This window comes from Paraburkholderia tagetis (assembly GCF_022213065.1).
Lineage (GTDB): Bacteria > Pseudomonadota > Gammaproteobacteria > Burkholderiales > Burkholderiaceae > Paraburkholderia > Paraburkholderia tagetis.
Genome location: NZ_JAKLJA010000020.1, coordinates 57672 through 115342 on the forward strand (window position 1 = coordinate 57672; position 57671 = coordinate 115342).

Genomic DNA, 57671 nt, shown 5'->3' on the forward strand with positions numbered 1-57671 from the left:
CGCGACATGACCGGGAACCGTCGCTACGGCAAGCTCGGCCTCATGATGCTGCCGGTGAAGGCGTTCGACACCGTGCAGCCCATTTACGGCCTCACGGCGTTCGCGCTGTTGCTCGGTTTTCTCTTCGACGGGCGCTTCACGATCGTGTTGCCGGTGCTGGCGGTGATCGTCGGGAAGATTGCGATCGACCTCGCGTTCCATTTGTTTTCGTTGCATCTGTACCGGCGCTGGAGCGGAGACCGCACCCGTTCCAGCTTCGGCATGGCGCTGCTTGCGGCGATCTTCGAGCCGTTCTCGTTCCAGTTGATGCGCCACGCCGGTGCTGCGCTCGGCTGGCTGCACTTCCTGCTCGGGCGGCGCAAGTGGGGCGTGCAGCAGCGCACAGGCCTCGGCGCACCGCGGGGGCGTGGGACGGCGGTGTAGCCCGTTGCCCTGAATGCGCCTGAGCGTGCCGCAGCGTCCGCATATCGGTCTGCACACGGTATTCTCCTCGTGACAAGCGAAGCGCGAGCCCTCGCGCGTTCTTCGACACGACACAGGAGGCAAGCCGATGAAGCAAGACGACCCGACCGTACCGGACCCGCAGGGAAAAGACGAAGCGCCAGCGCTAAGCGGCTCCGATCATAACGGTCCGGACGATCCTGCACGCAGGCGCGTGCTGGGCGGGATCGCAGCGGTTGGTGTGGGGCTTGCGCTCGGCGGCTGCCAGTCGCCCGAGCAAGGCGCGGGCGCGGTGCCGCGCAGTGCCGGCGATGCGCGCCTCGACGCGGCGCTGCGCGACCAGGTGCGCCACATCGTCGTGATCTATGCGGAGAACCGCAGCTTCGTCAACCTCTACGGCAATTTCCCGGGCGTGCAGACGCCACTCTCCGGCGTGCCTGCACAGCGCTATGTGCAACTCGACCGCGACGGCAAGACGCCGCTCGCGCAATTGCCGAAGATCTGGGGCGGCCTGGTTCCGCAGGCGCAAGAGCTCGATGGCAAGCGCTACATGATCGGCGAGCAGGCCATTACCGGCCTTGCGAACCGGCCGTTTCGCATCGGCGACGCGCAGGGCAATCCGTTGCCGAACGGAATCAAAACGCGCGATCTTATCCATCGCTTCTACCAGAACCAGATGCAGATCAACGCGGGCCGCAACGACCAGTTCGCCGCGTGGGGCGATTCGGGCGGCCTCGTGATGGGCTACTACGAGAATTCCGCGCAGACGCTGCGGCTCTGGAAACTCGCGCAGCAATACACGCTTTGCGACAACTTCTTCATGGCGGCGTTCGGCGGCTCGTGGCTCAACCATATCTATCTGATTTCCGCGCAGGCGCCGTACTATCCCGACATTCAGTCGAGTCCGGCGAAGTCTCTCGTCTCTGTGCTCGAAGGCGACGATCCGCTTGGCACGCGTCTGAAGCTCGCGCCCAGTTGCCCGTCTTCGGCGCTTGGCGGGCCGCCGAAGTTCGTGAACGACGGCCTCTTCACGCCCGACGGCTATGCGGTCAACACGATGGCGCCGCCGTATCAGCCGAGCAGTGTGCGGCCCGCTGAAGGCGGCAATCCCGCGTGGGCCGATCCGGCCAATCCGCGCGTGATGCCGCCGCAAACCTACGCGACGATCGGTGACCGGCTCTCCGCCAAGGGCATCGACTGGGCCTGGTATAGCGGCGCCTGGCAATATGCGCTCGACCATCGCGACACCGGCGCGGTGCCCGACTTTCAGTATCACCACCAGCCGTTCAACTACTTCGCGAACTATGCGCCGGGCACGGCCGCGCGCGCACGGCACCTGCGCGACGCGGGTCTGGGCGACGAGCCGGCCACGAACCGCCTGCTCGCCGACATCGACGCGGGGCGGCTGCCCGCCGTCACCTTCTACAAGCCGCAGGGCAACCTGAATATGCACGCCGGCTACGCCGACGTGGCGTCGGGCGACCGCCACATCGCCGGCGTGATCGAGCGTCTGCAGCGCAGCGAGTACTGGGCGAATACGGTGATCGTGATGACGCACGACGAGAACGGCGGCTGGTGGGATCCGGTCGCGCCGCCGCAGGGCGACCGCTGGGGGCCGGGCTCGCGCATTCCGGCACTGGTGATCGCACCGTTCGCGAAGAAGGGCTACGTGGATCACACGTTCTACGACTCCAACTCGATCCTGCGCTTCATCAGCCGCGTGCACGGGCTCGCGCCGCTCGACGGCGTGGCGTCGCGCGAGCGCGCCTGCGCTTCGCGCGGGCAGACGCCGCCGGGCGATCTCACGGGGGCGCTCGAGCTGGCGTGATGTTGTGACGGGCCGTGCGGGCGCGGGGCGATACGGGAAGAGCGGATACGAAACGCGCTCGCGCTCGCCGCACACCCTGGCGTCCGCACGTGGGTTGCTCATTGGAAACGCAGTTGCTGCTTCCGTGACTGAATCGATGAACTACTCGTCCGATCAATGAGTTGGCGCGATCCCCAGGCGGTTATCAACAGAGTTGTCCAGAAAAACTGTGGACAACTTTTTCGCGCAAAATTTGTGCATCGGTCATGACTTTGGCGCACTTGCTGTTTCAAATCATGAGCTTGGCGTAAATGTCCCAAGGTTGCCCACAAGGCTGTGAACAAAATCTGTGGACAAGCGCGGCGCCGATGTTCGTATCGGCGGCAAATCTGCTGCAATCGGAAACGGTGTGCACAATCCGATACGCATCAAATACTTGCCGTACTCGTCCCGGAGTTACTCACAGGGCTCTCAACAAAATCTGTGGATAGCGCACCCAGATGCTGATACGCCTTGCAGCCGCCTTGCGCGAGGCCTGGCTTCCGCTCGATAATCGCCCTCGATACGCTTGTTCGCGACGTCTCGCGCGTTGCAACTTCTCCTCCCACTCTGCGTCGCGCCGTGCTCAAAAACTCGCGCTTTGCCGGTCTTCTGCGTATTCCCGGTTTTCTGCCGCTCGCCGGCGCCACGCTGATGCTGGGCGTGGCGATGTCATTCACCGCACCGTATTTGTCCTTGTTCGGCGTCGAACGTGCCGGCATGACGCCGTTGCGGCTTGGCGTGTTCATGACTGCGATCGCGGCGAGCGGCGTCATCGCCAGCACGGCGGCGGGGCGCTGGAGCGACGCCACGGGCAAGCATCGGCCGCTGTTGCTCGCTTCGCTGTGCGCCGCCACGCTTGGCTATCTATGCTTGTGCATCGTGCGCGACTACCGCTGGCTGCTCGCGGTGGGTATCGCGTTCATCGGCGCGGGCGGCTGCGCGCTCTCGCTTGTCTTCTCGTTCAGCCGCGCGGCACTGCCCGCCGCCGACGACGCCGAGCGCACCTTCGCGAGCGCCACCTTGCGCACGATTCTTTCGGCGGCCTGGGTGTTCGGGCCGGCCGTTGGCGCGCTGGTGCTCGCGGCCACCAGTTTCTACGGACTCTTTCTGTTCGCGGCGGCGAGCTTTGCCGCCTGCGGCACGATCGTCTGGCGCATGCGCGAGCCGCGCCATGACGAGCACGCCACACAGCATCTGATGACGCGGCCCACGGCGGAGGAGGTGGCCGGTGAGCTAGCCGAAGCGGCTGTTGCGCCCTACGAAGGGCAGCCGCTCAACCAGGCCGAGGTGCAGCCCGCGGTGAGGCAGCGCGTGCATGCGAGCGCGCCCGACGCCTCGCAGAGCGACATCATGCGCGCGGTGGTTGCGCTTACGCTCATCGGCCTTGCCGCCAACGCGACGATGATCGTGCTGCCGCTCTATATCGTGCACGGCCTGCAGGGCACGCGTATCGACGTCTCGATCATGCTCGGGCTCGGCGCGTTGATGGAAATTCCCATGATGCTCGCGCTGGGCGCGAAGGCGTCGCGCCTGAACAAGTTGCGCTGGCTCGCTGCGTGCGCCGTCGTGCACGCCGTGTATTTCGTGTCGATGTCGGCGGCACCCGGCGTGCATGCGCTCATCCCCATGCAGATCCTCAACGCATTCGTGGTGGCCGTTACGTCCTGTCTCGGCATGACCTATGTGCAGGATCTGATGCCCGAATCGCCCGGGCGCGCCACGGCGCTGTTCTTCAACGCCGCGCGGCTGGGCTCGATTCTTTCCGGCGTGCTCTCGGGTCTGCTCGTGCAGGCGTTCGGATATCGCGGCACGTTTCTGTTCTGCGGCGTGCTCGCGCTTTGTGCACTTGTTTTGTTCGCGGTTCCGGGCGAGTTGTATCCGCAAATGGCGCGCGCCGCGCGGCGCCATGCGAGAGAACGTTTCGGCTCGCGCTCGGGGCGCGCCGGCAGCAGCGTTGGCAATGCCCGCAGCTTTGGAAGCGCGAAGCGGCGCAACGAAGTGATTGGCGATCCTGATTAATTGCCTGCGAACGAAAAACCGCGCAATCGCCGCGCCGCCTCGAAGCACTCCATTCGAAGCATTCAATGCATATAGGTGACGCGGCGCGAGCGGTGGCTCAGCAGCAGGCCCGCGTCGAGTAGCGCGATGGCGAACCAGCGCGCCGTCTTGAGCGTGCCGCTCACGCTGGGTTCATGAAACCTCCGGTCGGCTGGAATGCGTGCTTTGGCACTGACTCCGGCGCCATGATGCTGCAAGTCCGATTCAAATGCAAAATGATTCTCATTTGCCAAATGTGTCCGCAGAGACGGGCGGATCCACTAGTGCGCCAGAAAAGACTCTTCCAGGCTGGCCGCTTAATTCGGGGGCCGGAAGGGGCTAAAGTGCCGGCCATGCGTGTACCAGCGCCGCTGGCGCATCGTGAGAGTTGGCCCCGACCGCAAGCGGTCGGGGCTTTTTTTTGCAGCGCGCAAACGCGCGCGGGGCGGGGCTGGCACGGTTCCAGGGCCCTTGCGCCGATGCATAAGTTATTGAACCGAAAGAAACAAGTAAGGTATTATTCGGGCCGCACGGAGCGACCACATGTCGCTCCCGGTTGGGTCCAGAAGGTCGCAAGGGGCACTTTTCGGATCAAAAAACATGCGTGCACAGGAATTTGTTGTATTTCGTCTTAGTATGAATTTGAATAAAAACAATGACTTGTATCAAGCATTGATCTGGTTCGAGTTGTTGCGCTGCAAAACTTCCGTATTCCGATTACCCTCGTTAACCCTTGAACGTGTGTTGCATTTCGCCTCGTAGCTGACAAATCCGTTACAGCCTGTCTGGTCCGATTTTCACCCCACGTCAATCTTTCAAGTTGCTTGCGCACAAGTCCGTGCGCCGAGGAAGCTATTCGCTCCGCATTTTTAAGGTCCCGTTGAAATGCATTCCGTTCCATTCCTGAGTCTGGCGATCTGGATTCCCATCCTGTTCGGCGTGGCAGTGCTGCGCGTCGGGTCGGATCGTCATCCGCAGCGCGCGCGCTGGCTGTCGTTGATCGGCGCCGTCGTCGGCCTGCTGTTGACCTTGCCGCTGATCACTGGTTTTGACAACCACCTTGCCGGCATGCAGTTCGTCGAATTCCGCAACTGGCTGCCCGACTTCGGCGTGGCCTGGCGTCTCGGGATCGATGGCATTTCGATGTGGCTCGTCGTGCTGACCGCGTTCACCACGCTCGTGATCGTGATCGCCTCGTGGGCGTCGATCACAGTGCGCGTCGCCCAGTACTTCGGCGCGTTCCTGATTCTCTCGGGCCTGATGGTCGGCACCTTCGCGGCAACCGACGGCATGCTGTTCTTCGTGTTCTTCGAAGCAACGCTGATTCCGCTGTACCTGCTGATCGGTACGTGGGGCCACGCACGCCGCAGCTACGCCGCAGTGAAGTTCTTCTTCTTCTCGCTCGCCGGTTCGCTGCTGATGCTGGTGTCGATGCTGTACCTCTACAGCCAGTCGCACACCTTCGACATGTCCGCGTGGCATGACCTCACGCTCGGCCTCGTGCCGCAGATTCTCGTCTTCATCGGTTTCTTCGCGGCCTTCGCGGTCAAGGTGCCGATGTGGCCGTTCCACACCTGGCTGCCCGACGTCCACCTCGAAGCGCCCACCGGCGCGACCGTGCTGATGGCGATGCTCAAGCTCGGCGGCTACGGCTTCCTGCGCTTCACGCTGCCGATCACGCCCGACGCCGCGCACTTCTTCGCGCCCGTGATCATCACGCTCTCGCTCGTGGCCGTGGTGTACTCGAGCCTGCTCGCGCTCGCGCAGACCGACATGACCAAGATGCTCGCGTACTCGACGGTCGCCCACATGGGCCTCGTGACGCTGGGCCTGTTCCTCTTCAACCAGATCGGCACCGAAGGCGCGGTCGTGCAGATGATCTCGTATGGCTTCGTCTCGGGCGCGTTGCTGCTCTCGGTCGGCGTGCTGTTCGATCGCACCAGGACGCGCACGATCTCGGCCTATGGCGGCGTCGCTAACGTGATGCCGCGCTACGCCACCTTCATGATGCTGTTCTGCATGGCCAACCTGGGCCTGCCGGGCACGTCGGGCTTCGTGGGCGAGTTCATGGTCATCATGGGCGCGATTCGCGTGAACTTCTGGGTCGGCGCAATTGCCGCGACGACCGTCATTCTGAGCGCTGCGTACACACTGTGGATGTACAAGCGCGTGATCTTTGGCGCTGTGGCGAACAAGAGCGTTGCGAAGCTGGCCGACCTCGGCCGGCGCGAAATGCTGATCTTCGGTTCGCTCGCAGCGCTGGTGCTGGCAGTGGGCCTCTACCCGAAGCCCATGACCGACGCGATCGAGCTCTCGGCGGCGAACCTCGTCACCCAGGCCGGTCGCTCCAAGCAACCCGTCGACGATGGCGCGCCTGCTGAAGCAGTGCGTGCAGGCACAGACGTTCGTGCCGCGCAACACTCGCCGACGTAAGAAAGTCAATGATCAGTAAGGAATGACGGCGCACCTGCGCGCCGCCCCGCCGCGAGGCGGCGCGGCGCGCGAGTGCGTCTAGAAGTTTTCGAATTTTGAGATTCGAAAAGAGCCGCTGCGGATCGACGTCAAGGCCGAAATAGAGCGCGATGGGCGTGTGTTCCCGAGGTGCGACAAACCTCGTGAACACATGCGACATAGTGTCTCGATTTGGTTTGGGCAAAGGTCATTTTCTGCATTCATTGATTGTCTTCGATCAGAGCGGCTGTATGATTCGGGCGCGCTTCCTTTGTCGGATGTCAGAGGATGTGTCCGGAACTATTCAATGAATGTATTTCAGGCAAACGTGATGAAAAGAACGACCTTGCAAAGGTTACTGCTTCCCGTCAGTGCCGGATTGGCCATGTGTCTTTCCGGATGCAAGATGGAGCTCCTTGACCCCAAAGGCAGCGTGGGCATGGCGGAAAAGTCGCTGATCGCGACCTCCACCTGGGCCATGCTGATCGTAGTGATCCCCGTGATCGTCCTGACGCTGTGGTTCGCGTACCGCTACCGCGCCTCGAACCGCAACGCCACCTACGCGCCGAAATGGTCGCACTCGACGGCTATCGAAGTCGTCGTCTGGACCATCCCGACGCTGATCATTCTGTTCCTCGCCGTGCTCACGTGGAAAACCACGCACGAGCTCGACCCCTACAAGCCGCTTGAATCGAACGTCAAGCCGATCAACGTCGAAGTGGTCGCGCTGGACTGGAAGTGGCTCTTCATCTATCCGGACCTCGGTATTGCCACGGTGAACCAGCTGGCTGTGCCCGTTGGTACGCCGGTGAACTTCAGCATCACGTCCGACTCGGTGATGAACTCGTTCTTCATCCCGCAGCTCGGCACCCAGGTCTATGCGATGGCCGGCATGCAGACGCGCCTGCACCTGATCGCGGACGAAGCCGGCGACTACGCGGGCCTCTCGGCGAACTTCAGCGGCAAGGGCTTCTCGGACATGAAGTTCCGCACGATCGCAACGAACCAGCAAGACTTCGACGCATGGGTCCAGAAGGTCAAGACGTCCTCGACGTCGCTTTCGATGGATCAATACGCGACGGTCGCGAAGCCGAGCGAGAAGGCTCCGGTTGAGTACTTCTCGACGGTCGACCCGAAGCTCTTCAACAACATCATTGCGAAGTACAACAACGGCCACGTCACGAATTTCAGTGACCCGTCGTGCGTGACCAAGGGGTAAGCGGGCATGTTCGGAAAACTCACACTGGATGCCATTCCGTATCACGAGCCGATTATTGTCGGCACGATGTTCGGCATGGCGCTGATCGGCGCCTTCGTGCTTGGAGGCATCACTTACCTCGGTAAGTGGAAGTATCTTTGGACCGAGTGGCTGACGAGCGTCGACCACAAGCGTCTGGGCGTGATGTACATCATCCTCGCCCTCATCATGCTCGTGCGCGGCTTTGCCGACGCCATCATGATGCGTACCCAGCTCGCGATCGCGTACAACGCACCGGGCTATCTGCCGCCGCACCACTACGACCAGATCTTCACGGCGCACGGCGTGATCATGATCTTCTTCATGGCCATGGCCTTCATGGTCGGCCTGATGAACATCATCGTGCCGCTGCAGATCGGCGCACGCGACGTTGCGTTCCCGTTCCTGAACTCGCTGTCGTTCTGGATGACCGCGGTCGGCGCAATCCTGCTGATGATCTCGCTCGTCGTGGGTGAGTTCGCGATGACCGGCTGGCTCGCGTATCCGCCGCTTTCGGAGCTCGCATACAGTCCGGGCGTAGGCGTCGACTATTACCTGTGGGCATTGCAGATCTCGGGTGTCGGCACGCTGCTGACCGGCGTGAACTTCTTCGTCACCATCATCAAGATGCGCGCTCCTGGCATGACGATGATGAAGCTGCCGGTGTTCACGTGGACGGCGCTGTGCACGAACGTGCTGATCATGGCCGCGTTCCCGGTCCTGACCGTCACGCTCGCGCTGCTCGGCCTCGACCGCTACCTCGGCATGCACTTCTTCACGAACGATGGCGGCGGTAACGCCATGCTGTACCTGAACCTGATCTGGGCCTGGGGTCACCCCGAGGTGTACATCCTGATCCTGCCGGCGTTCGGTATCTTCTCGGAAGTCGTTTCGACGTATGCCAAGAAGCCGCTGTTCGGCTACAAGGCGATGGTCTACGCGACCTGCGCGATCATGGTGCTGGCGTTCCTCGTGTGGCTGCACCACTTCTTCACGATGGGCTCGGGCGCCGATGTGAACGCGTTCTTCGGCATCGCGACGATGATCATCTCGATCCCGACGGGCGTGAAGATCTTCAACTGGCTGTTCACGATCTACCGCGGCCGCCTCGAGTTCAACTCGTCGGTGCTGTGGACGCTCGGCTTCATGGTCACCTTCACCATCGGCGGCATGACCGGCGTGATGATGGCGATCCCGGGCGCGGACTTCGTGCTGCACAACTCGCTGTTCCTGATCGCGCACTTCCACAACGTGATCATCGGCGGCGTGCTGTTCGGCTACCTCGCCGGCATGAACTACTGGTTCCCGAAGGCGTTCGGCTTCAAGCTCAACGAGAAGCTCGGCAAGCGTGCATTCTGGTTCTGGCTCACGGGCTTCTATGTCGCGTTCACGCCGCTGTACGTGCTCGGCTTCATGGGCGCAACCCGCCGTCTGAACCACTACGACAATCCGGCATGGCATCCGTGGATGCTCATCGCCTGGTTCGGCGCCGTGCTCGTGCTGATCGGCATCGCGCACCAGTTCGCACAGCTGTATGTGTCGATCCGCGACCGCAACCTGCCGGAAAACCGCGACCTGACGGGCGATCCGTGGGGTGGCCGCACGCTGGAATGGTCGATCTCGTCGCCGCCGCCGTCGTATAACTTCGCAGTCATCCCGCACGTGAGCGAGCTCGACGAATTCGCGCACATGAAGGAAATGGGCCGCGAAACGCCGGACGTCGCGAACACGAAGTACACCGATATCCACATGCCCTCGAACACGAGCGCAGGCGTCTTTATCGGCTTCTTCAGCCTGGTGCTCGGCTTTGCTGGCATCTGGCACATCTGGTGGCTCATGATTGCTGGTTTCGTCGGCATTCTTGCGACGGCGATCGGCTACAGCTTCCAGAAGAACGAGGGCTACTACATCCCGGCCGCCAAGGTCCGGGCAGATGAAGAACTGCGCAATCGCGCACTGGTCAAGGCGTTCGCTGACAAGCAGCGCCGCGGCAAGGTTAAAGAAGCACTGGAGGCCAACTGATGTCGACGCATACAAGTGCGGCCGCACTCGCGGAGCACGATCACCACGATCACCCGCCGTCACACTCGGTGTTCGGCTTCTGGCTGTACCTGATGACGGACTGTATTCTGTTCGGCTCGCTGTTCGCAGTGTTCGCCGTGATGCAGAACCAGTTCGCGGGCGGCCCGACGGGCAAGGACCTGTTCGATATTCCGGGCGTCGCGATGGAAACGGCAGTGCTGCTGCTGTCGTCCATCACGTACGGCTTCGCGATGATCGGCGCGTACAAGAAGCGCACCGGCCAGGTGATGTTCTGGCTGGCCGTCACGTTCTTGCTGGGCGCGACGTTCCTGTACTTCGAACTGCATGAATTCGCGCACCTGATCGAAGAAGGCGCGGGCCCGCAGCGCAGCGCGTTCCTCTCGTCGTTCTTCACGCTGGTCGCCACCCACGGTATCCACGTGACGTTCGGCATGATCTGGATGATCGTGCTGATGGTGCAGACCCTGAAGGCGCCGGTAATCGGCGAGCGCGAAATTCGCCGCCTGTCGTGCCTGAGCCTTTTCTGGCACTTCCTGGACATCGTCTGGATCTGCGTGTTCTCTTTTGTTTATCTTGCGAGCGTGATCTAAATGAGTGCTCATTCCATCCACGAAGAAGAAAGCCACGGCAGCCTCAGCGGCTATCTGGCAGGTTTCGTCCTGGCGGTAGTGCTCACGGCCGCTTCGTTCTGGCTCGTACTGCATGGCGGCTTCTCGCGCGAAACCGCGCTGATCGGCCTCGCCGTGCTGGCAGTCGTGCAGATCCTCGTGCACCTCGTGTTCTTCCTGCACATGAACTCGTCGTCGAGCCAGCGCTGGAACGTGACCGCATTCGCCTATACGGTGCTGACGGTGTTGATCATCGTCGGCGGTACGCTGTGGGTCATGCACAACGTCGGCATGAACATGATGTCGCGTTGATCCCTGGTCTGTTTGCGTCCGGCGCTCGCGTCGGGCGCAACGGTCAGGCAAACGCCGCCTGGGCTTCGGCCCGGCGGCGTTTTTTATTTTGGATCCGCGATTTCGCTTCAGTCGTTGAAGCGCTGCCGCACGATTTGCGCGACCGCCTTGCCGAGCTTGTGGTGCTGATCGGCTTCGTAGTGCACGCCATCCGTGGGGCTGACTTTCACGATTTCCGCTGCGTCGAGAAACGCCGAACCGTATTTCACCGCCACGCGTTCGTAGAGCGGCGCCAGCAGGCGCGATTTGGCCGCGCCGCCCGTGAAGATTTCGCCGAGGAAGCCCACTTCGTCGATCGGCGCCGGCGCGATCAGCAGCACATGCGGCGTCGAGCCGCCAGGGCCGGCACGGCATGCCACGAGCGTTTCGAGCAGCGCGTCGACCGAATTGGCGATGTCGGCGGGCGTGACCGAAAAACGCGCCTTGAGGTCGTTGGTGCCGAGCATGAGCACGACGATGTCGAGCGGCAATTGACTCTCCAGACACGGCCGCAGATACGCGAGGCCGTTCTTGTGATGGCCCGCGATCGGGTCGTCGTGAACCGTGGTGCGCGCCGGCAGGCCTTCTTCTATCACTTGCCACCCGTTGCCGAGCGCCGTGGCCAGCACACCGGGCCAGCGGTCGGCGGGCTCGAAGCGCTCGAGCACGCCGGGCAAGTTGAGCGGCTTGGTGCCGTGGGTATTGGAATCGCCGTAACAGAGCAGGGTGCGTAACGACATGAAAGCCTCTCCAGATGGTGAGTTTCCGATGTGAAACGGCCGGGCAGCGCATGCCGGACAGCGCATGCCGGGCGTCGCATTTCAGGCGGCATTCGCTGCGCAAGGCGCATGCGTGCCGATGAGCAATGACACTACGCTAAACGTGAGATTACTAGACGACTGGTCTATTCGGTCTGTAAGATGGCAACCCATGAACGCAGCGCCAGCCGTTGAAGTGCGGCAACACATCCTCGATACCGCCATGCCCATCTTGCTGGGCAAAGGTTTTTCGGCAGTGGGTCTCAACGAGATTCTTGCCGCCGCACGCGTCCCCAAGGGGTCGTTCTATCACTATTTCGGCTCGAAAGAGGCATTCGGTGAAGCGTTGCTGACCTCGTATTTCACGGAGTACGAGGAACGCCTCGAGGCACAGCTCGCGAATCGAACGGGCACGCCGGCCACACGGCTCATCGGTTATTTCGAAGCGTGGCGCGTGGCGCAATGCGCGGACGGTCCGGACGGCAAGTGCCTCGCAGTGAAGCTTGGCGCGGAAGTGAGCGACCTTTCGGAGCCGATGCGCACAGTCCTGCGCCGCGGGACGGACGAGATTGTCGGGCGCATCGCGGCCTGCATCGAGGAAGGTCGAGCCGACGGGTCGCTCGCGGGCGTGAGCGATGCTGCGGTAACGGCGGCGGCCCTTTACCAACTGTGGCTTGGTGCGACGCTGATGGAGAAGATCCGCCGCGACCGCAGCCCGCTCGACGCTGCGATGGCGACTACGCGGCAGTTGTTGAACCTGCCGCCGGGCGCTTGATCGCATACGATCGACGCCGCCTGGCAACAGAGCCGCAAGGCAGGATTCCAGTGAGCCGGTGCCCCTGAGCGGGCGCCGTGCAGAAACATAGAAGGGCCGCCTGGTGCGGCAAGTGAATAGACGACCGGTCTAATAGCATGTGTTCAGCACGCCATGCCGACCGGTTTCGTAGGGTGCCCAAGCGCCCGGACGTCATCGAAAAGAGGAACACCGATGAAGGTACTGATCGTTTTGACTTCGCACGAAGACCTCGGCAACACGGGCAAGAAGACCGGTTTCTGGCTGGAGGAATTCGCTGCGCCGTACTACGCGTTGCGCGACGCTGGTGCGCAAATCACGCTGGCTTCGCCCAAGGGCGGCCAGCCTCCGCTCGATCCGAAAAGCAGCGACCCCTCGGCCCAGACCGAGGCCACGCGCCGCTTCGATGCCGACGCCGCGGCGCGCGCCGAACTTTCCAATACGAAACGTCTCGCCGACGTCGACGCAAGTGCGTTCGACGCCGTGTTTTACCCCGGTGGCCACGGCCCGCTGTGGGATCTCGCGGAAGATCCGGTCTCGATCGCACTGATCGAGAAGACGATTGCGGCGGGCAAGCCGGTCGCGCTCGTGTGCCATGCGCCGGGCGTGCTGCGTCACGTGAAGGGCGCGGACGGTCGGCCGCTGGCAGCGGGCAAGGCGGTCACGGGTTTTTCGAATAGTGAAGAAGCCGCCGTGCAACTGACCGATGTGGTGCCGTTCCTCGTCGAGGACATGCTCAAGGAAAGCGGCGGCAAGTACACGAAAGCCGCCGACTGGGCGCCGCACGTTGAGATTGACGGGCTGCTCATCACAGGGCAGAACCCGGCTTCGTCGGAACCGGTAGCCCAAGCCCTGCTCGCGGCGCTGCGCAGCAAGTAAGCATGGGCTGGCCGCCGTTTGCGATTCATTGCAGCAGGCGCGGCCAGTCGACCCTCGAGTTTCTTTACCGGATGCCTCGCACGCGAATCGCATCCGGTGGACGCGCCGGTTTGCCGCCAGTTTGCTGGTAGTGGGCCGGCGTTCAATGGATGAAGGCAGCGCGTTCATTGCTGCCGCCGTCCGCCCCTAATCTCCATTTCCTTTCGGCAACGCCAGACATTTTGTGTTTGGCCGCGGTCCGGCTGTGATTTTGCAGCGTATGGCCACTCGTTTGGCCAGCAGTTTGCTACCAGCCGTGCCGCCAGTTGCTGCCGACAGGAAATCCCGATTTTTCATCCCGGCGCAGGCGCTGCGTGTGTTGCGGCTCGCGTCAACCCGTCACCGTCACTAGACCGGAGTCGGCCACTGGAGTGGCAACTTCGATCGACACAGGAGAGCACTAGATGTCCGCATTGTTCGAACCGTTCAAGCTAAAGGGCGCAACCCTGCGCAACCGCATCGCCGTTCCGCCGATGTGCCAGTACATGGCCGTCGACGGCATGGTCAACGACTGGCATCACGCCCACTATGCGCAAATCGCGCGTGGCGGCGCAGGCCTCGTGATCGTCGAGGCCACGGCGGTTTCGCCGGAAGGCCGTATCACGCCGGGCTGCACGGGCATATGGAACGACGAGCAGGCCAAGGCCTTTGCTCCGACGGTCGCGGCCATCAAGGCGGCCGGCGCGGTGCCGGGCATCCAGATCGCGCACGCGGGCCGCAAGGCGAGCGCGAACCGTCCGTGGGAAGGCGACGACCATATCGCCGAAGGCGATGCGCGCGGCTGGCAGACGATCGCGCCGTCCGCGATCGAGTTCGGCGCGCATCTGCCGAAAGTGCCGCGCGCGATGACGCTCGACGACATCGCACGCGTGCGCGAAGACTTCGTTGCGGCGGCCAGGCGTGCGCTCGACGCCGGGTTCGAATGGCTCGAACTGCACTTTGCGCATGGCTATCTCGGCCAGAGTTTCTTTTCGGAGCATTCGAACCAGCGCAATGACGCCTATGGCGGCAGCCTCGAAAACCGCAGCCGTTTCCTTCTGGAAACGCTGGCCGCGGTGCGCAAGGTCTGGCCGGAGCACCTGCCGCTGACCGCACGCTTCGGCGTAATCGAATACGATGGCCGCGACGAGCAGACGCTCGCCGAGTCGATCGAACTGGCCAAGGGCTTCAAGCGGGAAGGGCTCGACATGCTGAGCGTGAGCGTGGGTTTCTCCACGCCGGCTGCACGGGTTCCCTGGGCGCCGGCCTTTCTCGCGCCGATCGCGCAGAAGGTGCGCCGCGCGGCGGGTCTGCCGGTGTCGTCGGCATGGGGTATCGGCACGCCGGAACTGGCGGAACGTTGCGTTGCCTCGGAGCAACTGGATCTGGTGATGGTCGGCCGCGCGCATCTCGCGAATCCGCACTGGCCGTACTTCGCCGCGCAAGAGTTGAAGGTCGAGCGCGCCGCATGGACGCTGCCCGCACCTTACGCACATTGGCTCGAGCGCTACAAGGTTGCTTAAGCCGGGCGATGGGCAATATTGTCCATCGGAAATTTCGTTGACGATAAGGAAATATCGATGAGCATTTATCTCTTTGCCAGCATCACGCCGAAGCCTGAGCACGTTGCCGATATCGAGGCGGAACTGCGTCACATGGTGGCGCAAACGCGCAAGGAAGCGGGCAACCGCCGTTACGACCTGCTGCGCCGTGCGGACGGCGCTGCGGGTTTCTACATCTACGAAACCTATGTGGACGAGGCAGCGGTGCAGGCACATCGCGAGAGCGCGCATTACGTGGCGTTTCGCGGCAAGATAGGCGACTGGCTGGCCGAGCCGGTCGACGTCAAGGTGCTGGTGGGCGTGGACATCGCGGCCTGAGACCGCGCATGAAGCTGCGCGTTGCGCGGCGGTCAATTTCCGGGCTCGCCTGAGCCCGGAAATTGATTTGATAGTCCTGTTTTCCCATCCGAACGGACTGGCCGTATAGCCGAATTGCGCCCGGCGTGCTGTATAAATATACAGTAGAATCTCAACCCAGACAGCCCGCACCGGGCTGCGAGCTGCCGGGCCGCGCCGCCCGGCCCCACGCGTTTCATCCAGCCGGAATGCCAGCGCAAGTGAGCGATAACCGATCCATTCGTATCCGCGGTGCCCGCCAGCACAACCTCAAGAACCTCGACCTCGATCTGCACACCGGCCAAATGACGGTCGTGACCGGGCCGTCCGGCTCGGGCAAGTCCAGCCTCGTGTTCGACACCCTTTACGCGGAAGGGCAACGCCGTTACGTCGAAACCTTCAGTGCCTATGCGCGTCAGTTTCTCGACCGCATGGACCGGCCGCAGGTCGATCGCGTCGACGGTGTGCCGCCCGCCATCGCCATCGACCAGACCAATCCCGTGCGCAGCTCGCGCTCCACGGTCGGCACGATGACGGAACTGAACGACCATCTGAAGCTGCTCTACGCACGTGCCGCGAATCTCTTCGACCGCGTGACCGCGCAGCCAGTGCGCCACGACACGCCCGAGACGATCTACGCGGAGTTGCGCTCGCGCACGGCCGCGGACGATCCGCGTCTTGTCGTGACGTTTCCGGTCGAACTGCCTGAGACGACTACCGAAGAGGAAGTCGCGCAATGGCTTTCCGCGAGCGGCTATACGCGCGTGCAGGCGCAGCGCGAAGTGAAAACCGCCGACGGCACGCGCAAGATGCTCGACGTGGTGGCCGATCGCTTCCGCTTGCAGAACGCCGAAAAGAGCCGCGTGATCGAGGCGATCGAGGCGTCGCTCAGGCGCGGCGCCGGACGCGTGAACATTTATGTCGTATCGGAAACTAACGCCGCCGCCGATGTTTCCGATGCGAAACCCGAGCCGCTGATCTGGCGTTTTTCCACCGGCCTCCATTGCCCTGACAGCGATCTGCGCTATGCGGACCCGCAGCCGGCACTGTTCTCGTTCAACTCGGCCTACGGGGCGTGCGAAGCGTGCCGTGGCTTCGGTCGCGTGATCGGCGTCGACTGGGGGCTTGTGATTCCCGACGCGCGCAAGACGCTGCGCGGCGGCGCGATCAAGCCGCTACAGACGCCCGCGTGGAAGGAGTGCCAGGACGACCTGATGCGCTACGCCGCAAAGGCCGGCATCCCGCGCGACACCGCATGGTCGGAACTGACGCAGGAGCAGCGCGACTGGGTGCTCAACGGCACCGCCGACTGGAAGGGCAGCTGGCAAACGCAGTGGTATGGCGTCAAGCGTTTCTTCCAGTATCTGGAGTCGAAGGCGTACAAGATGCACATTCGCGTGCTGCTTTCGAAGTACCGCAGCTACACGCCGTGCGAAACGTGCGGCGGCGCGCGTCTGAAAACGGAGGCGCTGCAATGGCGTCTTGGCACCGAGGAAAACGCCAGCGAAGTGCTCGCGCCCGAGGCGCGATTCATGCCGCAGGGCGTAGCGTGGTCGCGCGCGCAGCTCGAAGCGTTACCCGGTCTCACGCTGCACGACGTCATGCTGCTGCCGATCGAGCGCATCCGCCGTTTCTTCGACAGTCTTTCGTTATCCTCTGCATTGCTCGACGATGCGCTCAAGCTGCTGCTCGCCGAAGTGCGCACGCGGTTGAAGTATCTGTGCGACGTCGGGCTCGGCTATCTCACGCTCGACCGCCAGAGCCGCACGCTTTCGGGCGGCGAGGTGCAGCGCATCAACCTGACCACGGCGCTGGGTACGTCGCTCACGAAGACGCTGTTCGTGCTCGACGAGCCGAGTATCGGCTTGCATCCGCGCGATCTGAACCGCATCGTCGAAGCGATGCAGCGCCTGCGCGACGCGGGCAACACGCTCGTGGTCGTCGAGCATGATCCTTCGGTGATGTTGGCCGCCGACCGTCTGATCGACATGGGGCCCGGCCCCGGCGAGCGGGGCGGCACGATCGTCTACGACGGCACGCCGGACGATATCCGCGCGTCCGGCACCTTGACGGGCGAGTATCTGGGCGGCCACAAGGTCGTCGCCGACGCCTCGCACTGGGCGCGCCGTGCCGTCGATGCGAACACGTCGCGCCTCGTGCTCGAAGGCGCGAGCGAGCATAACCTGCGTGACGTGACGGTGGAGTTCCCGCTGCAGCGGCTCGTCTGCGTGACGGGTGTGTCGGGCTCCGGCAAATCGACGCTCGTACAGGACGTGCTGTATCCGGCGCTCGCGCGGCACCTCGGCAAGGCAACGGAAGCGCCGGGCGTCTATCGCAATCTGAACGGCGCGGAGCAGATCAGCGACGCCGTGTTCGTCGACCAGTCACCCATTGGCAAGACCGCGCGGTCGAACCCGGCCAGCTATGTGGGCGCGTTCGACGAGATTCGCAGGCTGTTCGCCAAGGCGCCGCTTGCGAAGCAGCGCGCCTATACGGCGGGCATGTTCAGCTTCAACTCGGGCGAGGGGCGTTGCCCGACCTGCGGCGGCTCGGGCTTCGAGCACATCGAAATGCAGTTTCTGAGCGACGTCTATCTGCGTTGCCCGGACTGCGACGGCAGCCGCTATCGCCCCGAAGTGCTCGAAGTGAAGATCGAGCGCGGCGGCCGCACGCTTTCGGTTGCCGACGTGCTGGATCTCACCGTCAGCGAAGCAGTGCAGTGCTTCCATGAGGATGCCGAAGTATTGCGCGTAATTCAGCCGATCGTCGACGTGGGTCTCGAATACGTGAAGCTCGGGCAACCCGTGCCCACACTCTCGGGCGGCGAGGCGCAGCGTCTGAAGCTCGCGGGCTATCTCGCGGAAACGGCGCAGGCAAAAGGCAAAGAGAGCAAGGAGAAGGCGGTGGGCGGACGCCTCTTCATGTTCGACGAGCCCACCACAGGCTTGCATTTCGACGACATCGCCAAGCTGATGCGCGCGTTCGGCAAGCTGCTCGCGGGCGGCCACTCGCTGCTCGTGATCGAGCATAACCTTGACGTGATCCGCGCCGCGGACTGGCTGATCGACCTCGGCCCTGAAGGCGGCGATGCGGGCGGCGAGGTGGTGTGCGTGGGCACGCCGGACGACGTGATCGCTTGCCCGCGCTCGCATACGGGCGCGGCGCTCGAACGTTATGAAGCTGCGCTCGGCAACGGCGTCGGGACGCTCGTCGCCGAGGAAGAGGGCATTGCGCTGCAGACGGCGTTGCGCGCGGCGCAGGCACGCCGTGAGATTCAGGGCGAGGACGTGGTGCGTATCGTGAACGCACGCGAGCACAATCTCAAGGCGCTCGACGTCGACATTCCTCACGGCCGATTCAATGTCATTACCGGCGTCTCGGGCTCGGGCAAATCCACGCTCGCGTTCGACATTCTGTTCCATGAGGGCCAGCGCCGTTACCTCGAATCGTTGAATGCCTACGCGCGTTCCATCGTGCAGCCCGCAGGGCGGCCGGAGGTCGATGCGGTCTACGGTATTCCGCCCACGGTTGCCATCGAGCAGCGTCTCTCGCGTGGTGGCCGCAAGAGCACGGTGGCGACCACGTCCGAGGTGTGGCACTTCCTGCGGCTCCTGTATGTGAAGCTCGGCGTGCAGCATTGCGTGCACGACGGCACGCCCGTGACGTCGCAGAGCACCGATGCGATCGTGGCGCAACTGCTGCGCGAGCATCGCGGCCAGCACGTGGGGCTGCTCGCGCCGCTCGTCGTGAATCGCAAGGGCGTATATACGGATCTCGCGAAATGGGCGAAGGCGCGCGGCAATACGCATCTGCGCGTCGATGGCGAATTCGTGCCGGTCGCGCCGTGGCCGAAGCTCGACCGCTTCCGCGAGCACACGATTGAATTGCCGGTCGGCGATCTCGTGATCGAGCCGGAGAGCGAGGCGCAATTGCGTCAGTTGCTTGCCGCGACGCTCGAAGCGGGCAAGGGTGTCGTGCATCTGCTGGTGCCACTCGATGGGCTCGATCATGCGCTTGGCAACGGCAATTCGACTGCGAGCATCGGTGCGGTAAAGGTCCTGTCGACGCGGCGCGCTTGCCCTGTATGCGGCACGAGCTATCCCGAACTCGATCCGCGCATGTTCTCGTATAACAGCAAGCACGGCTGGTGCACGACCTGCGTGGGCACCGGTCTTGCGCTCACGCGCGAGCAGCGCGCGGCCTATGACGATACCGTTCTTGCCGCCGACGATCGTGGCCGTGAACAAACCTTGCCGTCCGAGGAGCAGGAGCCGGATGGCATGGTCGACGAGCCGTGCCCGGATTGCCACGGCACGCGCCTGAATCCCGAGGCACGCGCGGTGACATTCGACGAGCATGCGATCGTCGATGTCGCGCAGTGGACCGTGGCCGAAACGCGTAGCTGGATCGAATCGCTCGAATTGAATGGGCGCGATGCGCAAATCGCGCGCGACGTGGTGAGCGAAATCCGCAGCCGCTTGCAGTTTCTCGAAGAAGTCGGGCTCGGCTATCTGAGCCTCGATCGCGCTGCGCCGAGTCTCTCGGGCGGCGAGGCGCAGCGTATCCGCCTCGCGGCGCAGCTCGGCAGCAATTTGCAGGGCGTTTGCTATGTGCTCGACGAACCGACCATCGGCCTGCATCCGCGCGACAACCAGATCCTGCTCGATGCGCTGCGCAGTCTCGGCGAGAAGGGCAATACGCTAGTCGTCGTCGAGCATGACGAAGACACGATCCGCCGCGCGGATCACATCATCGATATCGGGCCGAGCGCGGGCAAGCGCGGCGGACGCGTGGTCGCGCAGGGCAACGTCGCCGATCTGGCTGCGCAGGCCGATTCCGTCACGGGCCGCTATCTCGCGCATCCGATCGTGCATCCGTTGCAGCCGCGCCGGGAAGTAAAGCCGGCGCGTGCGGGTCGCGAGTCCGTGCCCGAGCAGTGGCTCACGGTGCACGGCGGCAAGCTGCACAACCTGCGCAACGTGACGGCGAACATTCCGCTTGGCCGCCTCGTGGCGATCACGGGCGTGAGCGGCTCGGGCAAGTCGACGCTCGCGCGCGACGTGCTGCTCTCGAATCTGCTCGATGCGGTGGGGCGGTCGGTGCTGTCGTCGCCGGCGGTGCGTCGCGCGCGCAAGGCAGTGAAGGAAAGCGCACCGAGCGCACCGAGCGCGGCCGAGCGCCGCTCGAGCGTGCTGGCGCGCACGAGTGCCAAGCCGAAGCTCGAGGTTTCGCATACGTGGCAGGGCTGCGACTCGATTAGCGGATGGGAAACCATCGACCGCGTGCTCGAAGTCGACCAGACGCCGATCGGAAAAACGCCGCGCTCGTGTCCTGCGACCTACATTGGCGTGTGGGACGCGATTCGCCGTCTTTTTGCCGATACGCTCGAGGCGCGCGCGCGTGGTTATAGCGCGTCGCGTTTCTCGTTCAATACCGGCGATGGCCGCTGTCCCGCGTGCGAAGGCCAAGGCGTGCGCACGATCGGCATGAGCTTCCTTCCCGATGTGAAAGTGCCGTGCGATGTCTGTCACGGCCAGCGTTTCAATCCGGAAACTTTGGCCGTGACGTGGCGCGGCCGGAACATCGGCGAAGTGCTGACGATGGAGATCGACGAGGCCGTGGAGTTCTTCGGCGCGATCACGAACATCGCGCATCCGTTGCAGCTCATGAAGGACGTCGGGCTCGGCTACCTCACGCTCGGCCAGCCGTCGCCGACGCTCTCGGGCGGCGAGGCGCAGCGCATCAAGCTCGTCACGGAGCTCTCCAAGGTGCGCGACGACGTCACGCGGCGCGGCCAGAAGGCGCCGCACACGCTCTACGTGCTCGACGAGCCCACCGTGGGCCTGCACATGGCGGACGTGGCGCGCCTCATTCGCGTGCTGCATCGTCTCGCCGACGCGGGGCATAGCGTGGTCGTGATCGAGCACGACCTCGACGTGATCGCGGAAGCCGACTGGATCATCGACCTCGGTCCCGAGGGCGGTGTGGGAGGCGGCACGATCGTCGGCGCGGCGAATCCGGAAGGGCTCGTGAAGGTGGCGGCGAGCCATACCGGTGTGGCGCTCGGGCCGGTACTCGCGCGCACGGCGAACAGCGTGCAACCGTTGCCGTCTTGCGCAGCGCGCGATGACGGCGCAGGCGAAGCCGCTGCGGACAGCACGCGTGCGGCGAATCGGCGAGCAGCAGCCTCATGAGCGCCTCATAAGCGCCTATAGGTGCGATCGTGCCGGACGCCGGCGAGCGCCCCCGCGCGGGCCTCGCGGGCGTCAAACCGCTTGATCTGGGCGGCTCGCGCAAGGTATCATGGGTTCCGCTTGCAGCAAGTCGCCGTGCACCTTTGCGGCACATTCTGGCGAGTGGAGCAGCGGACCTCAGATCCCCTCCGACCCGGTCGCGGGTTTTGTACCCAGACCACCTCATCAGTGCAGCAGGGCTTCGCGTCATCTGGCGAAGCCTTTGTCTTTTCAGGGCAGACGAATCGATATTGATCGACGCCTCGTCCTTGCGATGCGAGAGGAATTATCCGATGTTCGACCTCGACGGTGAGGCGCGCGAACGGCTCATCCTGTGGATTAAACGCCGCATGGAAGAGTACGACATTACGCTCGAAGATCTTGAATTATCCATTGCCGAAAGTGAACGGCAGCCGATGTACCGGGATGCATATGGCAATACCTGGAATGGGGAGGGCGACATGCCGTCGTGGTTGTTGCGCTACAAGCATGCCGGGCAGGACATAGAGCATTTCCGCTGCTAGTGGTCGTGGGCAAAAACGATACATGGCGTGCCCGGCCTGTGCGGCGCACAATTCGCTGATCCAGCGGACTGGCTGTCGGACTGCTTTAGCCATTTCAGGCAATATTCAGTATCGTTTTAAAAATGCGTTTCGGTGGATATCGCCCATTTAATCAATGGCGCATCGTATTCGCCCGTTCCGGTTTGACCATAAGCGGTTCAAGTGCCTATTTGTCGGAAGATCGTTGATCTTGCCGATTGGCCGCGCCATGCAGTTGCGCAACAATGCCGGCCATTGCGCTTATGCCGTATCCAGGGGGCGAATATGGTGTTACTGGTGGTGGGTCTTGCAATCTTCATTGCCATGCATTTGATTCGCGTCGTAGCCGCGCCCTGGCGCGAGGCGCAGATCGAGCGTTTCGGCATGCCCGCCTGGCGCGGCTTCTTCGCGCTGTTCTCGATTCTCGGCATCGTGCTCATTGTCTCTGGCTACGGGATTGCACGGCGCTATCCCGTTCCAGTCTGGCTCCCGCCGTTCGGCATGGCGCACGTTACTGCGCTTCTGACCGCGATTGCCTTCGTGACGATCGCGGCTGCCTGCGTGCCGGGCAATCACATCAAGCGCGCGTTGGGCCAGCCATTTTTGAGCGGTGTAGCGCTGTGGGCGTTCGCGCATCTGCTCGCCAATGGCACGCTTCACGCCATCGTCCTGTTCGCCGCGCTGCTGGTGTGGGCGCTGATCAAACTGCGCGCGGACCGGCGGCGCGATCGCGAGGCCGGTGTCGTCCATGCGCGGGGCACGCTCGCGCGCGACGTGCTGGTCGTCGTGATCGGGCTCGTCGCGTGGGCGGTATTCGCTTTCTGGCTGCACGGCGTGTTGATCGGCGTGCGCCCGCTCGGCTGACGCGGTCCGAAAAAAAGAAGCCTGCTCGAGGCAGGCTTCATCAAGGTACAACTCGGAGTTCCGCGATCAAATCGCAGCCGTTGCGATGTCACAGATCGAAGAACACCGTTTCGCGTTCGCCCTGCATGCAGATGTCGAAGTGATAGACGATATTGCCGGCCTGCTCGCTGCGGCGCGCGACCAGCGTGTTGCGACGCGCTTCGGGTACCGAGGCGAGCACCGGGTCGGCGGCATTCGCAGCGGCTTCGTCGTCGAAATAGATGCGCGTGAACGTGTGCGTGAGCATCCCGCGCATCATGACGATCACGTTGATGTGCGGTGCTTCGTCCGCATGCTCGCGGCCCGGCTTCACCGTGCGCACGATGAAGCGCTGCTCCGGATCCGTGCCGGTGCCTACGCGTGCGAAGCCGCGAAAACCGGTTTCTGCCACCTGCGTGCGCGACGCGGGGTATTGGCCATTGGCGTCGACTTGCGAGAACTCCAGCATGGCGTCGAAGACCGGTTTGCCATCGCCGTCGATCACACGGCCCATCAGCGTGATGTGTTCACCGGGCGTTTGCGTGCCCGCCATCTCGGGCGTGAAAAGGCTCTTGAAATCGAAGTCGTATTGCTGCGGGCACAGACCGTAAGCGAAGTACGGGCCGACGGTTTGCGAAGGCGTTTCTTTGAGTGCCATGATCAACGCTCCATGGGAGTCTGGTTCGGGCCGCGCAGCACGATGTCAAATTCGTAGCCGAGCGCATAGCCTTCTTCGGTGGTGTCGAGCGAAAAGCGCGAGACCATGCGATCGCGCGCCTGTTCGGGCGTGCCCTGGAAGATCGGGTCGTCGGCGAGCAGCGGATCGCCGGGGAAATACATCTGGGTGACGAGGCGCGAGCCGAAGTAGTCGCCGAACAGCGAGAAGTGAATATGATTCGGCCGCCACGCGTTGGGATGATTGCCCCACGGGTACGCGCCCGGCTTGATCGTGAGGAAACGATAACGGCCTTCGTTGTCGGTCAGGCAGCGCCCCGCGCCCAGGAAATTAGGATCGAGCGGCGCATCGTGCTGGTCCTGCTTATGGACATAGCGCCCCGCTGCGTTGGCCTGCCAGATTTCAACGAGCGTATTGCGCACCGGCTTGCCGCCGTCGTCCAGCACGCGGCCCGTGACGATGATGCGCTCGCCGAGCGGTTCGCCATTACGCGCCGCATTGCGCGTGAGATCGTGGTCCAGCGCGCCGAGATCTTCCGCGCCGTACACGGGCACATGCAGATTGCGCAATTTTTCCTTTAGTGGAATCAGCGGAAGGGTGGGGCCGCGTTTGACCGACGAGCGATACGGCGGATGGACATACGCCGGATGCGAGTCGAAATCGCGCGGCGACAGGATGGACTCGTCCATGTGGGTGTCTCCTGGCAGGATTGTGAGAGGAAGGTGCGCTTTCGCGGCGGACGGTCGCAGCGCGCGCATGCAGCCACTTTATCCAAGGCGAAAAGTTATGCAAAATGACGTTTTCTCGCGTCTCGTATAACCAAACGTTATGCAAAACCGGCTTGCGGACTCACGCGTCAAATTTCGCCATCTCCAGTGCTTTCTCGCGGTTGCGCAGTTCGGCAGCGTGCAGCAGGCGGCCGAGAGCCTTTCGATTACGCAGCCCGCGGTGTCCAAGACGATCGCCGAGCTGGAGTCGGCGCTTGGCGTGAAGCTGTTTGAGCGCGGACGGCACGGGGCAGTGCCCACGCGGGAGGGGCAGCTTTTCATGCCGCACGCGAGCGCGTGCGTGAGCGCGCTGCGCCAGGGCGTTGCGCTGCTTGCGCGCGAAGAGGGCGCGGTGGCGGCAACGCTCGACATTGGTGTGTTGCCGACGGTGGCGACGGCGCTCGTGCCCGCTGCGCTGCGGCGCTTCGCCGGCGAGTGGCCGCGCGTGAGCGTGCGGCTCATGACGGCAGCCAATGCGGAATTGCTCGAGCGCCTGAAAGCGGGGGCGATCAGTTTCGCGGTCGGGCGGCTTGCGGATCCGGAACGCATGGTGGGCCTGAGCTTCGAGCAGCTCTACAACGAACCGCTGGCGGTGGTCGTGCGCTCGGGGCATCCGCTCATGCAGGAGGCGGGAGCGGCGCTGCCGCTTGCCCAATTCCCCACACAGTTTCCGCTTGTGCTGCCGCCGTTCGGGACGCTGATTCGTCAGGCCGCGGACGGTCTGCTGGCCGCGTGGGGCGCACCTCCGCTTACCTCGTTCGTCGAATTGCTTTCGGTTTCGGTGGGGCGTGCCCTCGCGCTCGAAAACGACGCGGTCTGGTTCGTGCCGTCCGGGGCCGTCGAATACGATTTGCGCCAGGGAACGCTAGTGCGGCTGCCGCTGCCGAGCGCGGGCGGCGAGGAGCCCGTCGGCCTGATTCAGCGCACCGATACGCAGCCGACGGCCGCTGGGCGCGCATTGATCAATGCGGTGAGAGAGGTGGCGCGCGAACGCGGCGCGGCAGCGCATACGAAACCGGCGGTGCGGCGTGGGCGCCACCGTCCGGGTGCCGTCAGCGGGACTAAGCGGGACTAAGGGCGACGCCCAGACTCCGCCAAGGGCCGATAAAGCGCTTGCGCCTCAGGCTGCCGAAAGTTTCTTTTTGGAACGGGCTGGCTTGGTGGGGGGCGCAGGCGGTTCGGCGGCTTCGAATGCGCCGGGCACCGCAGCGCCCGTTGACATCCAGAGCACCAGCGCGTCTTCCTTGCTGGTGGAAACGGCGAAGTGGCCGGTGCGGCTGTCGAAGTAGAGGCTGTCGCCGGTTGCGAGATGCGTGGGGGTGTAGAGCTCGGTGTGCAGGCACACGCTGCCGCTGATGACGTAGATGAATTCTTCGCCCTCGTGCCGTCCCCAGTCCTCGAACGCGTCCACCGAATGGGCCGTGATGCGCACGAGAAACGGCAGCATGGCCTTGTGCGCGAGCTCCGTGGCGAGCAACTCCATCTCGTAGCCGCGATACGCGTGCGGCTTGCCCGCGCCGCGCCGCGTAAGCGCGCGCCGGCCGCCGAAGTCGAGCTTCGGTGTCGAGCCGAACAGTTCGCCCAGATCGATCTTCAGGCCGGCAACGATTTTCTGGAGCACGTCGAAGGTGGGCGACATCAGCCCGTTTTCGATCTTGGAAAGCGTGGAGCGCGACACGCTGCACACCTGGCTCGCGTGTTCGAGCGTCAGGTCGAGGGCAAGGCGGGCGGCGCGGACGCGGCGGCCGAGGTCTGTGGTCGACGAAGCCGCCGATTGCGTGAGCGTGGTGTCCATGAGTGGTGAGAAGCGGGAGCAAGTGTTCTGGCACGTTTCCGATCATAGCAAACTGACGCTTTTAGGAAACATCGGCCAGATGGCTAACGTTTGCTGTCTGAATGGCGGCGCCACCCTAGCTTGGAAGATCGTATTGCTTCGATTCAAACCGTTCAGGGAACCGAATTAACTATCTTTAAAGATTGCCATGGATCTTGTCGGCGTAGCAAAGGTCTTTCAAAGAGTAAGAATTTGAATAGAGCCTCGATATGCGTCGCGGAGTCACGCGACGAACCGTATGGCGATCCTTGCTATTTGATTTGACGACATCGATCAAGTCTGGACTGGAGAAGAAAATGCGCGACGAACGTCTTGAACTGTTGTTGGCCATATCGAGAAGAACGCTCGGTATCGAACGCTTCGAGTTGACTGGCATCCAGACCGCGGACTGCCACCTGGTCAGTGCGGAAGACATTGGCCGTGCGCTTGAGTCCGCGTATGACGCAGGACTGATCGTCGGCAGACGCGTTGGCTATGCCGAATGCATGGAACAGTCCTGAGTGATCCTGCGTTACAGCGCACTGGCGCGAACGGCAGCGCCAGGCGCAATTTCCCGCACGTTTCCGGCCTTGCCGAATTACGCACGGCATTTCGCCAAATCATTTGCTTCGACCCAATCTCCAATCATTTCCCGGTTGGCCACCATGCTGGCGGCTCGATGTTTCCGATAGGAAATTATAGTTGTCGGGCTTCCGCATGACGTGATAACGGGACGCAATTGCGGTGCTCTGCTCGCCAGCCCCCCGTCAAAAGGCGTTGCGGGCGCGTCGTCTGCTCCGGCTTGCTGCGCCAACTTCCCCCGTGTATAGTCGGTTCACCAGAGTTTGTTTCTTATCGGAAATAAAGGATCGGTCATGGACGCAGCACGCATTCTTGCCGACCTCGGCATTTCAGAAGAAGCCGGGTCGGGTGACATCGAGGTGAGATCGCCGATATCCGGCGAGTTGATCGGGCGGGTGGCAAGCCAGTCTGCGGCCGACGTCGACGCGGCGCTCGCTCGCGCGCAGGCGGCGTTTCTCCAGTGGCGTAATGTGCCGGCGCCGCGCCGCGGCGAACTGGTGCGCCTGCTGGGCGAGCGGCTGCGGGCGCGGAAAGAGGCGCTCGGGAACCTGGTGTCGCTGGAGGCCGGGAAGATCCTTCAAGAAGGGCTGGGTGAAGTCCAGGAGATGATCGACATCTGCGACTTCGCCGTTGGCCTGTCGCGGCAGCTCTATGGTCTGACCATTGCGTCGGAGCGCCTGGGGCACCGCATGGCGGAGAACTGGCATCCGATGGGCGTGTGCGCCATCATCTCCGCGTTCAATTTCCCCGTCGCGGTGTGGTCCTGGAACGCGGCGCTCGCGCTCGTCTGCGGCGATCCTGTGATCTGGAAACCCTCGGAAAAAACGCCGCTCACCGCGCTGGCCGTGCAGAAAATCATGGGCGATGCGCTGCTTGCGTTCGGCGACGCGCCACAGGGGCTCGTTTCGCTCGTGGTGGGCGGGCGCGATGTCGGCGCGAAACTCGTGGCCGACCCACGGGCTGCCATCGTCAGCGCCACCGGCAGCACGGAAATGGGCCGCTCGGTTGGCGTGGCCGTCGCTCAGCGTTTCGGACGCGCGATCCTCGAACTCGGCGGCAACAACGCAGGTATTGTGACGCCGAGCGCCGACCGCGAACTGGCCTTGCGCGCGATCCTGTTTTCCGCGGTGGGCACGGCCGGGCAGCGCTGCACGTCGCTACGGCGCCTGTTCGTGCACGAAAGCATCCACGACGCGACACTCGAGCGGCTCAAGCAACTCTACGCAAAAGTTCCGATCGGAAACCCGCTTACGTCAGGCACCTTGATGGGGCCGCTCATCGACGCTCACGCGTTCGAGTGCATGCAGGCCGCGCTGGAGCGCGCGCGATCCGAAGGCGGCGTCGTCACGGGCGGCGAGCGCGTTGCTGTCGACGGTTTGCCGAACGGCTATTACGTTCGGCCCGCGCTGGTCGAGATGCCGGCGCAAAGCGCGATTGTCCTCAAAGAAACGTTCGCGCCGATTCTCTACGTCATGAAGTATCGCGATTTCGGCGAAGCCGTCGCGGCGAACAATGCGGCGGCACACGGTTTGTCTTCATGCGTATTTACAACGGATCTACGTGAGGCAGAGCGTTTCCTTTCGGCATCGGGCAGCGATTGCGGTATCTCTAACGTCAATATCGGGCCGAGCGGCGCCGAAATCGGCGGCGCATTCGGCGGCGAGAAAGAAACGGGCGGTGGCCGCGAATCAGGTTCGGATGCATGGAAGGGCTACATGCGGCGCGCGACCAACACGGTCAATTATTCGTCGGCGCTGCCGCTCGCGCAGGGCATCGATTTTTCGCTCGATTGATCGTCCCATCTCGGGCGACTGCGCCGCGCCATGCGCAGTCGCCCGCTCCGAAGTCTCGGCACCCGCATCAGGCAATCATGCGTCGTACAGGCAGGATCCAGGCGATACGCCAATTTATTCTGGATTGCAGATTAAATCGCGCGGTGCGACCCATGCTCATGAACTGACTAGCCCATCCCCGCGATCACGCACCGGGGATGTGTTCGTTGGGAGCGTCAGGCGAGCCGGCGTAGCGGTTCGAGCGACCAGCCGTGCGGCACGCCATGTACGGCGAAGAACCACGCGGCAACCCACGAAGCCGCCACGACGATCAGATCGCATCGGCCGCTGCGCCACAGGTTCAACGAGTGGCGCCGCACGATCCAGGGCACGCCGAGGGGATTCGGCCAGTCCGCGAACAAATGGATTAGCCCGCCACACGCGAAGCCGAATGCCGGCGCGGCAACGGCCAGGTGTCCCAATCCGCGATACGACCACCACAGCAAGGCAATCCAGCCGACGCCCCAATGCGTGAAGGTCCGATGGGTGATCCAGAGCCGGCGCTTCTTTCGCCACCACGCAACTTCCAGCCAGTCGGGCGCGGTGCCGCCGGCCACGCCCGCAATGAACGCCAGTGCGGCATAGAGATGCCAGGGACTGTCCGCCCCTGCACGCGTGACGATTGCAGCGGCGATGACGCCGGCGGCCCAGCCGGTGGCGTGATGTGCGGTCCCTGATGCCATGAAGCGGTGTAGTGCAAAGTCGAAAGAGGGCGCAATCTTCGCAGATGCGACGTCTTCGTGACAGGGGGGGGACGCGCAGAATTTTGTGCGCGCTATTCGAGGCCTCAGGTCGTGCAGCGCGCCACGTAGAAGCGCAGTTCTTCCTCGGGCGGATCGTTCGAGCTGGACGCGCCGTGCGTCACGCGAATCACCGATCCGTTACCGTTCGGCGTGAGCGTGACGAAGTACGATGCGTTCGAGCGCGACCCAACCGTGAGTTCAGTGGCGTTGCCGGAGTGCGATTCATGCGCGCGCGGCAGGCGGCTTCTGAGGCAGCTCGCGATTGACGATGGCGGTCGTGCAGAAGACGCGTAGACCATTGCGTTGCCATCGGAGGCGGTGCTGGGCGGCGACGATCCACAGGCCGCGACGAGTGCGAGCGGCAGGGCGGCGACGAGGCGTTGCGTGAGGATATTCATGACATGGGCGTCGTAGCGAATGCAGGGTGAAAAGCAACGCGCGATGCGCTGCGGCGAACGTGCTCATGAGTATATGCACGTGTCTGACAGTGCAGGGTCACACAGAAGTAAAAAGATGCAACAGAGAAGGCGCTACATGCCGAGGCTCGCAGCTCCTTGCGATGGCTCTACTGTAGTTCGTACTTGGCGGCATGCTTGATCGAAAACGACTGCGCGAAGTTATCGTTGTCGAACGGGTGACCGGCCAGGTTGTTGCCGTAGCCGAGGCCCGCTTCCGAAAGCGGCGCCAGGTACTGGTTCATCGAGTCCGGGCGAGCCATACAGGGTTACGCTGCTTTGCGCGTGTGCGCTCATTGCAAATGCCCCGAGAACGCCTGCGACGATAAAGGTTTTTTCATGTTTATAACGCCGGACTGTACTTGGGAATCTCACGAGGAACGATTGCTGCGGTTCCTTTGGTCTGTGCAATACGTTTTCAGAACTGGAATGGCCGTATTGATTTTATAAGCTCCTGCCTGGAAAGGTTTTTTCTGAATGGTTAAGAGGCGCGACAAAGCGCCAATTCGAGACCATGTTGTGTGCGTGCGACGTTCGTAACTGGCTTATTGGGCGTGCACAAGCGCCAGAACGACCTTTATTGCAGGATATTTCGGCTGGTTTGTGAAAGGCACTGTTCCGGTTTGTGATGTCTATAAATGTGCATTCTGGAGTTACAATTTGCTCAGCCCTCGACCAAGGGTGGTCTTTTTCATCTTTATACGCGGCTCTCGGGCCGCGTTTTTTTTTGACTATCGTTATACGGACGCTTCTAGTTAAATTTCAGGCGTGAAAGACAGTATTGCGAAAAGTGGCGCTGGACATGGTGCCGCATTTGAACCTGCGTGCGTCGCGACCTTTTTTAAAAGGCCGCTTTAAAGGGTCGATCAAATCGCAATCCCGGCGATTGGTGGCGAGATGAAAATGGCCTCGGAAGGAGGGTGCGACCGCTGGTTGGGCGCTTGCGGTTAAAATTCTGCCCCTGCCCGTGACGTAACGCGGCAGTCTTCGCAGAACCCGATGGAAACCGCCATGACCGATTCTTCGCCCGCCGTCTCTTCCGCAGACACTTCCGAGGATACTTTTCAGGATCCGGGCGCCGACTCGTCCGAAGTGATCCAGGACCCCCGCCTGTGGCACAAGGACGGCTGGATGGCGCGCGTCATCAAGAACGAGGACGACGACGGCTGGGCCGTCGAAATGATCAAGGACGGCGAGCCGGAGCCCGCGCTGGTCGGCCCGTGGACCATGGGCCGCGACAAGAAAAATCCGAAGCCGCTCGACACCTCGGCGTTCAATACGCTCGTGAAAACCGCGTCCGAAGTCTTGCGCCGCCACGAGCAGCAATTGCATGCGATGCTGCACAAGCGCGTGGGCCTGCGCACCGGCGACGGCGACATCGACGTGACCCTCGATATCGTGCCCGACGAATACGAGCCCTATGCGGTGCTCACGGCACTCGACGCGTTTGGCGAGCAGATCGCGCAGGTGCGCGTCGCGCCCACCTTCAAGCTGACCAAGGCGCGCGCCGAATCGTGGGCCGAAGGCGGCTTCGGCCGCATCGATTGACGTAAGGCGAGCGGGGCGCTCAGTCCTGCTGGCAGAAAATTGCGGTCAGCAGCGGCCCGGCATGATAGACGATGGCGGTGTTGCCAACCGCGTCGAGCGCCGCTTGCACCCTGCCTTGCGTGGCCACGACCACCGCGCCATACGCCGACCGGGCGATCGGCTTGCCGCTGCCGGTCTGGAAGAGCGGGTCGTTTTGCTGGAAGCCCACGATCGCGAACACGTTGAAGCCGTAGGCAGTCAGTTGCTGGCCGTGCGCCGGCCAGAACGCGTTGATCGAATTGCTTTCGACCTTCATGGGCTTGGCGTCGATCAGCTTCTGGTCGATGAGTCCCGAGATGAAGTCGTGTGCCGATTCCTTGCAGGTCAGCGAATCGTCGAGCGCTGCGGCATGGCCGGTGAGCGGTACGAACGACAGCGCCCCGAGCAGAAAAGCAGCAAAAGTAAGACGTTTCATTGAAATTCTGGCGAGTAGGCTGCGCTGATGCCCGGCATTCCCATGCGATGCCCGGGGGCCGGAGCGAAGGGTTGCACTCTACGCGGGTTCGGGCGAACTTGCTGCCGGCGCCGCAGGGGCGATGCATCTCGCGGCCCATGCAGTGGTCCATGCAGCGGCCCGTGCACGATGCGGCCCCGCTCCCTTTCAATTTCGATTCGGTGGCCGGAAAACCTGCAAGTTTTCTGGAAGCCGTATATTATTTCCCGATTATGACTGGAAAAGACAAACCTGCCAAACCGGCTCCGCGAGCGGTGCCGCAGCCGCGCACATGGGACGCGCGCGCAGCGCGCTGGCTCGTGACGCCGCTCGTGCCTACCTGCGTCACCCCCAACCATCTGACCACACTGCGCCTGCTGATTGGGCTTGTTGGCGCCTTCTATCTGGCGCACGGCGACTTTCTCCACGTCAATATTGGCGCATTTCTGATTGTTTTGTCGAATTTCGTTGATCACACGGATGGCGAGCTCGCGCGGATCAGCGGTAAAACCAGTCGTATCGGCCATTTCTACGATCTCGCTGCCGATGCGGTGACGACCGTTCTGCTGTTTCTCGGCATGGGTTACGGGCTCGGTGCCGCAGCGGCCGCAGCCGGGGCTCCCGCGACCGAATGGCGGGTGCCGCCCGTGGTGCTCGGCGGCGTTGCCGGCGTGGCGGTTGCCGTGATCTTCTTTCTGCGCATGCGCATCGAGGAAATGGCGGGCAAGGCCGGCACCCAGCAGGCGTTCGTCGGCGGCTTCGAAACGGAAGACGTGCTCTATCTGTTGCCGCTCGTCACGCTCACCGGAATCGTCGCGCCGTTCGTCGTGGCGGCCTCCATTGGCGCGCCGCTCTTCGCCGTCTACGTGGTGCTCGACTACTGGCGCGTCACGCGCCGCGCGAGTTCGGGCAAGGAAACCAGTCAGGTCTGGATCAGCAGATGAGTGTGCAAGCAGAAGAAGAACAAGTTGCGCCCGCCCGTATGGCTGGCGGGCAGGCCGCCGGGCCGGACATCGCGATCGGTCGCGCGCTGGGCAAGCTGGATGCCGGTCAGTTGCGCGACGAATACATGAGTCAGGGCTCGTTCCTCTATCTCTCCGAATTCCTGCCTCCCGACGCGACGCAGCGGCTCGTCGACGCCGCCAATGCGCTCATGCCCGAGGTCAATCGCAATTTCATTCCGGGCCACAAGGCCGGCGGCAGCGTGAGCCGTCACACGATCGACCGCTTGCAGCCATATATCGCGGAACTGTACCGCTCGCCGAAGCTCATTGCGTGGCTCGAAAAGATCACGGGCGACCGGCTCCAGCTTTCGCCCGAAAACGATCCGCACGCCTACGCGCTCTATTACTACACGCGCGCGGGCGATCATATCGGCTGGCATTACGACACCTCGTATTACGACGGCCGCCGCTATACCGTGCTGTTCGGCGTGATCGACGAGTCGTCGTGCATTCTCGATTATGAGTTGCACACGCGCGACGACAGCAGGCCCGACGAACCGGGCGCCGTGCAATATCCGCCGGGCGCGCTCGTGCTGTTCGACGGCGACAAGCTGCGCCATCGCGTGACACCTAGCCGCGATGGCGAGGTGCGCGTCTCGCTCACGTTCGAGTACGTGACGAATCCCAACATGCGCCCGTGGCGGCGCTTCATCTCGAACATGAAGGACGCCATCGCGTACTTCGGTTTTCGCCAGGTGTTCCGCAAGGCGCTCCAGTCTGCGCGTGCCGGTGGCGGCAAGGCCGGAGGGTCAGTGTGAGTCGTGTGGCCATTCTGCTGTTGTCGATCGGCACGGCACTCTTCATTGCACTGCTCGCATGGCAGGGGCTCGGCTCGGTGACGGGCGCGCTCGCGGCGGCAGGTTGGGGGCTGGCGCTGGTCGCCGCGTTCCACGTCGTGCCGCTCGCGCTCGATGCGGGCGCGATCGCCGTGCTGTTTCGCAAGAGCGAACAGGTCGACCAGCGCGATGCGCTGCTCGCACGCTGGAGCGGCGAGTCCGTGAACAGTCTGCTGCCGGCGGGGCAGATCGGCGGTCCGGTTGTCATGGTGCGTCAGCTCGCGCAGCGCGGCATGGCCATGCGCGACGCAGCCGCGGCCATCACGGTGAGCACGACGTTGCAGGCGCTCGCACAAATCGTCTTCGCGGTGTTCGGCATCGTGCTCTTCTCGGTCTACGCCGCGAACGACGCGCCGCGCGATCTCGGCGTGGCCGCGCTGATTGCCACCGGCGTGCTCGGCGGCCTCATCGGGCTGTTCTATTTCGCGCAGCGCCGCGGGTTGTTCGGCCGCGTGCTGCGTCTCGCTTCGAAAGTGTTCGGCAAGCGCGACTGGTCGTCGCTCACCACGCGCGCCGACGCTATCGATGCCGCCGTCAAGGCGCTCTATGCCGATCGCGCCCGCACGGCGGCCAGCTTCGCGCTGAGCTTCGTGGGCTGGCTCGTCGGCACCGTGGAGGTGTGGCTCGCGCTGCGCTTTCTCGGTCATCCCGTCGGCTGGGTCGATGCGCTGTTGCTTGAAAGCATCGGCCAGGCCATTCGCGGCGCGGCTTTCGCCATTCCGGGCTCGCTCGGCGTGCAGGAGGGTGGCTATCTGCTGCTCGCGCCGCTCGTCGGCCTGCCGCCCGAGGCGGCGCTCGCACTCTCGCTCGCCAAGCGCGCGAGAGAGATCCTGCTCGGTCTGCCGGGCCTGCTTTATCTGCATATCAGCGAACGTAGCTGGCAACGCCGGCGCGCCGTGCGCGTGCCCGCTGTCGAAGTCGCCGATTGATTTTTTTCTCCCAAGGAACGCATGCGCGCCATCATTCTCGCGGCAGGCCTCGGCCTGCGCCTTCAGCAACCCGCTGGAGAACAGTTTCCGAAATGTCTGCTGCAATTCGAAGGCGTGACGCTGCTCGAACGCCATCTGCAGATGCTCGAGTCGGCGGGTGTCACCGAAGTTGTGCTCGCGCTCGGCTTCCAGCCGGAACTGGTCGAGGCCGAACTCAAGCGCATTGGCTGGCCGCATGAGGTCGAGGTGGTGCTCAATCCGCGCTTCGACCTGGGCAGCGTGCTCACGGTGCATCGCACGGCGCAAGCGCTCACGCGTGGCGGCGACGTGCTGCTGATGGACGCCGACGTGCTCTACGACGAGCGCGTATTCGCACCGCTCGTGGCGGGCGAGGCGCCGGCCAACCGCCTGTTGATCGACCGCGACTTCGAGGCCGGCGACGAGCCCGTGAAGCTGTGCCTGCGCGATGGCGTGCCTGTCGAGCTGCGCAAGCAACTGGCGGTCGGACTGCAATACGACACGATCGGCGAATCGGTGGGTTTCTTCCGCCTGAACGAAACGACGGCGCGCCGCTTTGCGCAGATCGTCGAGGGCTATGTCGATACGGATCGTGCGAACATGCCGCACGAAGAAGCACTGCGCGATTTGCTGCTCGAACGCGGCAGCGAATTCGAAATCGCAGACGTCACCGGCGCGCCGTGGATCGAAATCGACTTCCCGAACGACGTGACGCGCGCCACGCAAGAAGTGCTTCCGCAATTGGCACCGGTCGTGAGCCGATTGAAGCAGACGGCGGTTTGACCGCGAGCTGAGCGGCGTTTTTCGCCGCCGCCATGACCCTATGAAAGGGCCGCGAAGTCCGTTGCCGCATGAGTGCGGCGGCGAGCTGCGCGGCCCTTGTGCTTTTTTCGGCACCCCTGGCATTTTTTGTGCGCTGCTTCATCTGTTGCGGCCACACCGTTTTCGGCAACACGGTGCCATAATGGCAGCTTTACGCCATCAGCCACGCTGATTGTCGTTCCTGCCCATGCCCCTTGCTCTCGGCACTTTCATCGTTCCGCTCATCGTCGCGTGCTCGATGTTCATGGAGAACGTGGACGCGACGGTCATCGTCACATCGCTCCCCGCGATGGCCCGCGATCTCGGCCAGAGCCCCATCACCCTCAAACTCGCCGTCACGAGCTATGTGATCGGGCTGGGCGTGTTCATTCCGATTTGCGGCTGGGTGGCCGACCGTTTCGGCTCGCGCAACGTGTTTCGCACCGCCATCGGCATTTTCATGGCGGGCTCGCTGCTGTGCGCTGCGTCCAGATCGCTCGAAATGTTCGTGGCGGCGCGCTTCGTGCAAGGCATCGGCGGCGCGATGATGGTGCCGGTGGGGCGCATCATCATCTTCCGCTCGCTGCCCAAGTCGGACTTCATTCGCGCCGTCAACTATCTCACCGTGCCGGCCTTGCTCGGTCCCGTGATGGGGCCGCCGCTCGGCGGTTTCATCACGACGTATCTGCACTGGCGGCTGATTTTCTTCGTCAACATTCCGATTGGTGTGCTCGGCATCTGGCTCGCGAACCGGCACATTGCGAACATGCACGAGGAGCATCCGGGGCCGCTCGACGGGTTCGGCTTCATCCTCTCCGCGGGCGGCGCGTCGCTCTTCATGCTCGGGCTCTCGCTCGTGGGCGGAGCGCTGGTTTCCAATGCGAAAGCCGTGACGATGTGCGTGGTTGGGGCGCTTCTGCTGGGCGGCTACTGGCTCTACGCGCAACGCGCCGAGCGGCCGGTTCTCGATCTGAAACTTTTGCGCATTCCGAGTTTCAACGCCAGCGTGGCGGGCGGGTCGCTGTTTCGTATCGGCCTTGGCGCCGTGCCGTTCCTGTTGCCGCTCACATTGCAGGAAGGGCTCGGCATGACGGCGTTCGTTTCGGGCGCCATCACTTGCGCGTCGGCATTCGGCTCGATCTTCATGAAATCCGTCGTCTCGCACGTGCTCGGCCGCTTCGGCTTTCGCCGCACCTTGATCGTCAACGCCGCGCTTGCGGGCGTGTCCATCGGCATATATGGGCTGTTCACGCCGGGCACGCCCGTATGGCTCATCTGGCTCGTGGTGCTGTTGGGCGGCGTGTTTCCTTCGCTACAGTTCAGCGGGCTCAATTCGCTTGCTTACGCCGATATTCCGACCAGGGACATTGGCCGCGCCACCAGCGTCGCCAGCGTGATCCAGCAGGTTTCGCTGGGCCTCGGCGTGACCATCGCGGGGATCGTGCTGCAAGTTTCGCATCAGATACAGGGGCATTCGACCATCGTGTGGTCCGACTTCTGGCCGGCGTTCTTCGTTGTAGGGCTCTTTTCCGTGGCGTCGATTCCGGTAACGATGCGTTTGCCCGCCAATGCGGGCGAGGAAATCGCGCGCGGACGGCGCGGGCAAAGCTGATCTGTCCAGCCGACTTCGCTTCTGCTTGCGCGGGGGAAGGCTATCGGCGGATGGCCTGATCGCAAACGATTTCTGCGCGTGCTATAAGCGCAGGATCCGGGCTGAAAGTCGCTTGAAGCGCCGGGTCACAAGCTGGTGCTCGATGAACCGAATCATGGAGGTCACTCAATGAAGCTGGTCGATAGAACGAAAATTTCCACTGCTGCCCTCGCACTCGTTTCACTTTCTGCGTTATCCGCGGGCTTTCTCGAAGCCACGCCCGCAATCGCGAAGGATACGCAGCAACGTCCCGCCGTCCTGAACGCATCGGCGGTTGCCGTTGCCGACAAGTACGCCGCCGACGCAGCCGAGCAGATCTTCAAGGAAGGGGGCAATGCCGTCGACGCGGCGGTCGCCATTGCCTTCTCGCTGGCCGTCACCTATCCCGAAGCCGGCAACATCGGTGGCGGCGGCTTCATGACACTGTACGTGAACGGCAAGCCGTATTTTCTCGACTATCGCGAACGCGCGCCGCTGGCCGCCACGCGCAACATGTACGTCGACGACAAGGGCAACGTGATTCCGGGCAAGAGCCTCTACGGTTACGACGCGGTGGGCGTGCCGGGCACCGTCGAGGGCATGTGGGAAGCGCAGCGGCGCTTTGGCAAGCTGCAATGGAAGCAGGTGCTCCAGCCCGCGATCAAGTACGCGCGCGACGGTTTCGTCGTCGACGAGCAACTGGCCAAGCGCCGCGAAGACGCGTCAAAGGAGTTCGGCGGCAAGACCAATTTCGACCAGTTCTTCGGCGAAATGAAAGACGGCGTGACGTTCAAGCAGCCCGATCTCGCGGACGTGCTCACGCGCATCGCGAACCAGGGCGCGAAGGACTTCTACGACGGCAAGACCGCTGACCTGATCGCGGCGGCGATGAAGGGCCACGGCCTCATCACGAAGCGCGATCTGCAGGAGTACAAGGCGGTCTGGCGTCAGCCGGTGGAGGCCAGGTGGAATGGCTATGAGGTGATCACCGCGCCGCCTCCGAGTTCGGGTGGCGTGGGGCTCGTTCAACTGCTCAAGATGAAGGCGATGCTCGCGCCGCAGTTCAAGGACGTGCCGCTCAATTCGCCGCAATACATCCATCTGATTGCGGAGATCGAAAAGCGCGTGTTCGCCGATCGTGCGCAGTATTTGGGCGACCCCGACTTCTACAAGGTGCCGGTCGCGCAACTCACCGCAGACGCCTATCTTGCCCGGCGCGCCGCCGACGTGGACCCCGAGAAGCCGTCGGACACGAAGGGCGTGCAGCCCGGCCTCGGCACGTCAATGCCGGAAAAGGCGGAGAGCACGCACGGCAACAAGATGCCCGAGAAGGCCGAGACGACGCACTTCTCGGTGGTCGACAAGTGGGGTAATGCCGTGTCGAACACCTACACGATCAACGGCTACTTTGGCTCGGGCGTGGTGGTGCCGGGCGCGGGCATCGTGCTCAACGACGAAATGGACGACTTCTCGGCCAAGCCCGGCGTGCCGAACATGTTCGGCGTGGTGGGCAGCGATGCCAATGCGATTGCGCCGAAGAAGCGCCCGCTCTCGTCGATGTCGCCCACGATCCTCACGAAGGACGGCAAGGTGGCGCTCGTGATCGGCACGCCGGGCGGCTCGCGCATCTTCACGTCGATCTTCCAGGTCATCAACAACATCTACGACTTCAAGATGCCGTTGAAGGACGCGGTTTCCGCAATGCGCTTCCATCATCAATTGCTGCCGCCCAACACCATCTTCTGGGAGCCGTACCAACCGATCGACGGCGATCTCGCCAAGCAGGTCGAGGCCAAGGGCTATGTGCTCAAGGGCCAGGACTTCAGCGGCGACATTCAGGCGATCCGCATCGATGGCGATACGCCGGAGGCGGTGGCCGATCCGCGCGGACGCGGCGTGACGCGCGTCGTTCAGTGATCTGGCGATGCGCACGCGTTTTATACCCTTTATTGGGGATTCGGCGGCTTCGATCATCGCGTAGTATGCAAGCTCCGGTGGCGTGAAAACCCAGCCGGCGTGTGTTTTTCCGGGCGGCGCTTGCCGCCCGTTTTTCTTGTGCGGAACCGGATGCGCGCGCGGGTTTTCCTGAATGTGACGGGCCCGCTAAATACGCTCTAAGTTTTGCGGCTGCCCGGATGTCTGCGCACGCAACCGCAGCGGCAAGCGGACCCACTCTTTTCGGGTCCTATTGCGGCGCCGACATGCCGTCGCGGGCCGCGTCGATCAGGCCGAGCGCGGCTTGGGCGTTGCCGATCCGCTCCACCGCGAGCAACGCGAATCGCGCGAGAAAAAGCGGCGCATTGGCCTCGCCCAGTTCGGTCATGGTCTTGCACAGCCGCGTGTAGACCGTGTCGAGTTCGCTGTCGGTCATGACGTTCTCCAGTTCAGATGTCTTAATTTCCGGTCCTGTGCGCAACGCGCCTCAGGTCCGCAATGCGTGGTCAAGGGCGTCGAGCGCGCGTTGTGCCAGCGTATCGCCGGCACCTTGCCAGCGGCCGAGCACGTGGCCGTCGGGGCGCACGAGATAGAGTGTGTCCGCAACGGCGCCATACATCGGAAAGAGCCGGCCGGTGCTGTCCCAGCCGCATTTGCGTGTGATATCGACGGGCTTGTGCCGGGCGAGCGGCACGAGGGCGAACGGCACTCCGCGCGCAGCGCACGCCGCTTGGAGGGCCTCGACGGCGGGCGGCACCGCGCCGTCGGCGCTGAAATGGAACGCCGTAAAGCGCGGCCCGATGAGATCGGTCAGATGGCCCTCGTCGATGACGCCCCGATCCACGATCGACACTGGGCATTCGGGCAGCACCGCGCCGGGCGCAGGGCCGCTGGCGAGCGTATCGGAAACCGCGTTCAGCCGTGAGGCCGTATAGGCAATCGAGGACGTCTGGCGCGGGTTGATCAGCGAGCGCACGCCGGGGTGTTTGAGCGCGAGGCCCAGCACGGCGGTGCGCATCAACTCGAACGCGAACGAAGGGGGCGCCATGAATTCGGTGCTCTTCGTGCCATAGCTCAAGTTCTCGTGCGCCGCGAACACGCGCTCGTCGGAGTAGCTGTCGAGCAACTGCTCGCCCGCGCGCCCCCGCACCACCCAGGCGAGCTTCCATGCGAGGTTGTCGGCGTCGTCGATGCCCGAGTTCGCGCCGCGCACACCGAAGATCGGCACGAGGTGCGCTGCGTCGCCCGCGAACAGCACGCGGCCGTGGCGATAGCGCTCGAGCGTGAGGGCGTTGGCCTTGTAGATCGTGATCCAGATGGGCGACCACGGCGCGGTCTCGCCCATCATATCGAGCAGGCTTTGCACACGGGGCATCACGTTTTCCGGCTTGACGGCCTCGTCGGCGTCCTCGCCGTCGCGCAATTGATAGTCGATGCGCCAGACATTGTCGGGCTGCTTGTGCACGAGCACGGTCGAGCCGGGGTTCGAGGCGGGGTCGAAGTAGGCGAGGCGTTCGGTGGGGCGCGGACTATCGAGCAGGATGTCGACGATCACATAGCGGCCCTCGTAGCTCGTTCCCATGAGCTTCAGGCCCAGCGCGTCGCGAACCGTGCTGCGTCCGCCGTCCGCGGCGACGAGCCAGTCGGTCTGGGCCTCGTATTCGCCTGCGGGTGTCGCGAGCGTGAGCGTCGCGCCGTGCGTGTCCTGCCTCACCGCGGTTACCTTGGTGCACCAGCGAATGTCGATCAGGTCGGCATGTCGCTCCGCCGCATCGAGCAAGAACTGCTCGATGTGGTACTGGGCGAGGTTCACCATCGGCGGCAGTTTCTGGTTTTCGTCCTGCGGCATCGTGAAGTGCAGGACCTCATCATTACGATAGAAGCTGCGTCCGCCAGTCCATGGCAGCCCCTTCGCGAGAAAGCTGTCGAGCGCGCCGAGGCGCTCGATGATCTCGAGACTGCGGCGCGAAATGCAGATCGCGCGGCTGCCATGGCAGACCGAGTCGTCGGCCTCGATCAGCACCGAGCGCACCCCATGCTTCGCGAGTCCGAGCGCAATGGCGAAACCTACCGGGCCGCCGCCGACGATGGTGACCGGATGGCGCGCTTTTTCGCGGCCGTCGACGAGTTCGGGAAGGCGAGCGTCGTATTGCCTGGCCTCGAACGGATAGGGCTTGAATTCGGTGCTCATGGTGCGGCGCCTCCGTGCGTGGCGGGACCGTTGCCGATCGGAAAAAAGACGATACGAGGCGCATCAGAGGAGGCGCGCTGCGCGGGGCCGCCGCGCAATCAGAAACCCGGCGGCGATGCATGCAGTATGGAGTGCGACCGGCGCGGCGCTGTCCTCATTTTGGGTACAGCATGCCGGCCAGGCGCCGCAGACGCAGCGCGCGATGCGTTCAGCCCTTGTTTTCAGCCCTGGTCTTTGGCGAGGCAGAGCGCGAAGAGCTGACGCTGGCTGGAGATGCCGAGGCGCTGGTACGCGCGCTTCTGATAGGTCACGACGCTGCTCGGCTTGATGCCCATGCATTCGGCGATTTCCGCGGCGCTTCTGCCTTCCAGCACGCCGCGCAGCGCGTCGAGCTCGCGCTTCGATAGCGCGGGGCACAGGCCGCGCAGCCGCGCGAGCATCAGTTGCGGGATGCCCATCTGGCTCTGGCCGCGTAGGGCGTAGTGATGCTTCGTGGCCTCGCCGATCAATGGCGCAAGCGACTCGACCAGCTCGACTTCGGCCGGCTGGAAATTGCCTGCATCGCGCTCGCGATAGAGATTGACCGAAAGCCAGATGTCGGCGGCGGGTTGCAGCAGTAACGAGAGCCGATCGGAAACATTGGGCGTGGCGTAGCACGCGTGGCGATAGCCGTCGTGCGTGATGTCCGCGCTCGATTGCCAGTGCAGCACGAGTGACGAGCCTGGCTTGCCGGCCCCTTCGCCAACGTGGCCGCCGACGATCTGCTGATTGCCGTCGAGCGCATAGAACAGCCGCGAGTAGGTGTCGGCGACGTCGCGCAGGAACCGGCCGCCGCGATGGTCGGCGACCGAGACGGTGCGCGGGCGGTTGCCGAATTCGTATGCGAACACCGTGCATTGCGATACCGACGTGGCTGGCCCGAGCAGGCTGAGGACCTCGGCGGCCAGTGCGTTGGTGTCGTCGCGGCCAATCGCGGAAATGAGGCTAGTGACGCGAGACAGATCGAATTGGCCCGTTTGTCTCGGTCGGTCAAGACGCCAGTGACGCATGTTTCTGAAAGGAAAACGACTGAAATCGGCTGCGGGGGCAGGACGGCCCAGAGTAGCACCGATTCTCCGCGCCTGCTAAGCCTCCCGTGCGCTGCCTGCAGGGAAGAAAGGGGTGGATCGGCGCTCTGACGGTTTGTGTGACCAGTCGTTGGGCGCCAAGCAAGAAACCGCCCAGTTAGGGTAATCTCCATACTCGTGCTGCAAGTGCACACAAGTTTCCTTTCTGATCAAAACGTCTTCGCGCAGGAAATCCCGATATGTGGACGCTCCCCACCGCCATCCCACCCGATTTCGGTACCGGGGCGGTATTTTTCAGCGTGCTGGTAACGCAGCTCGGCGTGCCGGTTCCCGCCGCACCGGTGCTGATATTGGCGGGCACGATGGCGGCGGGCGGGGCGGCCTCGTATGTGAGTCTGCTGCTGGCAGCGGTCGTGGCGACGTTGTTCGCCGATTCGCTCTGGTTCACGGCGGGCCGCATGCGCGGACGCCGCCTGCTCAATTCGCTCGTGCGCTTCTCGCTTTCGCTCGATACGACGATTCGCGTTGCGCGCAATGTGTTCGAGCGCCGTGGTGCGCCCATCCTCGCGGTGGCGAAGTTCGTGCCCGGCCTGGGACTCATGTCGGCGCCGCTGCTTGGCACCACGTCGATGGACGTGCGCCTCTTCCTGCTCTGGGACGCATTGGGGGCAACGCTGTGGGCCGGCACCTGGCTCATCGGCGGCGCGGCGCTGCACACGCAAATCGCCCGGTTCGCGATATTCGTGCGCGCCAACGGCTGGACCATTTTCGACGTGCTCGCGCTTGCGGGCCTGATATTTCTCGCGTGGCGCTGGGTGCGCCGCCTGCAGTTGCGCCGCTGGCTTGCCACGCATCGCATTTCGCCCGATCAACTCGACGAGATGATGAAGTCGCCCACGCCTCCGATCGTGTTCGATGCGCGGCCGCAGAGCGTGCGCGAGAAAGAGGCTTATCGCATTCCGGGCGCGCGTCCGCTGAATCTGGATTCGACCGAAGCGCTTAAGCCTGAGCTGCTCGCGCGCTCGATCGTGGTGTATTGCGTGTGCCCGAACGAGGCAACGGCCAAGCGCATCGTGAGTCAACTACGCAGCAAGCATATTTATCACGCTCACGCGCTCAAGGGCGGCCTCGACGCATGGGAGCGCCACGGCTATCCCGTCGAGCCGCTGTCTTCGGAATTCCATGGAGCGCATGCGCGCGATGACGAGGATGACGAGGAATTCGAAGCGGGCGCCGAACAGGAGTTCACGGTTCGGGCCAGCGTTTCGGAGTAGTTCATCCCCTCTTGCGTGCTATGCGGCGTTGGCGCTTGCGGGGCCGCTGCATGGCGTGCCTTGGTCGTATCGTCAGGCGCGCTGCCGGCGCTGTTCGCTGCGCGGATTCGGCACCACGGCCGCAATGGTCGCGAGCACGGCGCTGCCAAACTTGATGCAATCCGGCACAAATACCGGACGACGCCAGCTTGGCGTGGTCCGGTTCGTCGGTATTTATCGCGGGGAGTGAAACGCTCGCGCGGATTGCGGCGGTTTAACCCGTGGTGTCCTTGAGCAGCCGGGCGCGCGCGGAGCCGAGCGATTCGAAGCGGCCGTGGGTGTCGTCGAATACGGAGATCGTGCCGTGGCCGATGTCGTACACCCAGCCCTGTACCTGGAGCAGGCCTTGCGCCACGCGAGCCGCAACCGCTGGGTGAGTGCGCAGGTGCGTGAGTTGCAGGCGAACATTCTCCTCCACGAGCGCCTGCACGACCTGATCTTCGTCGCTCAGCCCGCGGATTTGCACGACGCTGCGCGCCGCTTCGGCGTTGCGCAGCCAGGCCTGCACCGTAGGCATGTCCGCAGTGGCTCCGGGGCCGTCGGCGAGGCCCTTCATGGCGCCGCAGTCGGTGTGGCCGCACAGCACGATCTGCCGCACGTTCAGTCCGAGCACGGCGAATTCGACCACCGCCGAGACGCCGCCGAGCATTTCCCCGTAAGCCGGCACGATATTGCCGATGTTGCGGCAGACGAACAGCTCACCGGGGCGCGTTTGCGTGATCAACTCGGGCGAGACGCGCGAATCGGCGCAGGTGATGAACAGCGTGTGCGGGGCCTGGAAGTTGGCGAGGCTACGGAACAGTTCCTTGTCGCCGGGAAACACGTTACGAGCGAACTCATCCACGCCGTTGAGAAGGTGCAGCAAATCGCAGTCGCACGATTCGGAATGGCTGTCGTGCGAGTGGGTATGGTCTGGCATGGGAGTTTCTCTCTTTATCATGAATCGACACATTCGAATGGCAACAGCGGCAGTTTAGGCCGAGTTACGTCCGATCGCTGCGTTCCGGTTTCGGAAAATTCCGGCCGAGCGTACGTTTTCTCGTTTTCCGATCGTCATCTGTATGCACGAGCGCCTATCTGCACGTAAAACACGGCGTCGCGCACGAATGCGCTGCGCGTCGCCGGCCTGCCACTCTTCTCAACAAGACGTAGTTTCTCACGTGCGAGGCGCGGGTTATACCGCGTCGAGCCGCGAAGTCGTGCGTCCGTTGCGCCGGGCGGCGTCCCTCATTCGTCATACGACCGACCAGCCGGTTGGTCCGGCTTGCACGAGCATGCTAGTGAGCGTTGCGTTGCCCAGCGAACCACGCCGAGGTCGGAAGGCGTGCGTCTAGCCAAGGCCGGCGGGGCAGCATTGTACTCGACGCGCAGAGATATGCGAGGGGGCGGGCGGAAGAGGGGTGTCGGGCGCGAAGGCGCCGGGTAGTGCGCAACCGGATCGACTTCCGGCGCTGGCTTCACGCAGTCGGCAATAAATTTGGACGTCGAATGAGTTTTGCTGGTGTTTTGCTGGTAGCGGGCACAGATTGAGCCTTGATCGGCGAGCAATGAGCCGGGCCCGTAGCCCTTGCGCAAAGAGCGCGCCGACGTCGCGCTGAAACTGCACGCAATACGGGCGAGCGGGCGAGCGGGCGAGCGCCGTCGCAAAGCAAGGCGTTCGCGCGTCGATGCGTTTCACGATTCCATGACGTGGTGCGCGGCGCTGGCACGCCGGCCTGGCATGAAGTACCACACGCCGGCGAGCACCTGCAGCACGATCAGGCCGATCCAGACTGCTTGATGCGCGACGACCGGATAGTGGCCGTCCACGGCGCTCCAGCGGCTGAGCACGGCGCCGATTGCGATCTGCGCGGCGAAAATGCCGATGAAGATGACGAGCGTGAACGTCGTGTTGACGCGGCCGATCAGGCGTGGGGGGAAGTATTCGGCGAGCACGGCGTAAGTGAGGATGCCGGTGCCGCCCAGTGCGCCATACGCGGCCCACAGTAGCGTGGCGGGCAACGGCACACGGGCCGCGAGCAGTGCCTGGACGAGCACGAAGAGCGCCATCGTCACGCCGGAAAAGCGCGCGACGCTCACGCCGTATTGCTCGAAGGTGCGCGCGAGCGCGCCGAACCCGATGTTGCCGGCGATGAATGCGCCGCCAAGCACGGAAACGAGCGAAGCCGCGCGCGAGGCCACGTCGACGGTGCCGGCGGGCGCCATGTCGCGCAGGAAGGCGCCTACCCACAGCGACTGCATCGCGTAAAACACAATCTGCGTGAATGCGGAAAACGTCGCGGTCTTCCAGAACCCATGGCTGCGCAGGATGTGCGCGGTGCCCTTGAATTGCTCGAGTACGCTCGCCTGATGATGCGTGTCGCGCGTGTGCGGGCCGCCGATCCAGATGATGGCGGCGACTACCACGGTGAGCACGGCGAGCCCGACGCTCACGCTGCGCCACGGCGCAATCGTGAGTAGCCAGGAGAGCGGAGCGCCGACCGCAACGCCGCCGAGGCCCCCCACGGCCATCACGAGGCCGTTGACGAGCGTGAGTTGTGCCACCGGGAAGTGCTGGGCCGTGGCCTTGAACGCGCCGCCGAGGCAAACCGAGACACCCACGCCCACGAGCAGGCGCCCGGCCATCATCGCGCCCATGCTGTGCGAAAGCCCGAACACGAGTGCACCTGCGGCGGCCACTAGCATCACGCACGCGGTCACGCGGCGTGCGCCGAAGTGGTCGAGCAGCACGCCGCCGGGGATCTGCGCGCCCGCGAAGCCGAGAAAATAGAGGCTCGTGAGCGTGCCCAGATCGGTGGCGGTGAGGCCCATTTCATGCGTCAGGAACGGCGCAAAGCCAAGGTTGACGCCGCGAAAAAGATACGAAATGAAATAGCCGAGCGCGAAAACGGCGAATACGCGCAGTCTGAGTGCGGTCATGATGCGTGTACGGGACCCGAAGCCGGATTGAATATCTGGGTCAGATTATTGGCGAGAAGCGGGCTGCGAGGCCAGCGAGAGATTTCAGCCGCAATTGTGAGTAAAATTTGACGTCATGTCCCGATCGCTTCCTCCTTTGCAGGCTCTGCGCGCGCTAGAAGCGGCGGCGCGCCGGCGTAGTTTCAGCCGTGCGGCCGAAGAATTGCATTTGACGCACAGCGCTGTGAGCCACCATTTGCGCGCCCTCGAAGCGGAACTCGGCGTCGAGCTGTTTCGCCGCGCCGGCAGCCGCATGATTCCCACGGCAGCCGGCGCGCAGCTTGCCGACCGCGTGCGGCGCAGTCTCGAACAGTTGCGCGAGGCGCTCGACGCCACGCGTCCGGGCGTGAGCGGCGTCACGCGGCTTGAATTGAGCGTGATGTCCGATTTCGCCGCGGTCTGGCTGATACCGCGTCTGGGCGACTTCTACGACCGCCATCCCAACGTCGATCTCTCGTTGCGCATGCACGCCGACGTCACACCGCCCGATCCCTATCCATTCGATATCGGCATCTGGTATCGGCGTGTGGAGGAGCCGGGGTTTCAGATCCGCAAGCTGCTCGACGACCAGGTAGTGGCCGTTTGCAGCCCCGCGCTGCTCGCGCGCTACCCGGCGTTTCGCATCGAAGACCTCGCCTCCATGCCGTTGTTGCGTTTCTCGCGCCGCTCGTGGCGCGACTTCTTCGACGCGGCAGGCGTGGCGGGCGACGAGCCCGAACGCGGACCGGTATTCGACGACGCCGGCCTCCTGCTGCAGGCCACGGTGGCCGGACAAGGCGCCGCCACGGCGCGCCTGCAGCTCGCGCGCGGCTTCATCGATCGTGGCGAACTGGTGCAACTGGGGCAGGTGCGCATTCCCGCGTCGCTGGACTATTACTTCACCTGGCGCGAGGGGCACCCGCGCGAAGCGGCGATCCAGCAGTTTTATCGCTGGGTGAAAGCCCAACTCGCCAATTAACAGGTGCTATTTTCTTTCATCAGTAAATGCGGGTAAAACCTGTGTTCGCGCTTGTCAACGACACGCGAACCAAACGCGTTGCTCGTCAATAAGGATGCACAATTCCGTGTGAATCCAAGGTTCAAATGCGGGCATATGCCGGCGAGTGCGGTTGTGAGTGCGGTTGTTATTCGCAACGCATGCACCTGATTGGCGCATATGCTGAATGGGCGGTATCGGCCATCCATGAAAGGAATGGGTTTGCTGTAAATGCTATTCAATAGCATTTCATGATCCGGACATGTTCCTGCGTGTGGAGCAGCGTGCTGGTGCGTGTGTCGGACCGGCAAATCCTCTGCTGAAATGGACGAAGTGGAGGTAAAGTACATTGGAGCGAAATGGTGGGGTAACACCTTTCGCATCAAGTCTGACTTAAATGGAGTATCGTTACTCCCCAATGCGACTTTCGCGGCGAGTTCAGCCGAACGTCGCCAGAGAATCAGCCGCATTGGCAGCGTCTGTTTACCGGTAGTGAATGGTATGTAGTGCCCGGCCCTCGCGGGCCATCAAAAAACTGTGACAACAGGAGAAACCGCATGAAGGCTATTCAGGCGTTCACACTGGCAGCCGGCGCATTGCTGGTCGCCGCTTCGCTCAACGTCTATGCGCAGGACGCCGCAAGCGCGCCTGCCATGGCCCCGGCCGCTGCGGCGACCGCCCCGACCGATGCCGCCAAGGCCGACGTCAAGCAGTCGAAGGCCGATCTCAAGAAGGCTCGCGCCGCTAACCGTGCACTCTCGCGCAAGGTGCGCGCAGCGCTCGCCAAGGACAAGAACATCAGCGTGGCCAACATCACCGTGCGCGCCAAGGACGGTGCCGTCGTCCTGCAAGGCACCGTGCCGGAGCAGGGCCAGGTCGACCACGCCACGGACGTGGCGAAGGGCGTCGCTGGCGTGAGTTCGGTCAAGAACGCGCTGACGATCCGTCCGGTCGGGACCTGATCGCCGGTCGGATGCATGCCGGGCGCCCTGGGCGGCTGGCATGTGTCGCGTCAGCTGCACGGGAATGCATCTGGAACGGGTACGAACCGGCCCAGATGCATTCCCGGTTCACTCTGAATGGAAGCCGCACCTGCAATCCGCGAACGGGATTGCAGGTGCGGCTTTTCTATTGATGCCGCGGGGAAAGTCAGGGCTCGATGTAGTGCATCTGCGGCGACTCGCCCATCAGGAGCGCATGGTTCGCGTCGGCGACCGCACGCAGATAATCCCAGAGCGACGTGATGCGCCGCAGCTTGCGCAGATCTTCCCGGCTGCATAGCCAGAAGCGCCGCGTCACGACAATCTCTTCGGGCAGGATTGCCACGAGCCGCGGATCGGGCTCGGCCATGAAGCAGGGCAGGATGGCGAGCGCGCTGCCTTGCAGCGCGGCATGGTATTGCGCGATCACGCTAGTGCTGCACAGGTTCGCCGTGACGTTCGGCACCGTGCGTTCGAGGTAGAGCAGTTCATGGCTGAAGGCGAGATCGGCGACATAGGTGATGAACGCGTGATGGCGCAGGTCCGCCGCCGAGAGGATGGGCGCATGCCGCTCGAGATATTCAGGTGTCCCATATAAGCGCAGACGGTAGTCGCACAGCTTCGTATAGACGTACTGGCCGCGTTCGGGGCGCTCGAGCATGATCGCCAGATCGGCTTCGCGCTTCGAGAGACTCACGAAATGCGGAACCGGCAGCAGATCGATCGACATGTCGGGGTGCTTGCCGGTGAAGCGTGCCAGTTGCGGTGCCAGGAAGAAACAGCCAAACCCCTCGGTCGATCCTACCCGCACGTGTCCCGAGAGCGATTGCGCGCCGAGCGCGAACTGCTCGCTCGCCGATTGCACGGTGCTTTCGATGGTATCCGCATAGGCCAGCAGACGTTGGCCTTCGGCGGTCAGCACGAAGCCGCCCGAGCGCGATTTGTCGAACAGCACCGTGCCCAGCGCCGCCTCCAGTTCGCGCACGCGGCGCGCCACCGTCGTGTGGTCGACGCCGAGGCGGCGGGCCGCGCCGCTGGCGCGCTGCGTGCGCGCCACCTCCAGGAAATAACGTAAATCGTCCCAGTTCAGCGTCTCCATCGGTCTCGTTGTGTTTTTTTGCATATCGGATGGGCTTTTTCGTCTCTATACCGTGGATATTCGAATAACTATACTCGGTTGCAGGCCAGTGCAATACACGGTCGCCTATAAAGAAAGAACGGAGACAAACGATGCACATGCGTTCGATCCCCCCGAAGGGGCGGCAGTGCTGTTCCGACTTCCGCACATATGCGCTCGCGCTCCGGCTGATTCCAGTAAAAATTAGATCGTAATCCTGTCTACCCGGCTACGTCCGGACCGTTCGGACCTTTCAGAGAGAGTTCAAGATGAACGCAGTCACCCAGGCATCCAACGCTCATGTCTCGACCGTCAAGCTGTTGATCGATGGCGAGTTCGTCGAATCGAAAACCACCGAATGGCGCGACATCGTCAATCCTGCCACCCAGGAAGTGCTCGCGCGCGTGCCGTTCGCGACCGTCGAGGAAGTCGACCAGGCCGTCAAGAGCGCGCATGCCGCGTTTGCGACGTGGAAGAACACGCCGATCGGCGCGCGTATGCGCATCATGCTCAAACTACAGGCGCTGATTCGCGAGAACATGTCGCGCATTGCGCAGACGCTCACGGCGGAGCAGGGCAAGACGCTGCCCGATGCGGAAGGCGATATCTTCCGCGGCCTCGAAGTGGTCGAGCACGCATGCTCGATCGGCACGCTGCAACAGGGCGGGTTCGCGGAGAACGTGGCGGGCGGCGTGGACACCTATACCTTGCAGCAGCCGCTCGGCGTATGCGCGGGTATTACGCCGTTCAATTTCCCCGCGATGATCCCGCTGTGGATGTTTCCGATGGCGATCGTCTGCGGCAACACGTTCGTGCTCAAGCCCTCCGAGCAGGATCCGCTTTCCACCATGCAACTCGTCGAACTGGCCGTGCAAGCGGGCATTCCCCAAGGCGTGCTCAATGTGGTGCACGGCGGCAAGGAAGTCGTCGACGCGATCTGCTCGCATCCGCTGATCAAGGCGATTTCGTTCGTGGGTTCGACGGCCGTGGGCACGCATGTCTATCGCCTCGGCAGCGAGCACGGCAAGCGCGTGCAGTCGATGATGGGCGCGAAGAATCACGCGGTCGTGCTGCCCGATGCCAACCGCGAACAGGCGCTCAACGCGCTGGCGGGCGCGGCGTTCGGCGCGGCGGGCCAGCGCTGCATGGCCACGTCGGTTGTCGTGCTCGTGGGCGAGGCGCAGCAGTGGGTGCCCGATCTGGTCGAGAAAGCGAAGGGGCTGAAGGTCAACGCGGGCAAGGAGCCGAAGACCGATGTTGGCCCGGTTGTCTCGCGCACCGCGAAGGCCCGCATTCTGAGCCTGATCGAATCGGGCGTGAAGCAGGGCGCCACGCTCGCGCTCGACGGCCGCGACGTGAAGGTGCCGGGCTACGAGAACGGCAACTTCGTCGGCCCGACGGTGTTCACGAACGTGAAAACCGATATGGATATTTATACGAACGAGATCTTCGGACCGGTGCTCGTGGTGCTGAGCGCGAACACGCTCGACGAGGCCATTGCCATCGTCAACGCGAATCCGTTCGGCAACGGCGTGGGCCTCTTCACGCAAAGCGGCGCGGCGGCGCGCAAGTTCCAGAGCGAAATCGACATCGGCCAGGTGGGCATCAACATTCCGATTCCGGTGCCGGTGCCGTATTTCAGCTTCACGGGCTCGCGCGGCTCGAAGCTCGGCGATCTCGGTCCGTACGGCAAGCAGGTCGTGCAGTTCTATACGCAGACCAAGACCGTTACCGCGCGCTGGTTCGACGACGCAACCCTCAACACCGGCGTGAACACGACGATCAACCTGCACTGAAGCGCCGCCGCGCCTGATTAACCATAAAGGGAGAATCGCTCATGAAAATCGGTTTCGTCGGGCTGGGTCACATGGGTGCGCCGATGGCGCTCAATCTGATCAAGGCGGGGCACGCGCTCACCGTGTTCGATCTGAGCGCCGAGGCGTTGCAGACCCTGGTCGATGCGGGCGCAACGAAATCCGCTTCGCCCAAGGCCGCTGCCACGGGCGCCGAATGGGTCATCACGATGCTGCCCGCAGCGGCGCATGTGCGTGCCGTGCTTTCCGCCGAAGACGGTGTGCTGGCGGGCATCGCGAAGGGCGTGACGATCATCGATTCGAGCACGATCGATCCGGCGAGCGCGAAAGAATTCGGCGCGCTCGCCGCGAGGCACGGCAACACATTCGTGGATGCGCCGGTTTCGGGCGGCACGGGCGGCGCGGCGGCGGGCACGCTCACGTTCATGGTGGGCGGCAGCGCCGCGCTCTATGAAAGCGTGAAGCCCGTGCTCTCCGGGATGGGCAAGAACATCGTCCATTGCGGCGAGACGGGCACGGGGCAGGTCGCGAAGATCTGCAACAACCTCGTGCTCGGCGTCACCATGGCGGGCGTTGCTGAGGCGATGGCGCTGGGCGAGGCGCTCGGCATCGACTCGAAGGTGCTGGGCGGCATCATGAATACGTCGACGGGCCGCTGCTGGAGCTCCGACACGTATAACCCGTTCCCGGGCGTGATCGAGACGGCGCCTTCGTCGCGCGGCTACACGGGCGGCTTCGGCACCGATCTGATGCTCAAGGACATGGGCCTCGCAACCGATGCCGCGAAGAGCGTCCACCAACCCGCCTATATGGGTGCGCTCGCGCAGCAGCTCTATCAGGCGATGAGCAGCCGTGGCGACGGCAAGCTCGACTTCTCGGCCATCATCAAGCTCTATCGCGGCGAGAAGGATTAAAGCGGCCCGGAGTGTCGTGCCGTAGCGTTCCGGCGCGTGCCATCGACGGCACGCGCCGTTTTCTTTTAGGCCTTTTCGATTGCCGCCATGCGCGCTTCGATGCGCGCGAGCAGTCGCCGGAACCACCGGTTGAGCAGCGTGTTGGAGGATGCCATGAGCGTCGAGCGCGCGAGAATGCGATAGACGTCGTTGCGCGTGAGCTTGGAGGGCCGCGCGGGATCGAGCCAGTCTTCGTTGCCGACCAGCAGCTCCAGCGTCTCGAGACCGATGAGGATCGGCCACAGGCAGGCGAGCCGCAGACGCACGGAGAGACGCGGCAGCGCGAACGTATAGTCGATGGCCGCGCGGAAGTGATCGAGGGCGATGCGCACGAGCCCGAACATCAGCGGTCGGGCGCGCGCCGAGGTGCCGGGGTGCAGCAGGTCCTCGGGCGTGAGACCGGCCTGCGCGAGCATCGTCGCGGGCAGGTAGCAACGGCCGATGCGCAGGTCCTTGCCGCAATCGCGCAGCACGTTGACCATTTGCAGCGCCTTGCCGAAGCGTATGCCGCGCTGGTACATGGTCGCGCGCAGCGAAGCGTCGAGCGTGCGGGGCAGATGCATATAGGTCATCTTCGTCCAGAACTCGCCCACGCAGCCCGCCACGAGGTATGTATAGCGATCGAGCGCGTCCCACGTGCCGAGCGCGGCCACCTTGCCCGAGCGTTCGTCGGGGAAGGTATTCAGATCGAATTCCATGCCCTCAGTGAGCGTCGTGACGATCTCGCGCACGGCGATGCGGTCGGCTTCGTCGAGTTGCATCAGCACGTCGAGTGCGCCGCCGAGCGATTCGAGCAGCAGTTTCTCGTCCGATTGCGTCTGCTGGCCCGCGACTTCGCCGGCGATGCGTTGCAGGGCGTCGTCATGCGCCGCGCCGTTGGCCGCGCGGGTGGCCGTGCCGTTGACGCATTCGCGCAGCGCGAGCAGCAGCGCGAGGCGCTGGGGCGGCGGGATCAGCGATGTATCGGCGATGGTGTCGGCCGCGCGCGCGAGCAAGTACGCCTCGCCCACGGGGTCGCGCATTCCGGCGGGCAGGATGCGCATCGTGAGGTAGAACGAGCGGGAAACGCCTTTGAGCAACGGACCGAGCAGGAAGGCCCGATTAGAATTCTGCATGTCGGTTGGGGCAGTGAAACGGCAGCCGCATTGTAGCGTGGACGAGGCGCTTCGCCACGACGCCGCCCAGGCGCCTCAGATCATCAGCTCGAGCGAGTGATAGAGCCGGCGCCGCTCCGGGTCCTGCGAGGCCTCGCCCGCGTGGATCGCCTCCTTGAGGCAGGAGAGAAAACACTCGGCCGCGGCCGAGAGCGGCACGCCGCGGCGCGCGACCACGCTTACCACGGTGCGGTCCACTTCCTCCTGAAGCGTGAGCGCGCGCAGGTTATCGCGCGCGAAACGCGTCTCCACGAGCGGCCAGGGGAAGATGCTCGCCATGTCGGTGTTCATGATGAGCCCCATGGCCACCACGAACGAGTGCGCGAGATGCACGGTGTGCGGCAGCGGCAGGCCGTGGCGGCGGAAGACGTCGTCGGTGACCATCTCCTTGCTCGCCGGATCCCAGTTGAGCAGCCATTCGCAGTCCTGCAGTTCCTTGAGCGACTGGACATGCTCGAGCGGATGGCCCTTGCGCACGACCACGGCGGATTCGGTGGCGAAGATGGGCGTCTGCGTGAATTCGGCGTGCAGCGAAGCGAGGCCGGGCTTGCCGAGCGAGAAGTCCAGCGTGCCATCGCGCAGGCGCGGCATCACGATATTGAGTAGTCCCTCATAAAATTCCAGCTGCATCCCGGGCATGCGTTCGCGAAAGCGCGTCACGGCGTCGGGCAGGAACGAGAGCGCGAGCCAGGGCGTCACGCCGATGGACAGCTTGCCGCTACCCCGCCCGCGCCGTGCGTCGAGCTCGTCCTGGGCGCGCGACATCTGGTGCACGATGGCCCGCGCATGCACGAGCAGCGCCTGGCCGGCCTCCGTGAACGCGATGCCGTTCGCGTTGCGCGTCACGAGCGCGATCTGCTGCTCCGCTTCCAGCTCGCGCACGGCCTTGGTCGCGGCGGCGGGCGAAATGCCCAGCGCGCGGGCCGCCGCACGAATGCTGCCGGTGTCGGCCATGGCGACGAGCGCCCTGAACTGGTGGAACTTCATAGGTGGAAACCCGAGTGAAAACCTGCGGTTGGCGGGGTAACCATTTTAGGACTGTCGGCAATAAAACGACGTGATTATCCTGAACCGTCACGCAATGTATGCCTTGAACGCTGGAGACGACGAATGAACACCATGGCGATCCCCCCCGCAATCGCGGATATCGAAGCAGAGATGATCGCGTTGCGCCACGCGATCCACGCGCACCCGGAACTCGGCTTCGAGGAATTCGTGACGAGCGATCTCGTCGCGGAACGGCTCGCCGAATGGGGCTACGAAGTGCATCGCGGGCTGGGCGGCACGGGTGTCGTGGGCACGCTGAAGGTGGGGACGGGCAAGCAGCGACTCGGCCTGCGCGCCGACATGGACGCGCTGCCCATCCAGGAAAATACGGGGCTCGATTACGAGAGCCGCGTGCCCGGCAAGATGCACGCGTGCGGCCACGACGGCCACACGGCCATGCTGCTGGCGGCGGGCAAGCACCTTGCGCAGTCGCGCTCGTTCGACGGCACGCTGCACCTCATCTTCCAGCCCGCCGAAGAGGGCCTTGGCGGCGCCAAGCGCATGCTCGACGAAGGCCTTTTCGAGCGCTTCCCCTGCGATGCGGTTTTCGCCATGCACAACATGCCGGGCTTCCCCACCGGCAAGCTCGGCTTTCGCCCGGGACCGTTCATGGCGTCGTCGGACACGGTGATCATCGACATCGACGGGCGCGGCGGCCACGGTGCCATGCCGCACAAGGCCATCGACCCCGTGGTCGTGTGCGCGAACGTGGTGCTTGCGCTGCAGACCATCGTCTCGCGCAACGTGCCGCCGCTCGACATGGCCATCGTCACGGTGGGCGCGATTCACGCGGGCGAGGCGCCCAACGTGATTCCTCAGACTGCGCAGATGCGGCTCTCGGTGCGCGCGCTGCGTCCCGAGGTGCGCGACCTGCTGCAAGAGCGCATCACGACGCTCGTGCATGCGCAGGCGAGCGCCTATGGCGCCACGGCACGCATCGATTACCAGCGCCGTTATCCCGTGCTCGTGAACGACGCGCAAATGACGGCGCTGGCGCAAGACGTCGCGCGCGAGTGGCTGGGCGAAGACGGTCTCATCGACGATCTCTCGCCGCTCACCGGCAGCGAGGACTTCTCGTTCCTGCTCGAGCAATGCGCGGGCAGCTATTTGATCATCGGCAACGGCGACGGTGAAGGCGGTTGCATGGTCCACAACCCCGGCTACGATTTCAACGACGACTGTCTCGCGACGGGCGCCGCGTACTGGGTGAAGCTCGCCGAACGCTTCCTGAGCGCCTGAGCCGGGCCATCGCGCCAAGCGCGCATTCGATCAAGACTTAAAGACATGAGGAGACCTACGATGACTGCCACTTCGCTGAACACACAGACGCATGCCGATGCGCACGGGCATACGCGCGCGTCGCGTGCGAAGGCCATCGCCGCGATCACGCTTGGCAACGGCCTGGAGTTTTTCGACTTCACGGTCTACAGCTTCTTTGCGACGACCATCGGCGCACTGTTCTTTCCGGTGCATGGCGCGCTGAATCAATTGCTGCTCGCCGTGGGCAGCTTCGGTGTGGGGTTCATCGTGCGGCCGCTCGGCGGCGTGATGATCGGCGCGTTCGCAGACCGCGCGGGCCGCAAGGCGGCCATGACGCTTACGCTGTGGCTCATGGCGCTCGGCTCGGCGATGATTGCGTTCGCGCCCACCTACGCGCAGATCGGCCTCGCCGCGCCCGCGCTGATCGTGCTCGCGCGGCTCGTGCAGGGCTTCGCGGTGGGCGGCGAGGTGGGGGCCTCCACCTCGATGCTGCTCGAATACGCGGACGACCGCTCGCGCGGTTTTTACGGTAGCTGGCAGTTCGTGAGCCAAGGGCTCAACACCGTCTGCGGTGCGCTGCTCGGCGTCGTGCTCTCTTCGGCGCTCACGCCTGAGGCGCTCCAGAGCTGGGGCTGGCGTGTGCCGTTCGTGATCGGCATGCTGGTCGTGCCGGTGGGCGTCTATATTCGCCGCCATCTCGACGAAACACTCGAGCATGTCGAAGACGTGGACATGGCCGCGCCGGTGACCGAAGCCGCGCGTCCGCTGCGCGAGATCTTTTCGCACCATCGCACGGCGCTCGTCGCGGGCGTCGTCACGACCATCGGCGGCACGGCGGCGAACTATATCGTGCTGTTCTACATGTCCACCTACGCGATCAAGATCCTCGGCATGCCGATGTCGGTGGGCATGAGCGCGGCACTCGTGGCCGCGCTCGTCACGGCCGTGTGCTCGCCGTTCGCCGGCATCCTGTCCGACCGCTTCGGCCGCAAGCGGGTGCTCGGCTATTCGCGCGTGCTGCTGATCGCGGTGATCTATCCGGCATTCATGCTGATCCACGCCGTGCCCACGGTGCCGACTTTGCTCGCCGTGGTGGCCGTGCTGGGCGCGATCGTTGCGTTCACAGCGGTGCCCAACGTCGTCATGCTGCCCGAGCTCTTCCCGCAGTCGATTCGCGTGACTGGCATGTGCATCGTCTATTGCGTGGGCGTCTCGATCTTCGGCGGTTTCGCGCAGTTCTTCGCGACCTGGCTCATTGCGCTGCTCGGCAACCCGCTCGCGCCGGCCTGGTATCTGATCGGCTGCGGAGCCGTTTCGCTGCTGGCCTTGCCGTTGGTCCGCGAGCCGGCGGGCCGGCCGCTCGATTGAGGCCGGTTTGACGACGGGGCGATGCAGCCGGTCAACACGGTTGTGCGCCCCGTCAAAATGTGTGCGATCCACTCTTCTGATTTATTGCCATAAATGCAACTTCTCACGTGATTGTTTCGCGATGCGTAATGATTTTTGATTGCCGGCAAACACCCGTTGTTTGGCGGGCAAACTCGACCGTGTCGATAAAGGAAACGCAGTAAGATTTCGCTCCGAGCTTCCTGGCGGCGCAGCACATCCGGCATGACCGGATTCGCCTCGAGTTCGTCGGTCCAGCGTAGATCGTCGATAACGGAGAAAGATCATGGCAAGCGGAAAAAGGGTGGCACGGTTGTGCCTGTCCCTGGGTATGGTGTTCGGGGTTGCTGCGTGCCACGACAAGACGCCGGTGGCGTCGGCGCGACCACCTGCGAATGTGGACGTTATCAACGTC

General features: G+C 63.7%; 48 protein-coding genes and 1 pseudogene (2 of these 49 cut by a window edge). 33 read left to right on the top strand and 16 right to left on the bottom strand.

Annotated features, from left to right (window positions below; translation table 11 throughout):
- The 8 genes from L5014_RS21895 to cyoD all read left to right on the top strand — a co-directional run.
- Positions 1 to 423 carry the final stretch of a glycosyltransferase family 2 protein gene (locus tag L5014_RS21895; protein WP_238465891.1) on the top strand. The gene continues 1086 nt to the left of window position 1, outside the view, so only the last 423 of its 1509 coding nucleotides appear in the window; its start codon lies off the left edge, out of view; it ends in the stop codon at positions 421 to 423.
- Between the two features lie 127 nt (positions 424 to 550).
- On the top strand, positions 551 to 2269 hold the full coding sequence (locus tag L5014_RS21900) for an acid phosphatase (protein ID WP_238465836.1): 1719 nt from the start codon (positions 551 to 553) through the stop codon (positions 2267 to 2269).
- A 600-nt stretch (positions 2270 to 2869) separates the two neighbouring features.
- Positions 2870 to 4309 carry a sugar efflux transporter gene (locus L5014_RS21905; RefSeq protein ID WP_238465837.1) on the top strand — a complete coding sequence of 480 codons (1440 nt, stop codon included), beginning with the start codon at positions 2870 to 2872 and terminating at the stop codon, positions 4307 to 4309.
- 903 nt (positions 4310 to 5212) lie between these two features.
- Positions 5213 to 6760 carry an NADH-quinone oxidoreductase subunit M gene (locus tag L5014_RS21910; RefSeq protein ID WP_238465838.1) on the top strand — a complete coding sequence of 516 codons (1548 nt, stop codon included), beginning with the start codon at positions 5213 to 5215 and terminating at the stop codon, positions 6758 to 6760.
- Between the two features lie 349 nt (positions 6761 to 7109).
- Complete coding sequence (cyoA, locus tag L5014_RS21915) at positions 7110 to 7997, top strand: ubiquinol oxidase subunit II (RefSeq protein WP_238465839.1); 888 nt, start codon at positions 7110 to 7112, stop codon at positions 7995 to 7997.
- A gap of 6 nt (positions 7998 to 8003) precedes the next feature.
- Positions 8004 to 10037 (top strand): cytochrome o ubiquinol oxidase subunit I, encoded by a 2034-nt coding sequence (gene cyoB / locus L5014_RS21920; RefSeq protein WP_238465840.1) that lies wholly within the window; start codon positions 8004 to 8006, stop codon positions 10035 to 10037.
- Positions 10037 to 10648, top strand: coding sequence for a cytochrome o ubiquinol oxidase subunit III (gene cyoC, locus L5014_RS21925; RefSeq protein WP_238465841.1), 612 nt, complete (start codon positions 10037 to 10039; stop codon positions 10646 to 10648). The genes cyoB and cyoC overlap by 1 nt, the downstream gene beginning before the upstream one ends.
- A complete protein-coding gene (gene cyoD, locus L5014_RS21930; protein WP_238465842.1) occupies positions 10649 to 10978 on the top strand; it encodes a cytochrome o ubiquinol oxidase subunit IV in 330 nt (109 codons plus the stop codon).
- A gap of 107 nt (positions 10979 to 11085) precedes the next feature.
- On the opposite strand, the gene L5014_RS21935 is transcribed toward cyoD, so the two are convergent.
- Positions 11086 to 11736, bottom strand: a complete 651-nt coding sequence (locus L5014_RS21935) for an SGNH/GDSL hydrolase family protein (protein ID WP_238465843.1) — start codon at positions 11734 to 11736, stop codon at positions 11086 to 11088.
- A 190-nt stretch (positions 11737 to 11926) separates the two neighbouring features.
- Here L5014_RS21935 and L5014_RS21940 point away from each other — a divergent pair, with 190 nt between their 5' ends.
- The 7 genes from L5014_RS21940 (at position 11927) to L5014_RS21970 (ending at position 22981) form a co-directional block, all read left to right on the top strand.
- Positions 11927 to 12529: a TetR/AcrR family transcriptional regulator gene (locus L5014_RS21940; protein WP_238465844.1), complete on the top strand. Its 603-nt coding sequence runs from the start codon at positions 11927 to 11929 to the stop codon at positions 12527 to 12529.
- A 213-nt stretch (positions 12530 to 12742) separates the two neighbouring features.
- The gene (locus L5014_RS21945) at positions 12743 to 13426 is read left to right on the top strand and encodes a type 1 glutamine amidotransferase domain-containing protein (RefSeq protein WP_238465845.1); all 684 of its coding nucleotides are present in this window, start codon (positions 12743 to 12745) and stop codon (positions 13424 to 13426) included.
- Between the two features lie 443 nt (positions 13427 to 13869).
- Positions 13870 to 14967: an NADH:flavin oxidoreductase/NADH oxidase gene (locus tag L5014_RS21950; protein WP_238465846.1), complete on the top strand. Its 1098-nt coding sequence runs from the start codon at positions 13870 to 13872 to the stop codon at positions 14965 to 14967.
- 57 nt (positions 14968 to 15024) lie between these two features.
- Positions 15025 to 15324 carry a putative quinol monooxygenase gene (locus L5014_RS21955; RefSeq protein ID WP_238465847.1) on the top strand — a complete coding sequence of 100 codons (300 nt, stop codon included), beginning with the start codon at positions 15025 to 15027 and terminating at the stop codon, positions 15322 to 15324.
- Positions 15325 to 15551: 227 nt separating this feature from the next.
- Positions 15552 to 21536 (top strand): excinuclease ABC subunit UvrA, encoded by a 5985-nt coding sequence (gene uvrA / locus L5014_RS21960; RefSeq protein WP_274389456.1) that lies wholly within the window; start codon positions 15552 to 15554, stop codon positions 21534 to 21536.
- A 332-nt stretch (positions 21537 to 21868) separates the two neighbouring features.
- Complete coding sequence (locus L5014_RS21965; protein WP_035533873.1) at positions 21869 to 22099, top strand: H-NS family nucleoid-associated regulatory protein; 231 nt, start codon at positions 21869 to 21871, stop codon at positions 22097 to 22099.
- Between the two features lie 303 nt (positions 22100 to 22402).
- Entirely contained in the window at positions 22403 to 22981 is a 579-nt protein-coding gene (locus L5014_RS21970) for an NnrU family protein (protein WP_238465849.1), read from the top strand.
- A gap of 88 nt (positions 22982 to 23069) precedes the next feature.
- Here the strand turns inward: L5014_RS21970 and pcaG are convergent, their stop codons facing one another.
- Both pcaG and pcaH read right to left on the bottom strand, forming a co-directional pair.
- On the bottom strand, positions 23070 to 23660 hold the full coding sequence (pcaG, locus tag L5014_RS21975; RefSeq protein WP_238465892.1) for a protocatechuate 3,4-dioxygenase subunit alpha: 591 nt from the start codon (positions 23658 to 23660) through the stop codon (positions 23070 to 23072).
- A complete protein-coding gene (pcaH, locus tag L5014_RS21980) occupies positions 23660 to 24364 on the bottom strand; it encodes a protocatechuate 3,4-dioxygenase subunit beta (RefSeq protein WP_238465850.1) in 705 nt (234 codons plus the stop codon). Before pcaH ends, pcaG begins: the two co-directional genes overlap by 1 nt.
- A gap of 139 nt (positions 24365 to 24503) precedes the next feature.
- Here pcaH and pcaQ point away from each other — a divergent pair, with 139 nt between their 5' ends.
- The gene (pcaQ, locus tag L5014_RS21985) at positions 24504 to 25517 is read left to right on the top strand and encodes a pca operon transcription factor PcaQ (protein ID WP_238465851.1); all 1014 of its coding nucleotides are present in this window, start codon (positions 24504 to 24506) and stop codon (positions 25515 to 25517) included.
- 45 nt (positions 25518 to 25562) lie between these two features.
- Here pcaQ and L5014_RS21990 read toward each other — a convergent pair whose 3' ends face one another.
- On the bottom strand, positions 25563 to 26237 hold the full coding sequence (locus tag L5014_RS21990) for a helix-turn-helix domain-containing protein (protein WP_238465852.1): 675 nt from the start codon (positions 26235 to 26237) through the stop codon (positions 25563 to 25565).
- Between the two features lie 335 nt (positions 26238 to 26572).
- On the opposite strand from L5014_RS21990, the gene L5014_RS21995 reads away from it, so the two are divergent.
- Both L5014_RS21995 and amaB read left to right on the top strand, forming a co-directional pair.
- Positions 26573 to 26776 (top strand): DUF6900 domain-containing protein, encoded by a 204-nt coding sequence (locus L5014_RS21995; RefSeq protein WP_238465853.1) that lies wholly within the window; start codon positions 26573 to 26575, stop codon positions 26774 to 26776.
- Positions 26777 to 27130: 354 nt separating this feature from the next.
- On the top strand, positions 27131 to 28630 hold the full coding sequence (amaB, locus tag L5014_RS22000; RefSeq protein ID WP_238465854.1) for an L-piperidine-6-carboxylate dehydrogenase: 1500 nt from the start codon (positions 27131 to 27133) through the stop codon (positions 28628 to 28630).
- 215 nt (positions 28631 to 28845) lie between these two features.
- Here the strand turns inward: amaB and L5014_RS22005 are convergent, their stop codons facing one another.
- The 3 genes and pseudogenes from L5014_RS22005 to L5014_RS22015 form a co-directional block, all read right to left on the bottom strand.
- Positions 28846 to 29352 carry a metal-dependent hydrolase gene (locus L5014_RS22005; protein ID WP_238465855.1) on the bottom strand — a complete coding sequence of 169 codons (507 nt, stop codon included), beginning with the start codon at positions 29350 to 29352 and terminating at the stop codon, positions 28846 to 28848.
- Between the two features lie 104 nt (positions 29353 to 29456).
- The gene (locus L5014_RS22010) at positions 29457 to 29810 is read right to left on the bottom strand and encodes a sugar ABC transporter ATPase (RefSeq protein WP_238465856.1); all 354 of its coding nucleotides are present in this window, start codon (positions 29808 to 29810) and stop codon (positions 29457 to 29459) included.
- A gap of 179 nt (positions 29811 to 29989) precedes the next feature.
- A pseudogene (locus tag L5014_RS22015) lies at positions 29990 to 30164 on the bottom strand (porin); the annotation flags it as partial.
- Between the two features lie 714 nt (positions 30165 to 30878).
- Here L5014_RS22015 and L5014_RS22020 point away from each other — a divergent pair.
- On the top strand, positions 30879 to 31415 hold the full coding sequence (locus tag L5014_RS22020; RefSeq protein ID WP_238465857.1) for a hypothetical protein: 537 nt from the start codon (positions 30879 to 30881) through the stop codon (positions 31413 to 31415).
- Positions 31416 to 31434: 19 nt separating this feature from the next.
- Here L5014_RS22020 and L5014_RS22025 read toward each other — a convergent pair whose 3' ends face one another.
- Positions 31435 to 31869, bottom strand: a complete 435-nt coding sequence (locus L5014_RS22025; RefSeq protein ID WP_238465858.1) for a hypothetical protein — start codon at positions 31867 to 31869, stop codon at positions 31435 to 31437.
- Between the two features lie 251 nt (positions 31870 to 32120).
- On the opposite strand from L5014_RS22025, the gene L5014_RS22030 reads away from it, so the two are divergent.
- The 6 genes from L5014_RS22030 to ggt all read left to right on the top strand — a co-directional run bounded on the left by L5014_RS22030 (position 32121) and on the right by ggt (position 39022).
- Positions 32121 to 32831: a CDP-alcohol phosphatidyltransferase family protein gene (locus tag L5014_RS22030; RefSeq protein ID WP_238465859.1), complete on the top strand. Its 711-nt coding sequence runs from the start codon at positions 32121 to 32123 to the stop codon at positions 32829 to 32831.
- Positions 32828 to 33649 (top strand): 2OG-Fe(II) oxygenase family protein, encoded by an 822-nt coding sequence (locus L5014_RS22035; RefSeq protein WP_238465860.1) that lies wholly within the window; start codon positions 32828 to 32830, stop codon positions 33647 to 33649. The genes L5014_RS22030 and L5014_RS22035 overlap by 4 nt, the downstream gene beginning before the upstream one ends.
- Positions 33646 to 34656 carry a flippase-like domain-containing protein gene (locus tag L5014_RS22040; RefSeq protein ID WP_238465861.1) on the top strand — a complete coding sequence of 337 codons (1011 nt, stop codon included), beginning with the start codon at positions 33646 to 33648 and terminating at the stop codon, positions 34654 to 34656. Before L5014_RS22035 ends, L5014_RS22040 begins: the two co-directional genes overlap by 4 nt.
- Before the next feature lie 21 nt (positions 34657 to 34677).
- A complete protein-coding gene (locus L5014_RS22045) occupies positions 34678 to 35457 on the top strand; it encodes a phosphocholine cytidylyltransferase family protein (protein WP_238465862.1) in 780 nt (259 codons plus the stop codon).
- A 226-nt stretch (positions 35458 to 35683) separates the two neighbouring features.
- The gene (locus L5014_RS22050; protein ID WP_238465863.1) at positions 35684 to 37087 is read left to right on the top strand and encodes an MFS transporter; all 1404 of its coding nucleotides are present in this window, start codon (positions 35684 to 35686) and stop codon (positions 37085 to 37087) included.
- 168 nt (positions 37088 to 37255) lie between these two features.
- A complete protein-coding gene (ggt, locus tag L5014_RS22055) occupies positions 37256 to 39022 on the top strand; it encodes a gamma-glutamyltransferase (protein WP_238465864.1) in 1767 nt (588 codons plus the stop codon).
- A 268-nt stretch (positions 39023 to 39290) separates the two neighbouring features.
- Here the strand turns inward: ggt and L5014_RS22060 are convergent, their stop codons facing one another.
- The 3 genes from L5014_RS22060 to L5014_RS22070 all read right to left on the bottom strand — a co-directional run bounded on the left by L5014_RS22060 (position 39291) and on the right by L5014_RS22070 (position 42280).
- Entirely contained in the window at positions 39291 to 39476 is a 186-nt protein-coding gene (locus L5014_RS22060; protein ID WP_238465865.1) for a hypothetical protein, read from the bottom strand.
- A gap of 51 nt (positions 39477 to 39527) precedes the next feature.
- Positions 39528 to 41231: an FAD-dependent oxidoreductase gene (locus L5014_RS22065; protein ID WP_238465866.1), complete on the bottom strand. Its 1704-nt coding sequence runs from the start codon at positions 41229 to 41231 to the stop codon at positions 39528 to 39530.
- A gap of 221 nt (positions 41232 to 41452) precedes the next feature.
- Positions 41453 to 42280 (bottom strand): helix-turn-helix transcriptional regulator, encoded by an 828-nt coding sequence (locus L5014_RS22070; RefSeq protein ID WP_238465867.1) that lies wholly within the window; start codon positions 42278 to 42280, stop codon positions 41453 to 41455.
- 257 nt (positions 42281 to 42537) lie between these two features.
- On the opposite strand from L5014_RS22070, the gene L5014_RS22075 reads away from it, so the two are divergent.
- The gene (locus L5014_RS22075) at positions 42538 to 43572 is read left to right on the top strand and encodes a VTT domain-containing protein (protein WP_238465868.1); all 1035 of its coding nucleotides are present in this window, start codon (positions 42538 to 42540) and stop codon (positions 43570 to 43572) included.
- A gap of 253 nt (positions 43573 to 43825) precedes the next feature.
- On the opposite strand, the gene L5014_RS22080 is transcribed toward L5014_RS22075, so the two are convergent.
- Positions 43826 to 44530, bottom strand: coding sequence for a carbonic anhydrase (locus L5014_RS22080; RefSeq protein WP_238465869.1), 705 nt, complete (start codon positions 44528 to 44530; stop codon positions 43826 to 43828).
- 755 nt (positions 44531 to 45285) lie between these two features.
- A complete protein-coding gene (locus tag L5014_RS22085) occupies positions 45286 to 46530 on the bottom strand; it encodes an MFS transporter (RefSeq protein ID WP_238465870.1) in 1245 nt (414 codons plus the stop codon).
- A 115-nt stretch (positions 46531 to 46645) separates the two neighbouring features.
- Between L5014_RS22085 and L5014_RS22090 the strand changes: the two genes are divergently transcribed.
- Complete coding sequence (locus L5014_RS22090) at positions 46646 to 47527, top strand: LysR substrate-binding domain-containing protein (RefSeq protein WP_238465871.1); 882 nt, start codon at positions 46646 to 46648, stop codon at positions 47525 to 47527.
- A 575-nt stretch (positions 47528 to 48102) separates the two neighbouring features.
- Positions 48103 to 48507, top strand: coding sequence for a BON domain-containing protein (locus tag L5014_RS22095; RefSeq protein ID WP_238465872.1), 405 nt, complete (start codon positions 48103 to 48105; stop codon positions 48505 to 48507).
- A 187-nt stretch (positions 48508 to 48694) separates the two neighbouring features.
- On the opposite strand, the gene L5014_RS22100 is transcribed toward L5014_RS22095, so the two are convergent.
- Positions 48695 to 49648 (bottom strand): LysR family transcriptional regulator, encoded by a 954-nt coding sequence (locus L5014_RS22100; RefSeq protein WP_238465873.1) that lies wholly within the window; start codon positions 49646 to 49648, stop codon positions 48695 to 48697.
- A gap of 263 nt (positions 49649 to 49911) precedes the next feature.
- Between L5014_RS22100 and L5014_RS22105 the strand changes: the two genes are divergently transcribed.
- Complete coding sequence (locus L5014_RS22105) at positions 49912 to 51438, top strand: CoA-acylating methylmalonate-semialdehyde dehydrogenase (protein ID WP_238465874.1); 1527 nt, start codon at positions 49912 to 49914, stop codon at positions 51436 to 51438.
- A gap of 41 nt (positions 51439 to 51479) precedes the next feature.
- Positions 51480 to 52370, top strand: a complete 891-nt coding sequence (mmsB, locus tag L5014_RS22110; RefSeq protein ID WP_238465875.1) for a 3-hydroxyisobutyrate dehydrogenase — start codon at positions 51480 to 51482, stop codon at positions 52368 to 52370.
- Between the two features lie 65 nt (positions 52371 to 52435).
- Here mmsB and L5014_RS22115 read toward each other — a convergent pair whose 3' ends face one another.
- Together L5014_RS22115 and L5014_RS22120 are read right to left on the bottom strand one after the other, a co-directional pair.
- Entirely contained in the window at positions 52436 to 53524 is a 1089-nt protein-coding gene (locus L5014_RS22115) for a phytoene/squalene synthase family protein (RefSeq protein WP_238465876.1), read from the bottom strand.
- Between the two features lie 75 nt (positions 53525 to 53599).
- Positions 53600 to 54550: a LysR substrate-binding domain-containing protein gene (locus L5014_RS22120; protein WP_238465877.1), complete on the bottom strand. Its 951-nt coding sequence runs from the start codon at positions 54548 to 54550 to the stop codon at positions 53600 to 53602.
- A 123-nt stretch (positions 54551 to 54673) separates the two neighbouring features.
- On the opposite strand from L5014_RS22120, the gene L5014_RS22125 reads away from it, so the two are divergent.
- The 3 genes from L5014_RS22125 to L5014_RS22135 form a co-directional block, all read left to right on the top strand.
- Positions 54674 to 55849, top strand: a complete 1176-nt coding sequence (locus tag L5014_RS22125; RefSeq protein ID WP_238465878.1) for a M20 aminoacylase family protein — start codon at positions 54674 to 54676, stop codon at positions 55847 to 55849.
- Positions 55850 to 55909: 60 nt separating this feature from the next.
- The gene (locus tag L5014_RS22130; protein WP_238465879.1) at positions 55910 to 57238 is read left to right on the top strand and encodes an MFS transporter; all 1329 of its coding nucleotides are present in this window, start codon (positions 55910 to 55912) and stop codon (positions 57236 to 57238) included.
- A 304-nt stretch (positions 57239 to 57542) separates the two neighbouring features.
- Positions 57543 to 57671, top strand: the 5' portion of a protein-coding gene (locus L5014_RS22135; protein ID WP_338019313.1) for an efflux RND transporter periplasmic adaptor subunit. The gene runs 1584 nt beyond the window's last position; only the first 129 of its 1713 coding nucleotides appear in the window; it begins with the start codon at positions 57543 to 57545; its stop codon lies off the right edge, out of view.

Excerpts from the sequence above, each read along its gene's own strand:
- L5014_RS21900 (WP_238465836.1), top strand. The coding sequence starts at position 551 with ATGAAGCAAGACGACCCGACCGTACCGGACCCGCAGGGAAAAGACGAA.
- L5014_RS21910 (WP_238465838.1), top strand. The coding sequence starts at position 5,213 with ATGCATTCCGTTCCATTCCTGAGTCTGGCGATCTGGATTCCCATCCTG.
- cyoA (WP_238465839.1), top strand. The coding sequence starts at position 7,110 with ATGAAAAGAACGACCTTGCAAAGGTTACTGCTTCCCGTCAGTGCCGGA.
- cyoB (WP_238465840.1), top strand. The coding sequence starts at position 8,004 with ATGTTCGGAAAACTCACACTGGATGCCATTCCGTATCACGAGCCGATT.
- cyoC (WP_238465841.1), top strand. The coding sequence starts at position 10,037 with ATGTCGACGCATACAAGTGCGGCCGCACTCGCGGAGCACGATCACCAC.
- cyoD (WP_238465842.1), top strand. The coding sequence starts at position 10,649 with ATGAGTGCTCATTCCATCCACGAAGAAGAAAGCCACGGCAGCCTCAGC.
- L5014_RS21935 (WP_238465843.1), bottom strand. The coding sequence starts at position 11,736 with ATGTCGTTACGCACCCTGCTCTGTTACGGCGATTCCAATACCCACGGC.
- L5014_RS21940 (WP_238465844.1), top strand. The coding sequence starts at position 11,927 with ATGAACGCAGCGCCAGCCGTTGAAGTGCGGCAACACATCCTCGATACC.
- L5014_RS21945 (WP_238465845.1), top strand. The coding sequence starts at position 12,743 with ATGAAGGTACTGATCGTTTTGACTTCGCACGAAGACCTCGGCAACACG.
- L5014_RS21950 (WP_238465846.1), top strand. The coding sequence starts at position 13,870 with ATGTCCGCATTGTTCGAACCGTTCAAGCTAAAGGGCGCAACCCTGCGC.
- L5014_RS21955 (WP_238465847.1), top strand. The coding sequence starts at position 15,025 with ATGAGCATTTATCTCTTTGCCAGCATCACGCCGAAGCCTGAGCACGTT.
- uvrA (WP_274389456.1), top strand. The coding sequence starts at position 15,552 with ATGCCAGCGCAAGTGAGCGATAACCGATCCATTCGTATCCGCGGTGCC.
- L5014_RS21965 (WP_035533873.1), top strand. The coding sequence starts at position 21,869 with ATGTTCGACCTCGACGGTGAGGCGCGCGAACGGCTCATCCTGTGGATT.
- L5014_RS21970 (WP_238465849.1), top strand. The coding sequence starts at position 22,403 with ATGGTGTTACTGGTGGTGGGTCTTGCAATCTTCATTGCCATGCATTTG.
- pcaH (WP_238465850.1), bottom strand. The coding sequence starts at position 24,364 with ATGGACGAGTCCATCCTGTCGCCGCGCGATTTCGACTCGCATCCGGCG.
- pcaQ (WP_238465851.1), top strand. The coding sequence starts at position 24,504 with ATGCAAAACCGGCTTGCGGACTCACGCGTCAAATTTCGCCATCTCCAG.
- L5014_RS21990 (WP_238465852.1), bottom strand. The coding sequence starts at position 26,237 with ATGGACACCACGCTCACGCAATCGGCGGCTTCGTCGACCACAGACCTC.
- L5014_RS21995 (WP_238465853.1), top strand. The coding sequence starts at position 26,573 with ATGCGCGACGAACGTCTTGAACTGTTGTTGGCCATATCGAGAAGAACG.
- amaB (WP_238465854.1), top strand. The coding sequence starts at position 27,131 with ATGGACGCAGCACGCATTCTTGCCGACCTCGGCATTTCAGAAGAAGCC.
- L5014_RS22005 (WP_238465855.1), bottom strand. The coding sequence starts at position 29,352 with ATGGCATCAGGGACCGCACATCACGCCACCGGCTGGGCCGCCGGCGTC.
- L5014_RS22010 (WP_238465856.1), bottom strand. The coding sequence starts at position 29,810 with ATGAATATCCTCACGCAACGCCTCGTCGCCGCCCTGCCGCTCGCACTC.
- L5014_RS22020 (WP_238465857.1), top strand. The coding sequence starts at position 30,879 with ATGACCGATTCTTCGCCCGCCGTCTCTTCCGCAGACACTTCCGAGGAT.
- L5014_RS22025 (WP_238465858.1), bottom strand. The coding sequence starts at position 31,869 with ATGAAACGTCTTACTTTTGCTGCTTTTCTGCTCGGGGCGCTGTCGTTC.
- L5014_RS22030 (WP_238465859.1), top strand. The coding sequence starts at position 32,121 with ATGACTGGAAAAGACAAACCTGCCAAACCGGCTCCGCGAGCGGTGCCG.
- L5014_RS22035 (WP_238465860.1), top strand. The coding sequence starts at position 32,828 with ATGAGTGTGCAAGCAGAAGAAGAACAAGTTGCGCCCGCCCGTATGGCT.
- L5014_RS22045 (WP_238465862.1), top strand. The coding sequence starts at position 34,678 with ATGCGCGCCATCATTCTCGCGGCAGGCCTCGGCCTGCGCCTTCAGCAA.
- L5014_RS22050 (WP_238465863.1), top strand. The coding sequence starts at position 35,684 with ATGCCCCTTGCTCTCGGCACTTTCATCGTTCCGCTCATCGTCGCGTGC.
- ggt (WP_238465864.1), top strand. The coding sequence starts at position 37,256 with ATGAAGCTGGTCGATAGAACGAAAATTTCCACTGCTGCCCTCGCACTC.
- L5014_RS22060 (WP_238465865.1), bottom strand. The coding sequence starts at position 39,476 with ATGACCGACAGCGAACTCGACACGGTCTACACGCGGCTGTGCAAGACC.
- L5014_RS22065 (WP_238465866.1), bottom strand. The coding sequence starts at position 41,231 with ATGAGCACCGAATTCAAGCCCTATCCGTTCGAGGCCAGGCAATACGAC.
- L5014_RS22070 (WP_238465867.1), bottom strand. The coding sequence starts at position 42,280 with ATGCGTCACTGGCGTCTTGACCGACCGAGACAAACGGGCCAATTCGAT.
- L5014_RS22075 (WP_238465868.1), top strand. The coding sequence starts at position 42,538 with ATGTGGACGCTCCCCACCGCCATCCCACCCGATTTCGGTACCGGGGCG.
- L5014_RS22080 (WP_238465869.1), bottom strand. The coding sequence starts at position 44,530 with ATGCCAGACCATACCCACTCGCACGACAGCCATTCCGAATCGTGCGAC.
- L5014_RS22085 (WP_238465870.1), bottom strand. The coding sequence starts at position 46,530 with ATGACCGCACTCAGACTGCGCGTATTCGCCGTTTTCGCGCTCGGCTAT.
- L5014_RS22090 (WP_238465871.1), top strand. The coding sequence starts at position 46,646 with ATGTCCCGATCGCTTCCTCCTTTGCAGGCTCTGCGCGCGCTAGAAGCG.
- L5014_RS22095 (WP_238465872.1), top strand. The coding sequence starts at position 48,103 with ATGAAGGCTATTCAGGCGTTCACACTGGCAGCCGGCGCATTGCTGGTC.
- L5014_RS22100 (WP_238465873.1), bottom strand. The coding sequence starts at position 49,648 with ATGCAAAAAAACACAACGAGACCGATGGAGACGCTGAACTGGGACGAT.
- L5014_RS22105 (WP_238465874.1), top strand. The coding sequence starts at position 49,912 with ATGAACGCAGTCACCCAGGCATCCAACGCTCATGTCTCGACCGTCAAG.
- mmsB (WP_238465875.1), top strand. The coding sequence starts at position 51,480 with ATGAAAATCGGTTTCGTCGGGCTGGGTCACATGGGTGCGCCGATGGCG.
- L5014_RS22115 (WP_238465876.1), bottom strand. The coding sequence starts at position 53,524 with ATGCAGAATTCTAATCGGGCCTTCCTGCTCGGTCCGTTGCTCAAAGGC.
- L5014_RS22120 (WP_238465877.1), bottom strand. The coding sequence starts at position 54,550 with ATGAAGTTCCACCAGTTCAGGGCGCTCGTCGCCATGGCCGACACCGGC.
- L5014_RS22125 (WP_238465878.1), top strand. The coding sequence starts at position 54,674 with ATGAACACCATGGCGATCCCCCCCGCAATCGCGGATATCGAAGCAGAG.
- L5014_RS22130 (WP_238465879.1), top strand. The coding sequence starts at position 55,910 with ATGACTGCCACTTCGCTGAACACACAGACGCATGCCGATGCGCACGGG.